Source organism: Aurantimonas sp. E1-2-R+4 (assembly GCF_036549515.1).
Lineage (GTDB): Bacteria > Pseudomonadota > Alphaproteobacteria > Rhizobiales > Rhizobiaceae > Aurantimonas > Aurantimonas coralicida_A.
On the sequence record NZ_JAZHLK010000020.1, the window covers coordinates 1 to 55,858 of the forward strand.

Annotated in this window: 53 protein-coding genes and 1 pseudogene (1 of these 54 cut by a window edge); 32 read left to right on the top strand and 22 right to left on the bottom strand. The window is 64.4% G+C overall.

Going from position 1 to position 55,858, the window contains the following annotated elements; genetic code table 11:
- Positions 1-92 (top strand): annotated as a pseudogene (locus VQ045_RS10780) (IS5/IS1182 family transposase); the annotation flags it as partial.
- Between the two features lie 16 nt (positions 93-108).
- Here VQ045_RS10780 and tkt read toward each other — a convergent pair.
- Positions 109-2,130, bottom strand: a complete 2,022-nt coding sequence (gene tkt / locus VQ045_RS10785) for a transketolase (protein WP_331830108.1) — start codon at positions 2,128-2,130, stop codon at positions 109-111.
- A gap of 228 nt (positions 2,131-2,358) precedes the next feature.
- Between tkt and VQ045_RS10790 the strand changes: the two genes are divergently transcribed.
- The 4 genes from VQ045_RS10790 to VQ045_RS10805 all read left to right on the top strand — a co-directional run bounded on the left by VQ045_RS10790 (position 2,359) and on the right by VQ045_RS10805 (position 4,715).
- Positions 2,359-2,637, top strand: coding sequence for a DUF4164 domain-containing protein (locus VQ045_RS10790; RefSeq protein ID WP_331830109.1), 279 nt, complete (start codon positions 2,359-2,361; stop codon positions 2,635-2,637).
- 20 nt (positions 2,638-2,657) lie between these two features.
- Complete coding sequence (locus VQ045_RS10795; RefSeq protein WP_331830110.1) at positions 2,658-3,017, top strand: cell division protein ZapA; 360 nt, start codon at positions 2,658-2,660, stop codon at positions 3,015-3,017.
- A gap of 91 nt (positions 3,018-3,108) precedes the next feature.
- Positions 3,109-4,029 carry an alpha/beta hydrolase gene (locus tag VQ045_RS10800; protein WP_331830111.1) on the top strand — a complete coding sequence of 307 codons (921 nt, stop codon included), beginning with the start codon at positions 3,109-3,111 and terminating at the stop codon, positions 4,027-4,029.
- Positions 4,026-4,715, top strand: coding sequence for a GNAT family N-acetyltransferase (locus VQ045_RS10805; RefSeq protein WP_331830112.1), 690 nt, complete (start codon positions 4,026-4,028; stop codon positions 4,713-4,715). Before VQ045_RS10800 ends, VQ045_RS10805 begins: the two co-directional genes overlap by 4 nt.
- A 13-nt stretch (positions 4,716-4,728) precedes the next feature.
- On the opposite strand, the gene VQ045_RS10810 is transcribed toward VQ045_RS10805, so the two are convergent.
- The 4 genes from VQ045_RS10810 to VQ045_RS10825 form a co-directional block, all read right to left on the bottom strand.
- The gene (locus VQ045_RS10810) at positions 4,729-5,172 is read right to left on the bottom strand and encodes a hypothetical protein (RefSeq protein WP_327648820.1); all 444 of its coding nucleotides are present in this window, start codon (positions 5,170-5,172) and stop codon (positions 4,729-4,731) included.
- A gap of 90 nt (positions 5,173-5,262) precedes the next feature.
- Positions 5,263-6,246 carry a 2-hydroxyacid dehydrogenase gene (locus VQ045_RS10815; RefSeq protein ID WP_331830113.1) on the bottom strand — a complete coding sequence of 328 codons (984 nt, stop codon included), beginning with the start codon at positions 6,244-6,246 and terminating at the stop codon, positions 5,263-5,265.
- Positions 6,247-6,290: 44 nt separating this feature from the next.
- A complete protein-coding gene (locus VQ045_RS10820; protein ID WP_331830114.1) occupies positions 6,291-7,310 on the bottom strand; it encodes a LacI family DNA-binding transcriptional regulator in 1,020 nt (339 codons plus the stop codon).
- 112 nt (positions 7,311-7,422) lie between these two features.
- Positions 7,423-7,896, bottom strand: a complete 474-nt coding sequence (locus VQ045_RS10825) for a MarR family winged helix-turn-helix transcriptional regulator (protein ID WP_327622588.1) — start codon at positions 7,894-7,896, stop codon at positions 7,423-7,425.
- 131 nt (positions 7,897-8,027) lie between these two features.
- Here VQ045_RS10825 and VQ045_RS10830 point away from each other — a divergent pair, with 131 nt between their 5' ends.
- Entirely contained in the window at positions 8,028-8,819 is a 792-nt protein-coding gene (locus tag VQ045_RS10830) for a creatininase family protein (protein ID WP_327622587.1), read from the top strand.
- A 22-nt stretch (positions 8,820-8,841) separates the two neighbouring features.
- On the opposite strand, the gene VQ045_RS10835 is transcribed toward VQ045_RS10830, so the two are convergent.
- A complete protein-coding gene (locus tag VQ045_RS10835) occupies positions 8,842-9,297 on the bottom strand; it encodes a MerR family transcriptional regulator (protein WP_327622586.1) in 456 nt (151 codons plus the stop codon).
- Between the two features lie 277 nt (positions 9,298-9,574).
- Here VQ045_RS10835 and VQ045_RS10840 point away from each other — a divergent pair, with 277 nt between their 5' ends.
- Positions 9,575-9,928: a hypothetical protein gene (locus VQ045_RS10840; protein ID WP_331830115.1), complete on the top strand. Its 354-nt coding sequence runs from the start codon at positions 9,575-9,577 to the stop codon at positions 9,926-9,928.
- A gap of 53 nt (positions 9,929-9,981) precedes the next feature.
- Here the strand turns inward: VQ045_RS10840 and VQ045_RS10845 are convergent, their stop codons facing one another.
- Positions 9,982-10,644, bottom strand: coding sequence for a Fe2+-dependent dioxygenase (locus VQ045_RS10845; RefSeq protein WP_331830116.1), 663 nt, complete (start codon positions 10,642-10,644; stop codon positions 9,982-9,984).
- A 248-nt stretch (positions 10,645-10,892) separates the two neighbouring features.
- Between VQ045_RS10845 and VQ045_RS10850 the strand changes: the two genes are divergently transcribed.
- Positions 10,893-11,777: a hypothetical protein gene (locus tag VQ045_RS10850; RefSeq protein ID WP_331830117.1), complete on the top strand. Its 885-nt coding sequence runs from the start codon at positions 10,893-10,895 to the stop codon at positions 11,775-11,777.
- Between the two features lie 35 nt (positions 11,778-11,812).
- Here the strand turns inward: VQ045_RS10850 and VQ045_RS10855 are convergent, their stop codons facing one another.
- A complete protein-coding gene (locus tag VQ045_RS10855) occupies positions 11,813-12,091 on the bottom strand; it encodes a BrnA antitoxin family protein (protein WP_327622582.1) in 279 nt (92 codons plus the stop codon).
- Entirely contained in the window at positions 12,027-12,386 is a 360-nt protein-coding gene (locus tag VQ045_RS21990) for a BrnT family toxin (RefSeq protein ID WP_442879850.1), read from the bottom strand. Before VQ045_RS21990 ends, VQ045_RS10855 begins: the two co-directional genes overlap by 65 nt.
- Before the next feature lie 93 nt (positions 12,387-12,479).
- On the opposite strand from VQ045_RS21990, the gene VQ045_RS10860 reads away from it, so the two are divergent.
- The 3 genes from VQ045_RS10860 to VQ045_RS10870 all read left to right on the top strand — a co-directional run bounded on the left by VQ045_RS10860 (position 12,480) and on the right by VQ045_RS10870 (position 14,898).
- A complete protein-coding gene (locus VQ045_RS10860; protein WP_331830118.1) occupies positions 12,480-13,580 on the top strand; it encodes a CobW family GTP-binding protein in 1,101 nt (366 codons plus the stop codon).
- Positions 13,580-14,557, top strand: a complete 978-nt coding sequence (locus tag VQ045_RS10865; RefSeq protein WP_331830119.1) for a WD40 repeat domain-containing protein — start codon at positions 13,580-13,582, stop codon at positions 14,555-14,557. The genes VQ045_RS10860 and VQ045_RS10865 overlap by 1 nt, the downstream gene beginning before the upstream one ends.
- 122 nt (positions 14,558-14,679) lie before the next feature.
- Positions 14,680-14,898 (top strand): hypothetical protein, encoded by a 219-nt coding sequence (locus VQ045_RS10870; RefSeq protein ID WP_331830120.1) that lies wholly within the window; start codon positions 14,680-14,682, stop codon positions 14,896-14,898.
- 35 nt (positions 14,899-14,933) lie between these two features.
- On the opposite strand, the gene VQ045_RS10875 is transcribed toward VQ045_RS10870, so the two are convergent.
- The 3 genes from VQ045_RS10875 to odc2 form a co-directional block, all read right to left on the bottom strand.
- Entirely contained in the window at positions 14,934-17,360 is a 2,427-nt protein-coding gene (locus VQ045_RS10875) for a PAS domain-containing sensor histidine kinase (protein ID WP_331830121.1), read from the bottom strand.
- 147 nt (positions 17,361-17,507) lie between these two features.
- Positions 17,508-18,134 (bottom strand): GNAT family N-acetyltransferase, encoded by a 627-nt coding sequence (locus VQ045_RS10880; RefSeq protein WP_331830122.1) that lies wholly within the window; start codon positions 18,132-18,134, stop codon positions 17,508-17,510.
- 144 nt (positions 18,135-18,278) lie between these two features.
- Complete coding sequence (gene odc2 / locus VQ045_RS10885; RefSeq protein WP_327622577.1) at positions 18,279-19,412, bottom strand: ornithine/lysine decarboxylase; 1,134 nt, start codon at positions 19,410-19,412, stop codon at positions 18,279-18,281.
- A 535-nt stretch (positions 19,413-19,947) separates the two neighbouring features.
- Between odc2 and VQ045_RS10890 the strand changes: the two genes are divergently transcribed.
- From VQ045_RS10890 to VQ045_RS10910, 5 genes are all read left to right on the top strand, one after another.
- Positions 19,948-20,865 carry a LysR family transcriptional regulator gene (locus tag VQ045_RS10890; RefSeq protein ID WP_331830123.1) on the top strand — a complete coding sequence of 306 codons (918 nt, stop codon included), beginning with the start codon at positions 19,948-19,950 and terminating at the stop codon, positions 20,863-20,865.
- A gap of 73 nt (positions 20,866-20,938) precedes the next feature.
- Positions 20,939-21,463: a L,D-transpeptidase gene (locus VQ045_RS10895; RefSeq protein ID WP_331830124.1), complete on the top strand. Its 525-nt coding sequence runs from the start codon at positions 20,939-20,941 to the stop codon at positions 21,461-21,463.
- Between the two features lie 84 nt (positions 21,464-21,547).
- Positions 21,548-22,219, top strand: a complete 672-nt coding sequence (locus VQ045_RS10900; protein ID WP_331830125.1) for a DUF1007 family protein — start codon at positions 21,548-21,550, stop codon at positions 22,217-22,219.
- On the top strand, positions 22,201-23,307 hold the full coding sequence (locus tag VQ045_RS10905) for a nickel/cobalt transporter (protein WP_331830126.1): 1,107 nt from the start codon (positions 22,201-22,203) through the stop codon (positions 23,305-23,307). The genes VQ045_RS10900 and VQ045_RS10905 overlap by 19 nt, the downstream gene beginning before the upstream one ends.
- 220 nt (positions 23,308-23,527) lie before the next feature.
- Entirely contained in the window at positions 23,528-24,613 is a 1,086-nt protein-coding gene (locus VQ045_RS10910) for a diguanylate cyclase domain-containing protein (RefSeq protein ID WP_331830127.1), read from the top strand.
- A gap of 160 nt (positions 24,614-24,773) precedes the next feature.
- On the opposite strand, the gene VQ045_RS10915 is transcribed toward VQ045_RS10910, so the two are convergent.
- Positions 24,774-25,535, bottom strand: coding sequence for a gamma-glutamyl-gamma-aminobutyrate hydrolase family protein (locus VQ045_RS10915; RefSeq protein WP_331830128.1), 762 nt, complete (start codon positions 25,533-25,535; stop codon positions 24,774-24,776).
- Positions 25,536-25,816: 281 nt separating this feature from the next.
- On the opposite strand from VQ045_RS10915, the gene VQ045_RS10920 reads away from it, so the two are divergent.
- A complete protein-coding gene (locus VQ045_RS10920; protein WP_331830129.1) occupies positions 25,817-26,923 on the top strand; it encodes a TRAP transporter substrate-binding protein in 1,107 nt (368 codons plus the stop codon).
- Between the two features lie 85 nt (positions 26,924-27,008).
- Here VQ045_RS10920 and VQ045_RS10925 read toward each other — a convergent pair whose 3' ends face one another.
- Positions 27,009-27,518, bottom strand: coding sequence for a plastocyanin/azurin family copper-binding protein (locus VQ045_RS10925; protein WP_331830130.1), 510 nt, complete (start codon positions 27,516-27,518; stop codon positions 27,009-27,011).
- A gap of 214 nt (positions 27,519-27,732) precedes the next feature.
- Between VQ045_RS10925 and VQ045_RS10930 the strand changes: the two genes are divergently transcribed.
- Complete coding sequence (locus VQ045_RS10930; protein WP_331830131.1) at positions 27,733-28,851, top strand: TRAP transporter substrate-binding protein; 1,119 nt, start codon at positions 27,733-27,735, stop codon at positions 28,849-28,851.
- Between the two features lie 89 nt (positions 28,852-28,940).
- On the opposite strand, the gene VQ045_RS10935 is transcribed toward VQ045_RS10930, so the two are convergent.
- Positions 28,941-30,743, bottom strand: coding sequence for a TRAP transporter large permease (locus VQ045_RS10935; protein ID WP_331830132.1), 1,803 nt, complete (start codon positions 30,741-30,743; stop codon positions 28,941-28,943).
- On the bottom strand, positions 30,736-31,353 hold the full coding sequence (locus VQ045_RS10940; protein WP_331830133.1) for a TRAP transporter small permease subunit: 618 nt from the start codon (positions 31,351-31,353) through the stop codon (positions 30,736-30,738). Before VQ045_RS10940 ends, VQ045_RS10935 begins: the two co-directional genes overlap by 8 nt.
- Positions 31,354-31,756: 403 nt before the next feature.
- Here VQ045_RS10940 and VQ045_RS10945 point away from each other — a divergent pair, with 403 nt between their 5' ends.
- Positions 31,757-35,218, top strand: coding sequence for an indolepyruvate ferredoxin oxidoreductase family protein (locus VQ045_RS10945; RefSeq protein WP_442879851.1), 3,462 nt, complete (start codon positions 31,757-31,759; stop codon positions 35,216-35,218).
- Between the two features lie 43 nt (positions 35,219-35,261).
- Here VQ045_RS10945 and VQ045_RS10950 read toward each other — a convergent pair whose 3' ends face one another.
- Positions 35,262-36,107 carry an isocitrate lyase/PEP mutase family protein gene (locus VQ045_RS10950; RefSeq protein ID WP_327649483.1) on the bottom strand — a complete coding sequence of 282 codons (846 nt, stop codon included), beginning with the start codon at positions 36,105-36,107 and terminating at the stop codon, positions 35,262-35,264.
- Positions 36,108-36,402: 295 nt separating this feature from the next.
- Between VQ045_RS10950 and VQ045_RS10955 the strand changes: the two genes are divergently transcribed.
- From VQ045_RS10955 to VQ045_RS10980, 6 genes are all read left to right on the top strand, one after another.
- The gene (locus VQ045_RS10955; protein ID WP_331830135.1) at positions 36,403-36,582 is read left to right on the top strand and encodes a hypothetical protein; all 180 of its coding nucleotides are present in this window, start codon (positions 36,403-36,405) and stop codon (positions 36,580-36,582) included.
- Positions 36,583-36,774: 192 nt separating this feature from the next.
- A complete protein-coding gene (locus tag VQ045_RS10960) occupies positions 36,775-37,299 on the top strand; it encodes a regulatory protein RecX (protein ID WP_327622561.1) in 525 nt (174 codons plus the stop codon).
- A 220-nt stretch (positions 37,300-37,519) separates the two neighbouring features.
- Entirely contained in the window at positions 37,520-37,744 is a 225-nt protein-coding gene (locus tag VQ045_RS10965) for an aa3-type cytochrome c oxidase subunit IV (RefSeq protein ID WP_327622560.1), read from the top strand.
- Positions 37,745-37,953: 209 nt separating this feature from the next.
- Positions 37,954-39,117, top strand: coding sequence for a Re/Si-specific NAD(P)(+) transhydrogenase subunit alpha (locus VQ045_RS10970; protein WP_327622559.1), 1,164 nt, complete (start codon positions 37,954-37,956; stop codon positions 39,115-39,117).
- A complete protein-coding gene (locus tag VQ045_RS10975) occupies positions 39,117-39,533 on the top strand; it encodes a proton-translocating transhydrogenase family protein (RefSeq protein ID WP_331830136.1) in 417 nt (138 codons plus the stop codon). The genes VQ045_RS10970 and VQ045_RS10975 overlap by 1 nt, the downstream gene beginning before the upstream one ends.
- Positions 39,534-39,547: 14 nt before the next feature.
- Positions 39,548-40,948 (top strand): NAD(P)(+) transhydrogenase (Re/Si-specific) subunit beta, encoded by a 1,401-nt coding sequence (locus tag VQ045_RS10980; protein ID WP_331830137.1) that lies wholly within the window; start codon positions 39,548-39,550, stop codon positions 40,946-40,948.
- Between the two features lie 114 nt (positions 40,949-41,062).
- On the opposite strand, the gene VQ045_RS10985 is transcribed toward VQ045_RS10980, so the two are convergent.
- Positions 41,063-41,593: a DUF992 domain-containing protein gene (locus VQ045_RS10985; RefSeq protein WP_331830138.1), complete on the bottom strand. Its 531-nt coding sequence runs from the start codon at positions 41,591-41,593 to the stop codon at positions 41,063-41,065.
- Positions 41,594-41,820: 227 nt separating this feature from the next.
- Between VQ045_RS10985 and VQ045_RS10990 the strand changes: the two genes are divergently transcribed.
- The gene (locus VQ045_RS10990; RefSeq protein ID WP_331830139.1) at positions 41,821-43,623 is read left to right on the top strand and encodes a hypothetical protein; all 1,803 of its coding nucleotides are present in this window, start codon (positions 41,821-41,823) and stop codon (positions 43,621-43,623) included.
- 50 nt (positions 43,624-43,673) lie between these two features.
- Here the strand turns inward: VQ045_RS10990 and VQ045_RS10995 are convergent, their stop codons facing one another.
- Entirely contained in the window at positions 43,674-44,588 is a 915-nt protein-coding gene (locus VQ045_RS10995; RefSeq protein WP_442879852.1) for a tetratricopeptide repeat protein, read from the bottom strand.
- Positions 44,589-44,787: 199 nt separating this feature from the next.
- The gene (gene rpsU / locus VQ045_RS11000; RefSeq protein ID WP_327622661.1) at positions 44,788-45,012 is read right to left on the bottom strand and encodes a 30S ribosomal protein S21; all 225 of its coding nucleotides are present in this window, start codon (positions 45,010-45,012) and stop codon (positions 44,788-44,790) included.
- Between the two features lie 298 nt (positions 45,013-45,310).
- On the opposite strand from rpsU, the gene VQ045_RS11005 reads away from it, so the two are divergent.
- The 5 genes from VQ045_RS11005 (at position 45,311) to VQ045_RS11025 (ending at position 51,683) form a co-directional block, all read left to right on the top strand.
- Complete coding sequence (locus VQ045_RS11005; protein WP_331830140.1) at positions 45,311-46,219, top strand: hypothetical protein; 909 nt, start codon at positions 45,311-45,313, stop codon at positions 46,217-46,219.
- Positions 46,220-46,461: 242 nt separating this feature from the next.
- On the top strand, positions 46,462-47,715 hold the full coding sequence (locus VQ045_RS11010; protein ID WP_331830141.1) for a sarcosine oxidase subunit beta family protein: 1,254 nt from the start codon (positions 46,462-46,464) through the stop codon (positions 47,713-47,715).
- 17 nt (positions 47,716-47,732) lie between these two features.
- Entirely contained in the window at positions 47,733-48,023 is a 291-nt protein-coding gene (locus VQ045_RS11015) for a sarcosine oxidase subunit delta (RefSeq protein WP_327622550.1), read from the top strand.
- Positions 48,020-51,001, top strand: a complete 2,982-nt coding sequence (locus VQ045_RS11020; RefSeq protein ID WP_331830142.1) for a sarcosine oxidase subunit alpha family protein — start codon at positions 48,020-48,022, stop codon at positions 50,999-51,001. The genes VQ045_RS11015 and VQ045_RS11020 overlap by 4 nt, the downstream gene beginning before the upstream one ends.
- A 145-nt stretch (positions 51,002-51,146) precedes the next feature.
- Positions 51,147-51,683, top strand: coding sequence for a sarcosine oxidase subunit gamma (locus VQ045_RS11025; protein ID WP_442873041.1), 537 nt, complete (start codon positions 51,147-51,149; stop codon positions 51,681-51,683).
- 117 nt (positions 51,684-51,800) lie between these two features.
- On the opposite strand, the gene VQ045_RS11030 is transcribed toward VQ045_RS11025, so the two are convergent.
- Together VQ045_RS11030 and VQ045_RS11035 are read right to left on the bottom strand one after the other, a co-directional pair.
- Positions 51,801-53,297, bottom strand: a complete 1,497-nt coding sequence (locus tag VQ045_RS11030; protein WP_331830143.1) for a methyl-accepting chemotaxis protein — start codon at positions 53,295-53,297, stop codon at positions 51,801-51,803.
- 1,167 nt (positions 53,298-54,464) lie between these two features.
- Positions 54,465-54,839: a hypothetical protein gene (locus VQ045_RS11035; protein ID WP_331830144.1), complete on the bottom strand. Its 375-nt coding sequence runs from the start codon at positions 54,837-54,839 to the stop codon at positions 54,465-54,467.
- A gap of 311 nt (positions 54,840-55,150) precedes the next feature.
- Between VQ045_RS11035 and VQ045_RS11040 the strand changes: the two genes are divergently transcribed.
- Positions 55,151-55,858: the 5' portion of a class I fructose-bisphosphate aldolase gene (locus VQ045_RS11040; RefSeq protein ID WP_327622545.1), read on the top strand. The gene runs 204 nt beyond the window's last position; 708 of the gene's 912 nt are visible here — the first part of the coding sequence; the start codon lies at positions 55,151-55,153; its stop codon lies beyond the right edge, outside the window.

Sequence of the window (55,858 nt, forward strand, 5' to 3'; positions counted from 1 at the left end):
ACTGGCGGCGCATTCACACCCGCTACGATCGTTGCGCCCACACCTTCTTCTCGGCCATCTGCATCGCAGCCGCCGTCATCTTCTGGCTCTGATCAATGAGTCCTGAGCCTAGCGCTCGCCATCATCGTCCTCCTCCGGACGCTCCGACCCGCGACGCGCCTCGACGGCGGCGACCACGGCATCCGCGGTGATGCCGAAGTGCTCATAGAGATCGGCGGCGCGGCCGCTGGCGCCGAAGCCGGTCATGCCGATAAAGATTCCGTCGCGCCCGATGAAGCGGTCCCAAGCTTGGCGGATTCCGGCCTCGATCGCGACATTGACGGTGCCGTGGTCGAGGATCGCTGCTTGGTATTCCGGGCTTTGCTGCTCGAACAGCTCGAAGCACGGCACCGAAACGACGCGGGTGTGTACGCCGTCCCGCTCGAGACGCGTGCGCGCTTCCATGGCGATCTGGACCTCCGATCCGGTGGCGTAGATCGTCACCTCCGCTTCGCCCGAGGCCGGGCTGATCTCGTAGGCGCCCCGCGCACTGCGGTTCTCGTCGTGCTTGTCGAGCCGCAAGGCCGGCAGATCCTGGCGGCTGAGGGCCAGCACCGAGGGCGCGTGGCGCGATTCCAGCGCGAGTTGCCAGCATTCCACCGTCTCGACCGCATCGGCGGGACGGAACACCTGCATCACTGGCATCGCTCGGAGCGAGGCGAGATGCTCGACCGGCTGGTGCGTCGGCCCGTCCTCGCCGAGGCCGATCGAGTCATGCGTCATCACATAGATGACCCGCTGTCCCATCAGAGCCGACAGCCGCATCGCGCCGCGGCAGTAGTCGGAGAACACCAGGAACGTGCCCGAATAGGGAATGACGCCGCCATGCAGCGCCAGGCCGTTCATCGCCGCGGCCATGGCGTGCTCGCGGATACCGTAATGGACGAAGCGGCCGGAATAGTCGCCGGGAACGATGGCGGCGGTCTGGCTGGTGCGGGTGTTGTTAGAGCCGGTCAGATCGGCCGAGCCGCCGATCGTCTCCGTCACCACGCCGTTGATGATCTCGAGCACCATTTCCGAAGCCTTGCGGGTGGCGACGGTGGGGCGCTCCTCGTTCAGCGCGCGCTTGTAGCGCTGCATGGCCTGAACGAAACCGCTCGGTAGATCGCCGCGCATCCGCCGCTCGAAATCGCCACGGATCTCGGCATCGATCTCGGCGAAGCGTTTTTGCCATTCCTTGCGGCGCGTGCTGGAGCGCAGCCCGGCGATCCGCCATTGGTCGCGGATCGCGGCTGGAACCTCGAATGGTTCATGGTCCCAGCCGAGCGCCTCCCGGGTTGCGGCGAGTTCCTTCGACCCGAGAGCCGATCCATGCACCTTGGCGGTGCCGGCCTTGGTCGGCGCCCCATAGCCGATCGTGGTCTTGCAGGCGACCAGCGTCGGCCGCTCGCTCGCTCTGGCCGCCTCGATCGCCTCGGCGATCGCCTCAGGATCGTGCCCGTCGCAGCGAACCGTATTCCAGCCGCTCGCCGCGAACCGGGCCGCCTGATCCGTCGAATCGGCCAGCGCGACCTCGCCGTCGATGGTGATGCCGTTGTCGTCCCACAGGACGATGAGCTTGTTCAGCTTGAGATGGCCGGCGAGCGTGAGCGCTTCCTGGCTGATCCCCTCCATCAGGCAGCCGTCGCCCACCAGCACGTAGGTATAATGGTCGACGATCCCGTCGCCGTAGCGCGCGTTCATGGCGCGCTCGGCGATCGCCATGCCGACGGCGTTGCCGAGACCCTGGCCGAGCGGCCCGGTGGTGGTCTCGATTCCGGCCGCATGGCCAAATTCGGGGTGTCCCGCGGTCTTGGCGCCAAGCTGGCGGAAATTCTTGATCTGGTCGATGTCGATATCGTCGTATCCGAGCAGATACAGGAGGCTGTAGAGCAGCATCGAGCCGTGCCCGGCCGACAGCACGAAACGGTCGCGGTCGGCCCAGTCCGGGTCGCGTGGATCGAAGGTCAGGAAGCGGGTGAACAGCACCGTGGCGATATCGGCCGCGCCCATGGGAAGGCCCGGATGACCCGACCCGGCCGCCTCGACGGCGTCGGCCGACAGGAACCGGATGGCGTTGGCCATCTGGCGATGCTGGTCGGGTGTTGTCATCAAGGCGCTCCGATTGACGGCCTGACGGCCGTGACGCGCGGCAGTCATCACATGGCTATGCTACTGTCAATAAACGAAGACCGCATCTCGATGCGACGGATCGAGGCGATCGCGCCACTTTCCATGGCCAGCCCGAAACGCTAGACCATGAAGGGCCATACGCGCATTCGCGGAAGGCATATGTCAGAACGGGCTTTGCCCGCAGGTTGGTGTCAGGGGGACGACGCGATGCCGTCGGAAGATCCGTTCGAGGCGGCGCGTCTGCGCCTTCGGACCGCGATCGAGCGGCTGGAACACGCCATCGAGGAGCGTGAGGAGCGGGAATCGTTCCTGCGGGGCGGCGAAGCCGAGATTCAGCGTATGACGGCCGATCGCGGCCGGCTGGCGCGCGAACTCGACGCGGCGTTGGCTCGGGGCGAACGGCTCGATCGCGCCAACCGAGAGGTTTCGCAGCGACTCGTTGACGCGATGGAACGGGTCCGCGGCGTGCTCGAACGCCACAAGTAAGGACAGCGGAGAGAGGTCGAATGCCACAGATCGTCGTCACTATCGACGAAAAGACCTATCGCATGGCTTGCGGCGAGGGGGAGGAGGCCCACCTGACGACTCTCGCTGCGGAGGTCGATGGCCAGATCGCCGAGCTGAGGCAAAGTTTCGGACAGATCGACGATCTCCGTCTGATGGTCATGGCGGCCATCATGGGCTCGGACGAATTGTTCGAGGCTCGGCGGCGGATTAGCGAACTTGAGGGCGAAATCGCCGAACATTCCGCTCGTTCCCACGAATTCGACGGTGCGCGGCATGCCGAGCGCACCCGTTTCGTCGATAGCCTTAACGAGACGGCGGAAGCGCTGGAGCGGCTCGGCGCACGGCTTGGCGACCGTTAGGCGAAGCGCTACGGGAGGGCGACGCCGTGCCTAGGCATCGCCGCGAGGCTTGATCGTTGTTGCGGCGGGACGCCACCCTAGATCCGCTTCCATGAGCAACGTCCGATCCCCTGCGTCCATCCCTGCCGTCCGCCAGAAAAGCCGCTTCCGGCCTGCCCTTGTGGCCTCACTGGTGGGGCCGCTCGCCGCGCTTGCCCTTTCTGGCTGCGCGGCGGTACTCAATGCCGCGACCAGCGGCAATGGCTACAGCGTCGTCGAAGATATTCGCTATATGCCCGGCGACCGCGGCACTTACGACCTCTACATTCCGGCGACGGTAACGCCGGACACGCCGCTCGTCGTCTTCGTTTATGGCGGCGGCTGGGATTCGGGATCGAAGGACCTCTATCTGTTCGTCGGCCAGTCGCTGGCAAGCGAGGGTGTCATCGTCGCCATCCCCGATTATCGCCATTATCCCGAGGTGCGATTTCCGGGCTTCATCGAGGATGCCGCCAGTGCAACCGCGCGAATCGCCAGGACCGTGCGCGGTGGCGCCTACGCCATGCCGGGTGGTCCGCACCCGCTGTTCCTGATGGGTCATTCGGCGGGCGCCGAGATCGCCGGCCTGCTGGCGACGGATGAGTCCTGGCTGGCAAGGGAAAAGCTGGCCTCGCAAAGCCTCGCGGGCTTTATCGGTCTTGCCGGTCCGTATGATTTCCTGCCGCTGACGGAAGAGCGCTACAAGCTGATCTTCCCGGAGGAGCAGCGCGCCGCGAGCCAGCCGATCAACTTCGTCGACGGCGGGGAGCCGCCGATGCTATTGATCGCCGGCGCCGACGATACGACGGTCGACCCGAAGAACACCCGCTCGCTGGCCGCGAAAATGCGCGCCTCAGGCGGTTCGGTGACCGAAACGATTTATCCGGGCGTCGATCATTTAGGGGCGATCACCGCCTTCGCGACCGCCATCCCGCTCAATGATACCGCGATCCGCGACGAGACCCTGGACTTCATCCGGAAGAACGCGCGGTGAGCGCGCTGACGGACTTCGCGGCCCGGCAATTTCCGGGGACGCAACCGATCGCGGGACATTTCGTCAAGGCGGAGCCGATCGTCGACCATCGCTATTTCGGCGCGCTGTTCGCGGCCTTCGCCGAAGATGGCCAGGGCAGTATCTTCGATCACATGGCATACGGGCCGTTCGCCGACGAGGCCGTATTCCGCAGTTGGGCGGAAGCCACCTATCTCGCCGACAACATCCGGTTTCACGCCATCTTGCCTTTGACAACCGGTCGGGCGGAGGGGGTTGCCGCGCTGATGCGCACGGATACGGCGAACGGCGTGAGCGAAATCGGGCATATCTGTCTCGCCCCGTCTCTGCAGCGGTCGCGCGCGGCGAGCGAAGCCTTCTATCTGATCATGCGCCGGGTGTTCGACGAACTGGGCTACCGGCGCCTCGAATGGAAATGCGACGACCGCAACCAGCCGTCCAAACGGGCGGCCGAGCGGCTGGGGTTTCGCTACGAGGGGCTGTTTCGCCAGCACATGATCGTCAAGGGTCGCAATCGCGATACCGCTTGGTATGCGATCATCGACCGCGATTGGCCGACGGTCAAAGCCGGCTTCGAGGCCTGGCTGGCGCCGGACAATTTCGACGCCGAGGGTCGCCAACGGCGCGGGCTGACCGAGATGCGCGAGAGCCTCGCGGCCGGGCAATAACGCGAGGCGGTGATTATCCTCGTGCGGGAACGATGGTCACCATGGCGTCGGACGGGTAGATCGACTCGAACAGAACCCCGTCGCCTGGCATGAAACGCATCAGCGTCCGGCCTTCGCTGTCGGCCATCTCGAGCGTCCCATCGCGCGACGAGCGCCATTGCGAGACGCTTTGCAGGGTGGGCGATCCGGCGCAATCCGGGCCGATCGGAGCGTTGGCAAAGCCGGCCTCAAGGTTTGGGCTCGCCGCAATCTTGCAGGTTGCGCCGCTGCGCAGGTCGATCAAACGCACGGCGTTCAGGCGAGTCGTGTCCGCGGCAGCGGTCGAAACCATTGCCGTGGCCGCGAGGGTCGTTACGCCAGCGACCGGCTCCGTCGCCGTGATCGTCGCGCCCTGCAGGCCGGCGACGAAGACGGAAGCGGCAATTCCGGCCCCAAAGGCCGTTGCGGCAAAGTTCATATCGGTTCCCTCACGAGGTTCTCTGAGACCAATATGCTCCCTACAACCTTAAGCGAAGGTTGACGCGGATCGCGACCGTTATCAAAGCGTTCAGTCGTGGCGTGGAAGGATGCCCGCTTTCACCGATTCCGTTACCGGCGAAACCGGCGTCTGTCCCTGGAACCAATGGGTCAGGTTACGGACGACGAGATCGCCCATCGCACCCCGCGTGTGCCGCGACGCGGAACCGACATGCGGCAGCAGCACGGTGTTGGGCAATGCGATCAGTCGGGCGGGGACGTGCGGCTCCTTTTCGAAGACATCGAGGCCGGCGGCACGGATCGTACCGTTTTCCAGGGCCTCGATCAGCGCCGGCTCATCGATGGTCGTGCCTCGGCCGATATTGACGACGACGCCGTCAGGCCCGAGCGCCTTCAGGACTTTGGCATTCACAGCGCGCTCGGTGGCCGCGCCGCCGGGGGCCGCGATAATCAGCGTATCGACCGAACTGGCGAGGCTTTCCAGGCTTGGATGGTAGCGATAGGTGACATCGGTCCGCTCCGAGCGGTTGTGATATTCGATCGGCACGCCGAAGGCTTCGAGGCGCCGGGCGATGGCCAGGCCGATGCGTCCGAGGCCCATGATGCCGGCGGTGCGCCCGCGCAGCGTCATCGGAGTCAGCGGGTAGTTGCCCTCGCTCTCCCACCGCCCCTCGCGCAGGTGCTTTTCCGCCGCGTAGAGTTCGCGCACCGTCATCAGGAGAATGGCGAGCGTCGTGTCGGCGACCTCATCGGTCAGGACGTCGGGGGTATTGGTGACCATGACACCCTTGGAAGTCGCGTGCTTCACATCGACGCCATCGTAGCCGACGCCGAAATTGGCGATGATCTCAAGGTTGGGCAGCGCATCCATCATGGCGGCCGGCACCGCGCCCATCAGCGCGATCCCGCGTACGGCGTTGCGGCGGTCCTGGCTCAGCTTCGACACATCGCGATCAGGAACATGCTCGACATCGAAGGTGGTCTTCAGCGTATCGAGCGTATCGGGGTTCAGTTTGCCGGGGACGAGGATGGTCATGGAGGACAGGTCGGACATGAGGGTTTCCTTGGAAAAAGTGTGGATCGAAGAATTGCGATGGGTCAGTCGGGCCAGGCGAATTCGCTGGACTGTCGGATTTTGAGTTCCGGAGTGATGAGGATGGTCTCTTCGTTCGCCGGCTCGCCCTGGAGGCGGTCGAGCAAGGCGCCCGCCGCCCGCCGCCCGACCTCGCTCTGGCCGTTCGCGACGGTGGTCAGCGAGGGCGTCGCGATCACCGCCTCATCGATGTCGTCATAACCGATCACCGCGACGTCGACACCCGGCCGCAGTCCCGCGCGCGACAAGCCGTACATGACGCCGAGCGCGACGAGATCGGAAAAGCAGACGATCGCGGTCGGGCGGTTCTCGATGGCGAGAAAAGCGGACACGGCGTCGAAGCCGGAATGGCGGTCACGCGGGCCTTTGATGCGCCATTCGTCGCGGAATTCGATGCCGCCGCGCGTCAGCGCCGCCAGATAGCCGGCCTCCCGATCGCGCCCGGTCGAGGTCATCGCCGTGCCGCCGATCATCGCGATCGAGCGGTGGCCGCGCCCGATCAAATGGTCGACCGCGAGCCCCATGCCGTAGGAATCGTCGCCGCGAAAGCCACAGACGCCGGAGCCCTCGATCGTGCGAGCGATCAGCGTCACCGGCAATTCGTTTTCCTCGGCCAGGTGGATGTCGCTGGCCGGTGTCCCGATGGCCGGTGACAGGATCAGCCCGTCGGCACCAAGTTGCAGCATCGTATCGACGAACGAGCGCTGCTTGGCCAGTTCGTCGTGATGGTTGCACAGGATGAAGGTCTGGCGGCGCCGGTCGAGCTCATCCTCGACGGATTTCAGGATCTCGCCGAAGAACGGATTCATGATGTCATGAACGCAGACACCGAGAATGCCAGATCTCGACGTCCGCAGCGAGGCAGCGCGCCGGTTGTAGATGTAGCCGAGATCGCGCGCCGCATGCTTGATGCGTTCGCGCGTGACCTCCGCGACCAGAGGGCTGTCGCGCAAGGCCAGCGATACGGTCGCGGTCGAAAGACCCAGCGAATCCGCAATCGTCGAGAGTTTGACCTTTTGCGCCACCTAAGACCGTTCCTCCCGTTTCCACTGATGCCGCGTCGATCTATGGCAAACACTGGCGGTCGCGCAAAGCCCTGCCGGTGCTTTCGCCGCAAGGAACGGTGCGGGTGCCGGCTCAATCACCCGACGCGATGTCCCTTGTCGGCGTCGCGCCGGTGTCGGCGAGGTTTTGTGCCATACGCTGCAACAGCTTGCGCAGCGTCTTGCGCTCCCGGCCGGAAAAGCCGGCCAGCGCGGCGCGATCGACGGCCTTTCGCGCCGCGCCCACCGCATCGACGATGGCTGCGCCCTTGTCGGTCAGATGCGCGTGGCTCTGGCGCCCGTCGCGCTCGGAACCCCGTTTCTCGACGAGACCTTGAGCGATCAGGCGGGTCACGGTCTTGGTAATCGTCGGCGGCCGCACCGACAGGCGCTCGGCCAATTCGCGCAAGGACATGCCGTCCTCTTCGCTGATTGCAAGCAGAACCGTGTCCTGTCCGGGATAGAGATCGAGCGTCGCTAGACGTCCCGCCAGAGCGGTCCGCGCGATGCGCGCGGCGACGCCGAGATGCGTCGTCGCCGACCGCTTCCTCTGCTTCTTCCCCGCCATCTTGTCCCAATCCCTCTTCGCGGGGCAAAATGACGAAGTGCCGCTATGTTGTCCACCTTGTTTGCCCGTTACCCTCATGCCAGGAACATCGCTACGGGCCAAACATACCAGGCTCATCACGAGGATCGACCATGCGGCCACGCTACGAGGAGATGACGAGCGAGGAACTCGCGGCCGACCGAGTGTCGCTCGAAACGGCTGTCGCGGTGATTCCGATCGCCGCCGTGGAGCAGCATGGGCCGCATCTGCCGCTCGGCACCGATGCGATGCTGGCCGACGCGATGGTCGAGACGGTTCTGGCAATGCTGCCGGCGGAGCGCCCGGTGACGTTTCTGCCGACGATTCGGATCGGCAAGTCCACCGAACATACGCGGCTTTCTGGCACGCTGAGCTATGACTGGCGGACGGCGACGACGGCCCTGATCGAAATCGGCGAGGGGCTCGCTTCCAACGGCTTTCGTCGTCTCGTCATCGTCAACGCCCATGGCGGCAACACGCCGGTGATGGACACCGCCGCGCTGGAACTACGTAAGGCGCATGGCGTGCTGGCCGCGACCTGCTCCTGGCTGCGCTTCGGCATTCCGGACGGCTTGCTGCCGGCCACGGAGGTCGCCACCGGCATTCATGGCGGCGCGGTGGAGACATCGCTGATGCTGCATTTCCGGCCGGAGCTCGTGCGGACCGGCGCGGTGCGGGATTTCGCCTCGCTCCAGAGCGAACTCGGCGAATCCGCCAAACGGCTGCGGGCGCATGGCCGGCTCGGCTTCGGCTGGATGGCAGGGGATCTCAATCCGGCGGGGGTCGTCGGCAACGCATCGCTGGCGACGGCGGCAATCGGCGCGGCAATCGCCGACTATCAGGCAAAAGCGTTCGTGGAGTTCCTCGACGACGTGCTGGCCTTCGATCTGTCGCGGTTGCGCTGAAAGCTGCTGCGCGGCTTGGAAATCACGTGTCGGCCACGCCGGAGCAGCAAACGGCAGTCGGCTGCGCCTCTCCCGAGAGCATTGCTTCGATGACCCGGCAGTTGCTCAGCTCCGCATCGCTGCAGCCTTGGAGAAGGGCTTGCAGAGTCTGTTCCAGATCCTTCAACTCGGAGATGCGCCGCCGCACATCGGCCATCTGCGCACCGAACAGCAACCGCACCTCGCCGCAGTCGTAAGCATCGCCTCCAGTCCGCACGATGAGGCCGCGCACCTGCGCCAAGCTCAGGCCGAGGTCTCGCGTGCGGCGGATGAACCGCAATCTGCGAACGTGCTCGCCCCCGTATTGTCGGTGGCCCCCAGGCCCACGCGGCACGTGCGGCAAGAGCTCCAGCCCTTCATAGTAACGGACCGTGTCGACACTGCAGTCGGCCAGCCGGGCCAGAGCACCGATCGCAAGCGATTTTCCTGTCGTCGCCATGACCACTCCCTTGAAATTCGTCTCAGCCCCTTGAACCTAGAGTTACTCCAGATCCTACATCGAGAAAATACTGCCGGTCAGCGTCCGTCTGTCTCGGATGCGACCATTTACCGTTTCCGCCGGACCGAGCGTTTGGCCAGCGAATTAACAGGGGATCACAATGCGCCTTCACCATCTTACGACAGCAGAATGGACGAAAACCGTCGGGATTGGGCTAGCCGTCGCGGCGCTGACCGGAGCGATCATGTTTGCGGGCCTAGCAACCGGAGTGTCGCCCTTGCCCAAGCCGCTGGGATTGGCCTTCGCCAATACTTTGCTGGGAGCGGACCTGCCGCTACCTGTCGGACTGCTGTTCCACACGGCGTGGGTCACATTGCTCTCCGCCGTTTATGTCCTGCTGTTTCGAGACAAGTTGACGTTTATGCGGGCGTTCTGGTTGGCCTTCGCGCTCTGGATACTGGTCCTGCTGTTTTTCTTTCCTCTCGTGGGCTGGGGCTTCCTCGGCCTTGCCGTCAGTCCAAAGCTCGTCGTGGCTTCCGCCGTGCCGCACTTGCTGTTCGCGGTCTTCTTGTGGGGGCTGAGCCGCCAGTTTCTCCCAGCCCGAAACGAAACGTCGCGTAACGATCAATAGGACTCACTGGTTGATCGCCCCCATTCAGGTGCGCCGCGATCGGCGGAACCGGTTCAGCTCTCGATCCAGCGCCGCAGGAGATTCGACCGCGTCTTCATCACCCGGTCGAGGGTTTGCCGTGGGACGTCCGCGTGCCGCAGCTCCTCGACGGTGGTGTCGAGATCGAACAGGATTTCGCGCTGTTCGGCGTGCCGGACCTGGCTGCGCGCCCAGCCCACGGCCACCCGGCGCGTGCCGCGCGTCACCGGGTCGACACGGTGGAGGGTGGTCGAGGGATAGGCGACCAATTGGCCAGGCGCGAGCTTGACCTCTTCCTCGCCGGCGGTGGTTTCGATGATCAGCGCGCCGCCGTCGTACGTCTCCGGGTCGTCGAGGAACAGCGTGAAGGAGATGTCGGTCCGAATGCCTCCGATCATGGCATCGTCGACGTGACTGCCATACGCCATGCCGGGCTCGTAGCGGGAAAGGATCAGGGGGGTCAGCCGGCTCGGCCGAGCAAACATGCGAAATAGGGCGTTCGCTTCGATGCGCTTGGCAAGCGTCGCGCGCAGGGTGTCGACCCCGTTGTCGCCGCGCCCCGCCTGGAGATTGTTCTTGACCGCCCGCGCATGCCACCCGGCGGTGGCCCGTCCGTCGACGAATTGGGCCGCGTCGAGCACGGCGCACGCATCTTTTACCTCGTTCTGATTGAGAACGTCGCCGATTACCAAATACATTATCAGTCCTTACTTTGACAATCATGAAATCTATGGAGATTTCATTCTTTTGAATGATTCCAATCAGCGATTTAGACTGATTCTAAAGAATGATTTCATTCTGATTTCTTCTATTTGCCTATAGACGTGGGAGATCGTCTTGTGGCACGGGAAAAGCGGCCGGGCAACACTTTGGCGTGCTCGAGACCGAGATTGAAGGAGCAAGTATGAATCATCGTCGCAAAATTTGGATGGGGGTCGGAGCCTTCGTGTTGGCCGGATCCGCGGCCTCGGCCGGAACGGCAACGACCGGACTGGTGGACGCCGGTCCGCGGCTTTATGCTGGAGAGGAGGCCGCCGAGCGCGGCTATCGCATCGCGGAAGCCGGCGAGTCCGGCGAGGCCGGGCACACGCAGGAAGCGGGCGAGGCCGGCGAAAGTGGCGAGGCAAGCGTCGCCAGCGAGGGCGGCGAGAGCGGCGAGAGCGGCAAGCCTAGCGAAGGCGGTGAGGGTGGCGAAGGAGGTGAAGGCGGTGGATCCGTCGATCTCAAGACTGACGACGCGGCCTATTTCGCCGAGCTTTCGAAGATGCGCGGCCATCTGATGGCGGCCGAGGCACTGCTCGATGCGGGCGAGACCGAGATGGCAGCTCCGCATCTCAAGCATCCGCTGAAGGAGAACTACGAAGCCCTGGAAGCGGCCTTCGAGGCCCGAAGTGTGCCGGAGTTCGAGGCGACCCTTGAAACGATGGAAGCCAGCGACCCGGCCAATTCGGCCGACGCGCTGACCAAGATCGCCGAAGCCCGAAAGGCGATCGACGTGGCCGGAGAGGGAATCGACCCCAGCGCGAAGGTGCTTGGAGTGGTGGCGCTGTTGCGCGAGGCGGCGCAGGAATACGAGGAAGGCGTCAAGGACGGCAAGGTCGAAGAATTGGCCGAGTATCAGGACGCCTACGGCTTCGTGCGAGCGGCCGATTCGGTCATGCAGGGATTGTCGGGCGGTATTCCGGCGGAAGCGGCCGAGGGATTGAACGCGGCGCTGTCGTCGCTGAAGGAGGCGCTTCCGTCTCCTGTCCCATCGAAAGACGGTCTGATGGACAGCGGCGCGTTCAGCGCGGCCGTCGCCAAGGCGGAGTTGGCCGCCTCTGCGATTTAGGCATTTGGGGCCGGCCAAGCCGCCGGCCCCATAGACTACGCTTTCCGCCGCGTTGCCTCCATGAAGCTCCGCAGGACTGCGTTCATGCGGGTCTGATAGCCGGTGCCCTCGGCCTTGAACCAGTCGAGTACGTCCTTGTCGACGCGCAGGCTGATCGGCGTCTTGGCTTCGGGATAGACAAGCTCGGCGTCTTTCCAGAAGTCGGCGCCAAGGCTGGGGCCTTCAGGGGCATCGGGATTGTGATGCAGTTCACCCCGGCGATCCATTTCGCGGATTTCTTCCAGCGTGGCTGTCTTCATAGTCTTGTCGCTCATCGCGACCACCCTTCCATGCCGTGATCAGACGGCGTTTGTTCCCGCGGGGAGTCCAAACCAGGACAAAGCATTCGTCTTCGACGAGGCCGATCGCGACGAAGCGCTTCTCTCCGTACTCCTCGCGACGATCTTCTTTTTGAGCGCAGAAGCCTTCGAAAATCCTGGCCGCGCGCACCATGTCGACACCGCGCTCGCGAAGCACTTGCCCGCGTTTTTCCTCATTCCATTCAAACTCCATCGGTGGCCTCATGGATTTTTGGCAATGGAATTCGGGAGCTTGAAGGACATCGTCCATGAATCGTATATACAGTTTGAATACACCAAGCAACCCCGTGCATTCGCGATCGGACGCGCCTATATCGTTGGCCGGTCCACGAGGGAGACTCTAATGTCCGATACTGCCAACCAGGCCGACGCGCAGATCCCGGTCACCGTCCTGACCGGCTATCTGGGCTCCGGCAAGACGACGCTGCTCAACCGCATCCTGTCCGAGGATCACGGTCGCAAATACGCGGTGATCGTCAACGAGTTCGGCGAGATCGGCATCGACAACGACCTCATCGTCGAATCCGACGAAGAGATCTACGAGATGAACAATGGCTGCGTCTGCTGCACGGTGCGCGGCGATCTTGTGCGCGTCGTCGAGGGACTGACCCGCCGCAAGGGGCGCTTCGACGCGATCATCATCGAGACGACGGGGCTCGCCGACCCGGTGCCGGTGGCGCAGACCTTCTTCATGGATGAGGACGTGCGCGCCAAGACCAAGCTCGACGCCGTCGTCGCGCTGGTCGACGCCAAGCATTTGCCGCTGCGCCTCAAGGACAGCCGCGAGGCCGAGGATCAGATCGCCTTCGCCGACGTGGTGCTGCTCAACAAGACCGATCTCGTTACCCCGGAGCAACTCGCGGTGGTCGAGGCGACGGTCCGTGCGATCAATCCCACTGCCGTGATCCATCGCACCGAACGGGCCGGTATCGATCTGAAACGTGTGCTCGGGCAGGGCGCTTTCGACCTGAAACGCGTGCTCGAAGACGATCCAGATTTTCTCACCGGCGCGGAAGACGCCCATGACGACCATGCCTGCGGCCCGGATTGCGATCATGATCACCATCACCACGGCCATGCCCATCACGGCCACGACCACCACCACCATGATGCGGCTTCGCCCTTGCACGATGTGACGGTGAAATCGGTCTCGCTGCGTGGCGGCGAGCTCGACAGCGAAAAATTCTTTTCCTGGATTCAAGCGCTGACCCAGGAGCAGGGGCCGAACATCCTGCGCCTCAAGGGCATCATCGCCTTCGCCGGCGATCTGGACCGCTACGTCGTGCAGGGCGTCCACATGATCGTCGAGGGCGATCACCAAAGGCCATGGCGCGACGACGAAAAGCACGAGAGCCGGCTGGTGTTCATCGGCCGCGAGCTCGACGCCGAAGAATTGTCCGCCGAGTTCGAGGCGTGCGCGGCACGTCAGCGGGAAAATGCCTGATGCCGTCGATCGCGGCCTATGAGTTTCCGGATTTCGTCGAGACGGCGGTTTTTTTGAAGGATCAGCCGGTCTTCGCGGTCGCCGATGGCACCGTACGGTTCCCGGCGGGCGGCGAGCGGGTTGTCGAGGCGCATCCGGGCGGGTTGTTGTCGGCGCGCTACGATCCCTACGGCCTGCGGCTTCTGACCGGCGGCGAGGATGGCCGCGTGGTGTCGGTGGACGGCGGCGGGGCGGCGCGCGAGATCGCCTCGATCGGCCGCAAATGGATCGCTTCTGTTGCTGGCGGTCCCAAGGATACGGTGGGCTTTGCCTCGGGCAAGACCGCCTATGTCCGGCTTGGCGGCGGCGCGCTCAAGGAAATCCGCCATGAGCGCACGGTCGAGGATATCGCCTTCGCGCCGAAGGGGATCCGCGCGGCGACCGCCCGCTACGACGGGGCCTCGCTGTTCTTTCCCGCGACCGACGCCGCCCCGGCCGCGCTCGAATGGAAGGGAGCGCATCTCGGCATCGATTTTTCGCCCGACGGACGCTTCCTCATAACGGTCATGCAAGAAAACGCCCTGCATGGCTGGCGGATCGATGACGGCAAGCACATGAAAATGACCGGCTATCCGGCCAAGGTGAAAGACTGGTCCTGGTCGGCGAAGGGCAAGTTCCTGGCGACCTCGGGCGCGCCGGCGGCGATCCTGTGGCCGTTCTCCGGCAAGGACGGGCCGATGGGCAAGGCGCCGCTGGAACTGGGCACGCGCGGCGACACGATGGTCACCGCCGTCGCCTGCCACCCGGCCGAGGACATGCTGGCGATCGGCTATGGCGATGGGATGATTCTGGCCGTGCGCTTCGCCGATTCCAAGGAAGCGCTGCTGCGGCGGGGCGGGGCGAGCCCGGTCAGGACGATGGCCTGGAGCGGCGACGGCCGCTTTCTCGCCTTCGGGTCAGAATCCGGCGAGGCCGGCGTGATCGACATCGCAGGGTGAACGATGAGGAACATGGCCACGAGGCTTGGTGACAAGCTCGGAACGATCAGATCCGGCGTTTCTGAGATGAATGCCGCCGAGGCTGGGCGTAGCGCGCGCGATTATCCGCCGAGCCCCGCCTGATGGACGCTCTGACCCTCTTCGGCGTGGTCGCCGTCACGCTGATGCTGGCCTTCTATGCGCTCGAAGAAAAAAGCGCCTGGTTCGTTCTCTCGTTTGCCGGTGCGTGTGCGCTCGCGTCCATCTATGGCTTTCTCTCCGGTGCATGGCCGTTCGGCGTGGTCGAGGCGGTGTGGTCCCTCGTCGCTTTGCGCCGCTGGCGAAAGAAAGCGGCGAACTGAGGCTGACCGACGCGGGCTTTGCTTCTGGTCTGAAGCTACCGCCCGTGTTCCTCGTCCTCGGCCGGTTCGTCCGTCACCGCCGCCTCGATCGTGCAGACGATGCCCTCGGGGCGATAGTCGATCTTGACCTCGCCGCCGAATTCGGCCGCCATCGCCTGTTCGATCAGGCGTGAGCCGAAGCCGCGCGTCTCCGGTGCTTCGACCGGCGGGCCGCCGATCTCCCGCCAAGTGAAGGTGAGCTGCCGCGTTCCTCCCACGACTGCCAATCCCCATTTGATCGTGACATGGCCGCTGTCGTTGGATAGCGCGCCGTATTTGGTCGCGTTGGTGGCAAGTTCGTGCAAACCGAGCGCCAGCGCGAGGCTCTGCCGCGCGGTCAGCCGCAGATCGGGACCGGACGCGGAAATCCGCGTCTCGTCCTCCGGCTGGTGGGTCTTGAGCGAATTGGCGACGATCGCCGCGATCGGCGCCGAGGTCCAACTCGTCTGGGTGAGGATGTCGTGCGCCTGGCCCAGCGCGATCAGCCGCGCCGAGAAGGCGGCGAGCCCATCCTGGACATTGGTTGCCCGGCGCAGCGTCTGGTTGGCGAGCGCGTTGACCATGGCGAGCGTGTTCTTGACGCGGTGCTGCAGCTCGCGCGTCAGCATCTGCTGGCGCTCTTCCGACTGCTTTTGCTCCGTCACGTCGCGCATCGCCCCGACGAAGCGCACGGTCCGCCCATCCTCGACCAATGTCTGACCGCTCGAATGGATGTGGCGGGTGACACCGTCCTCAAGCCCGATGGCGCGATAGACGATATCGTATTCGCTGCTGGAGGTGGAATCGAGCACGGCGGTTACGGCGGCCGCGACCCGTTCATGGTCATCGGCATGCAGTCCAGGCAGGAAGGTATCCTCGTAACTGACAGGCACCCCAGCCCGCAGGCCGAACAGCGCACGGGCACGATCGTCCCATAAGAGCACGCCGGTTCGCAGATCGTAATCGAAGGTGCCGATCGCCGCCGATTCCTGGGCCAGACGAAGCCGTCGCTCCGCCTCGATAAGGGCCTGTTCGGTTTGTCGGCGCTGAGTGAAGGCCCAGGATCGGTTCAGGACATCGCGCACGAAGGCGATCTCCTCATCACTCCACTGCCGGGGCTCGGTGGAGTGCAGATAGAGGATGACCCGAACCCGGCCTCCTTCCACGACCGTCAGATTGACGAGCGCGCCGATTCCGATTTCCGACCACGCCTCCTTGATCGCCGGTGAGGCGGCGTGCTCGTCCGTGTTTTCTATGACGAGCAGGCCGGAGCGTAACTCCTCTACAAAATCGGGCCCAAAGCTTGCGAGCGGAAAAGTTCCCGACAGCGGCGTCGCGCTGTCCGCCGTCCATTCGCTGGAGATCGTCGCGGCTGTTTCGCCAGTGTCGACACTGGCGTAGCCGACCCGATCGATGCACAACGTTTCGCCGAGAATCCGAAGCGCCTTGGTGGTGTGGCTGGCCTGCGCCTCGCCGAGAATGAGTTCGTCACCGAGCCGCAAAAGCGCTGCCTGCCGCGCCTCACGCGCCCGCTCGGCGGTGCGATCGACGATCGCACCGGGAAAGCGCAGCGGCTTTCCGGCGCTATCGTGGAAGCAACGACCCTTCGCGAATATCCAGTGAACCGCGCCATCGCCATCGACAGTCCGGTACTCCTGCGCATAGGGAGACGCTGTCTCGGCGGCGGTTTTGATCGTCGCACTGACCCGGTCGAGATCGTCCGGATGAACGCCGCGCAGAAACGTCTCGATGGGCACACCCTTGTCGGCAAGCGCCGGGTCGACACCGAACAGGCGCGCAAAGCGCGCATCGACATAGACACTGTCGCCCGGAATATCCCAATCCCAGGTTCCGATCAGTTCCGACACCTCGAGCGCGAGGTGCAGCCGCTCCTGGCTGGCCTCCAGTTCCTCACGCTCCTTACGCTCGCGCGTTCGGTCCCGCAGAATCTTGAGGACGCCGACCGGCTTCTCGTCGTCGCCGTAGAGCGGCATCATTTCGCCGCTGGCGAAGAAGCGCGAACCATCGGCCTTGAGGTGCCAGCGCTCGTCGCTTGCCTTGCCCATGCTCAGCGAAATGCGCATTTCGCGCTCGGGAATGCCGTCCTCGACGTCCTCGGGGGTAAAGATCGTCGCGATCGGTCGGCCGACGATCTGGCGTTCGGACCAGCCGAGAACTGCCTCCGCGGCGTCGTTCCAGGTCGTCACGACGCCGTCGAGATCGGCCGCGATGATGGCGTAGTCGACGGCGCTCTCGACGATGAGGCGATAGCGAGATTCGGTTTGGTGCAAGGCCTTTTTCAGGCCGGCGATCTCTTCCACCGCGGTGTCGAGCCGGACCTGCGAATCGTTGCTGGTCCCAGCCTCGATTTGCGACAGCCGCAGCTTTAGCGCTGCGTTCTCCGCGAGCACCGCTGCCAGGCGGTCGTCCTGTGCCAATTCCATGCGGCAGCGTCCCCTGCGCATCTTGAGACAAGTCGGATTCGCCTCGGCTTGTCTCATCGATGTCCCCTTGTCATGCCTATGCCATCTCATCGACAGGTCAACAAGAGTACCCCTATCCAAGCCATTAATTTTAAATGACTATTGGCATTATTTCCTGTGCGGGACAACGTCCCCTTGATCTGCCGTCACGGCAGTATCGGCAGTAATTACAAGAGACTGCCTACGGCCGGTCGGCGCCAATGTTCCGGTGGCGCCAGCAAGATGTCCCGGCGCGATTTCCAGAGCCAGCAACCGGTGTGGCTCGAACGGCCCCGGCATGGCGAGATTCGCCGTGGCCGCGCTCGAAAAGCCGAAGCGACCGTAATATTCCGGATCGCCCATGAGCAGGACCGCACCATGGCCGAGCCGCGCGGCCTCGCAGATGGCATGGCGCATCAGCGCACCGCCGATGCCGGCCTTGTGCATGCTTGGATCGACGGCGAGCGGGCCGAGGAGAAGGGCCGGGACTTCCTCCGGGCCGCGTTGGCCGGCGGCGATGCCCCACAGCCGCACGGTTCCGACCAGGCGACCGTCGGCGGCGATCGCCGCGAAGGCGAGATCGACCGCCGGCCGCCGCCCACGCCGGAGCGCCTCGGACGCTTTGCGCTTGCGGCCGGGACCCATCGCGGCGTTAAGGAGGATTTCGCGCGCGGCGACGTGCCGGCCGGTTTCCCGAACGATCGAAAACAGCGGCGCGGCAGCCTCGAACGCCGTGGCATGAAGGAATGCGGACATAAAACTCCCACTGATCGACAGGAGGCGGAAGGGAACGGCCGGGCAATGCCGCGGCGCGCGGGCGAAACGCCCGGTGCGGCGGCGCCGGGCGTCAGCTTCGGAGCGACAGGCTCCGTCGTCGCAATCGAGTTCTCATGCGGCGCCTCAGATCACGTAGGCGCGCAACGGCTCGATGCCGTTGAAGGCGACAGAGGCGTAGGTGGTCGTATAGGCGCCGGTGCCCTCGATCAGCACTTCGTCGCCCACCGTCAGCGAGATCGGCAGCGGGTAGGGCGTCTTCTCGTATAGAACGTCCGCCGAATCGCAGGTCGGGCCGGCGATGACACACGGTTCCGTTCGCTCACCGTCATGCTTCGTGACCATCGGGTAGCGGATCGCTTCGTCCATGGTCTCGGCGAGACCGCCGAACTTGCCGATGTCGAGATAGACCCAGCGATTGGCATCCTCGGCCGACTTCTTCGACACCAGCACGACCTCCGCCTTGATGACGCCGGCGTCGCCGACCATGCCACGGCCCGGCTCGATGATCGTCTCCGGCAACCGGTTGCCGAAATGCTTGCGCAGGCTGGCGAAAATCGCCTGGCCATAGGCGCTCGCGGTCGGCACGTCCTTCAAATAGCGGGTCGGGAAGCCGCCGCCCATGTTGACGAGGGTCAGCACGATGCCCTTTTCGGCCAACGCCCCGAAGACGTATTTGGCGTCGGCAATCGCCGAATCCCAGGCTTCGGTGTCGGTCTGTTGCGAGCCGACATGGAAGGAGACGCCGGTGGCGGTGAGGCCGAGCGCGTCGGCATGCACCAGCACGTCGATCGCCATCGCCGGAACGCAACCGAACTTGCGCGACAGTGGCCATTCGGCGCCCTCGCCATCGGTGAGGACGCGGCAGAACACGCGGGCGCCGGGAGCGGCGCGAGCGATCTTCTCGACCTCCTCGACGCAATCGACCGCGAACAGCGACACACCGAGCGCGTGGGCGCGGGCGATGTCGCGTTCCTTCTTGATGGTGTTGCCGTAGGAGATGCGCTTGGCCGTCGCGCCAGCCTCGAGCGCCATCTCCACCTCGGCGACCGAGGCGCAGTCGAAGTTGGAGCCGAGCGACGCGAGCAGGCGCAGGACTTCCGGCGCCGGGTTGGCCTTGACGGCGTAGAAGATCGCCGAATCGGGCAGTGCCTTGCGGAAGGCGTTGAAATTGTCCTCGACGATGTCGAGGTCGACGACGAGGCAGGGGCCATCCGGTCGTCGGGTGGCGAGGAAATCGAGGATGCGCTGCGTGGCCATTGGGCTCTCCCATTGACCCGATCCTTGCGGATCGGAAAATCGACGAGGAGCGACTGCAAGAATGCCGCGGACAGCCGATAGCGACCCTCCGAACGGCCTCTTGCGAGACGCGACGATGGCCGGATGCGAACGCGGAACGTCCGTCTCCGGTAATCAGTCTGCCATGGCTTGGTGGGCTTGGACCCGCCGCACTTCAGGCAAGGATGGTGTGCCTCTTCAGTATTCCCGGCTTTGGAGACCAGGAGAGACCAGAAAGGCCCGGACCGTCGTTGCTTCAAGGCGTCCTCGATCTCGCGAAGCTCGCAAAACCGACTGGATGTGTTACGTCCAGGTACCGTCCCGGCAACCCTCGCATTTGAGGACCGGGGGACGCCCACAGGCACGTGCGACTTGGGGCGAGATGCGATGTATGCCGGTGATCCGTCATAAACAAGGGGGAAGATCTCCCCGATTGATTTTTCGACCGTTCCCGTAGCAGGAAGGATCGTCGGCGTTGTCCGGCGGCCACAATCACAAGCCTGGAGCAAGGTGCCGAATGGATACGCTGACCCGGATGCGCGCCTTCATCGCCGTCATCGAGAACCAGGGATTCTCGGCGGCGGCCCGCAAGACCGGACGCTCCAAGGCGCTTCTGTCGAAATATGTGCGCGAGTTGGAGGACGAACTCGGCGTGCTTCTGATCAACCGGACCACCCGGCAGATCGCCCTGACGGCGGCTGGGGAGGTCTATCTGTCGCGTGCTTCCGGCATCCTCGCCGATCTCGAAAGCCTCAACGAGGAGGCGCGCGAAGCGACCGGCGAGGCCAAGGGGACGATTCGCGTCTCGGCGGCCCGGACCTTTGGCGACGCCGAGCTGGGGCTCAGCCTCGTCGACTTCGCCAAGGACCACCCTGACATCGGGCTCGACATCCATCTCGATGACAGTTTCGTCAATCTGGTCGAGGAAGGCTTCGACGTCGCGATCCGCATGACCCGGCTGGCCGATTCGGCGATGATCGCCCGGCGACTGGCCTCGCTCGACTTCGCCATCGTCGGCAGTCCGGATCTGTTGAAGCGGCTCGGCCGGCCGACGCACCCCTCGCAGATCGCCGGCTTTCCAGCGGTGATCGATTCCAATTCGCGGATGTTCTCCAACTGGATCTTCCGCGATCCGGAAACCAGGGAGACGATCCCGGTCACCGTGTCGGGAAAATTCACCGCCAACAGCCCGATCACCGTGCGCGCGGCGGCGATTGCTGGCCTCGGTCTGGCGCTGAGCCCGAGCTTCGTCATCCGCAAGGACATTGAGGCGGGAAAATTGGTGACGGTGCTTGACGACTACATGCCGAGCGAAGCGGGGATCTACGCGGTCTTCCCGCATCGCCGCCATCTACCGGCGCGGGTACGGCTGTTCGTCGACTATCTGGCGGACTGGTTCAAGAAGTGCGACTCGAAGCGGAAAAACGGCGGCTGATCGGCCGATGGCACGAGCCAATTGACGGCTGCGCCTTTACCCGGCTTTAGCAGACTCTCGCTATCTTCGCCGCATGTCCCATCGCCCCCTTCTCTTGGCCGTCACGGCCGTCGTCCTCGCCGCGCTGTCCGGTCCGGTTCTCGCCAAATCGGAAGCGGTCGGCCAGGGTCGCGAAACAGCCATCGCTGTCGAGGCCGATCCCGGCACGATCGTCATCAAGACCGGCGAGCGCAAGCTTTACCTGCTCACCGGGCCCGGCAGGGCGCTGGAATACGACATTGCCGTCGGCAAGCCGAGCGAGCAGTGGTTCGGTAAGAGCTGGGTTTCCAAGAAGCGCGATCATCCAACCTGGACGCCGACCCCGTCGATGCGCGAGAAGAACCCCAGCCTGCCGCAATCGGTCGGGCCGGGACCGAAGAATCCGCTAGGCGAAAGGGCGCTGAATCTCGGCTGGGGCGCCTACCGCATCCACGGGACCAACTCCCCGAACTCGATCGGCAGCGCCGCATCCGCCGGGTGTTTCCGATTGCGCAATGCCGACGTCAAGGACTTGTTTGAGCGGGTGAATATCGGCGCACAGGTCTTGGTCCTGCGCTGAGCCGGGGACGAAACAAGCGCATCGTCCAAACTTCGGCCATTCTTATGCTGTTTCAGATTCCTACGAATTCGGAGGGGAACGGCCTTGCATCATCGTGTCACGGCAGGCGTTCTGGGGATCGCCGCTGCCTTACAGGGCACCGGGGCTGCCTCGGCCCATCCGCACGTCTTCGCCGAGGCAAAGATCGAAATCGTCGGCACCCCGGACGGTCAGCTTGCGGCGATCCGCAACATCTGGCGCATGGATGAGCTATTTTCCTCCTCGGTGATCGTCGATTTCGACAAGAACGCCAACGGCACCCTCGACGACGACGAACTCGCCGAGGTCGGAGCGACCGTCAAGGAATCGATCGCCGAGTGGAACTTCTACACCTTCGTGGAAGCCGGCGGCCGCGACGTGACGATGGCGCCGCCGGACGAAATCCTCATGCTTTGGGAGAACAACCAGCTTTTGATGTTCTTCGAGATGAAGGCCGGCGAACCGGTCGATCTCGCCAAGGACAAGCTGACGGTTTCCAACTTCGACGAAACCTTCTTCGTCGCCTTCGACTTCGCGAGTGAAAGCGATTTCCAGTTGGTCGACATGCCGAAGATCTGCGTGAAGAAATTCCTCGTGCCGGACGAGGACGAAGCCGCCAAGCAGTGGCTGGCGTCGGTAGCGACGCTGGCCCCGGACGAGACCATCCCCGACGACGGCGTCAACTATTCCAAGGTCCTGGCGGCACGGCTGGAGGTGACATGCGCGCCCGCGAGCTGATTGGCCTCGGCACCGTGCTTGTTTTCGCGGCCGTCTTGATCGCCGAACCGGTGCTGGCCAAGTCCTCGCTCGGGATCGGCAGCGCCGAGGTGACCGCGCAACCGTCCGGCGGTCTCTTCGCTCCGATCTTTACCCAGATCGCCAGCTATCAACGTGAATTCTTCACCGCGCTGCGTCAGGCCCTGATCCAATTGAAACAGGATGGCTCGGCGCTGCCGTTCCTGGTCGGACTGTCCTTTGCCTACGGGGTGTTCCACGCTGCCGGCCCCGGCCACGGCAAGGCGGTGATTTCGTCCTACATGCTCGCCAACGAGGTGGAGCTGCGCCGGGGAATCCTGTTGTCCTTCGTCTCGTCGTTGCTGCAGGCGGTGTCGGCGCTCGCGCTGGTCGGGGTCGGCTGGTACGTGCTGCGCGGCACCGCGGTGTCGATGACAGACGCAACCGACGCGCTCGAAATCGCCTCCTATGCGCTCATCGTCCTCTTCGGAGCATGGCTATTGACCCGCAAGCTGTTTCGACTGGTCGCCGGCCGGCGAACAGTCGGAGCGTTGGCCTTCGCGCCAGCGCGCCTTGCGAAAAAGCAGGCCGATCCGGCGGGGGCGCTCGCTTTCGCCGCGCCCGGCGCGGGTGCCATCAGGGGAGGGACGCCGTTGATGCGGCCTGCTTCGACGGCGTTCGACCCCGGGGCCTGCACCGACGATGACGATACCTGCGGCTGCGGTCGGCCGCATATCCCCAACCCCAAAGACCTCGGCGGGCGGATGACCTTCGGATCGGCCGCCGCGGCGGTGTTCGCCGTCGGGTTGCGCCCGTGTTCGGGGGCAATCGTGGTCCTGACTTTCGCGCTGATCAACAGCCTTTATCTCGGCGGCATTCTATCAGTGTTCGCTATGGCGATCGGGACAGCGCTCACCGTGTCCGCCATCGCCTGCGTCGCCGTTTTCGCCAAGGGATTCGCGTTGAAAGTCAGCGGTGGCGGAACGCTCGGCTGGGCCGTAGGGACCACACTGGAAATCGCTGGCGCTCTGTTTCTGCTGATCGTCGGCCTGCTGTTGCTTGGCGGCGCGCTGCAGACGGCTTCAGCATAAAAAGAGCTGGCCGGCACCGCGATGGTTTCCGACCAGCCGGCGGGTTGAGCGATACCGGCGATAGAAAGTCTTAACCGACTCTGTCTTACCCTCCGGAAGCGGGATGCCACCGGAGGCTCTAAAGCTCGAATATGCCCTATGCCGTCAGAATCAAGCAAGCTGCCGCGGGATCGAGTCTGCCGCGCGGCTCGGGTGTCCATAGGCTCAACTGGCAGACGAAATGACCTCGATCACGGTCCGCCGGCGCGATGACGTCATTATCGCGCGCCAGCAGGCCAAGCTGGATGCTCAGCAGGCGCTGATCGAACAACAGGCGGCCGCTCTTGCGCATAGCCGGAAAATCTTCGAGCGGGCCTCCGCCGCTGCCCGCATCGGTGTCTGGGAATGCAACCTTGCCGACGACACGTTGGTGTGGACGGACGTCGTGTACGACATCTTCGAGCTTCCACGCGGATCGGCGCTTAATCGGACCGAGATCCTGGAATGTTATCCGCAGGGTTCGCGCAAGACGCTCGAGATGTTGCGAAGTAGGGCGCTCGAAGAGCGCAGCGGGTTCAGTCTCGACGCCGAGATCACCACGATGAAAGGTAGGGTTCGCTGGATACGGATCACCGCCACCGTCGAGTGCGACGACGGCGTCGCCGTCCGCATTTTCGGGATGAAGCAGGATATCACCGAAGAGAAAATCATCTCGGACCAGATGCGGTATCTGGCGCAGTTCGACGTGATGACCGGGCTGCGTAACCGGAGCCAGTTCCAGGCCAGGCTTTCGGATCTTGGCGGATGCGACGCCGACAGTAATGCGATCGGCGCGCTCCTGCTGGTCGACCTCGATGGCTTCAAGCAGATCAATGACACTTATGGTCATGCGCTCGGCGACGAGTGCCTGAAGGAGGTCGCCCTACGGCTTGGGAATGCGTGTCGCGAGGCGGAGCTTGTTGCACGGATTGGCGGCGATGAGTTCGGGGTCCTGCTCGGGGCCCATCTCAATCAGCGCGCGATCGAGGAACTTGCCGGGACGATCGTGGCGGCTCTCAGCAGACCTGTCGATCGTTGCGGCCATTCGCTCGAACTCGGCGCCTCGGTTGGCATCGCCCGCGTCGATATATGGACGCCGTCCGAGCTGTTCATCCATGCCGACGCCGCCCTTTACGCCGCGAAGGCCGCAGGCCGAAACACGTTCCGCATGTTCGAGCCGGCCATGATGCAAACGACCGCGGACCCCGCGCCACCGCCTGGAGCCGCTACCCCGATCAGGTTGATGGGAACCGATCGCCGGGTCTTTCGACGGGCGTGCCCAGGCTGAGACAGGTGGTCTGGGTTGGGCCGGACGAGGCGAAGGTTTCGCCCCCGACACCGACGCGTCCCTTACGCCGGAGAGTAGATCGTGTCGATGCAATCGGACCGGATCGATCCGCTTTCACCGTAACGCGAAGGTCTGCGCCACCGTCCTTGGCGGCGATCGGCTAGCTGCCCCGGCCGGCGGTATAATCCCGGCAGGCGTCGCCGAAGGCCTTGAAAATCGCGGCCGAGCTCTTGTCGGTTTCGGCCCAATATTCGGGATGCCATTGGACCCCGAGCGCGAAGGCGCGGGCAGCTTGGACGGAGACGGCCTCGATCGTCCCGTCGGACGCCGTCGCCTCGACGGTCAGGCCGTCGGCGAGGCGGTCGATCGCCTGACGATGCACCGAATTCACCTGAATTTCGGGCTTTCCGACAATGCCGGCAAGCATCCCGCCGGGCGTAATCGCGACCGGATGACGGATGGCGAAGCGTTCGCGCTGTTCCTTGTTCGGTATGGCCCGGTGATCCATGCGGCCTTTGATCTCCTGGATTTCCGTGGCCAGGGTTCCGCCGAGCGCGACATTCAGTTCCTGATGCCCACGACAGATGCAGAGCAGCGGCACTCCCTTGTCAATCGCGCCGCGGATCAGCGCCTCGGTCAGCCGGTCGCGATCCGGATCGAAGGGTTCGTGCGCCTGGCTCGGCGGCACGCCGTAACGATCCGGATGCACGTTTGACGCCGAGCCTGTCAGCATCAGGCCATCCACGCGGTCGAGCAGTGCCGCGACCTGGAACTCGCTCGACAGCGCCGGCACAATGATCGGCAGAGCCTCGGCAACACGGGTCAGCGCCTTCAGATAGGTGTCCGGCGTCGCGTGCCAGCGATAATTGTCGAAGTCGCGGACGTCGGCGGGGACGGCGACGAGGATCGGAGCGGCGGACATGAACGGCTGCTTTCTTCGATGTGTCTTGGCGGTGCCGATGTAGGAAGCCGCCGCGCGATTGTCGATCCGCTATGCCAAGGCTGGCCCGTGGATCAGCTGAACGCGGATTTCCATCGTACATCTGGCTTATTATAAGTAATTATTCCAATTTACATTGGGCGCCAAGTTTTCTTTACCTGAAAGGTCGGATGTTCTAGCGTTTTTCCCTGCCCGCCGCGAATTTGGGTGAACGCCGGAAAACCGGCGGCCGTCGCGGCGGTCTAGCATGGGAGGATATTTTCTTGGATCGTCGTTCATTCATCAGAAAGGCCGGGGGAGTCGGGCTCGGCGCCGCCGCCGCTTCGACGCTGGCCGCGCCTGCCATCGCGCAGGAAAACCCCAAGATTACGTGGCGCTGCACGTCCTCGTTCCCGAAGTCGCTTGACACGATCTATGGCGGCGCCGAGACGATGGCGAAGTATATCAAGGGATCGACCGACGGCCAGTTCGACGTGCAGGTATTCGCTGGCGGGGAGATCGTTCCGGGCCTGCAGGCTGCCGATGCCGCGGCCGCTGGCACGGTCGAGATGGCCCATACCGCGTCGTATTACTACTGGGGCAAGGATCCGGTCTACGCGCTCGGCACCGCGGTGCCTTTCGGCCTCAACGCCCGCCAGTCGAATGCCTGGTTCTACTATGGCGACGGCGACCGGATGATGAACGAGTTCTATGCCACGCAGGGGCTCTATGGCCTGCCCTGCGGCAATACCGGGGCTCAGATGGGCGGTTGGTATCGCAAGGAAATCAACACGCTCGACGATCTCAAGGGCCTCAAGGTCCGGATCGGCGGCATGGGCGGCAAGATCATCGAGAAGCTCGGTGTCGTGCCGCAGCAGATCGCCGGTGGCGACATCTACCCGTCGCTGGAAAAGGGCGTCATCGACGCGGCTGAATGGATCGGCCCCTATGATGACGAGAAGCTCGGCTTCTACAAGGTCGCGCCTTATTACTATTATCCAGGCTGGTGGGAAGGCGGCCCGACGCTGCACACCCTGGTCAACCTCGACAAGTGGAACGAATTGCCGAAGCACTACCAGGAGGTTGTGCGCTCGGCCTGCCAAGCCGCGAATGCCGACATGATGGCCTCCTACGACTTCAAGAATCCCGCCGCGATCCGGCGACTGGTGCAGAACGGCGCCCAGCTGCGCCCGTTCAGCCAGGAGATCCTGCAGGCCTCCTACGACGCGGCCAAGGAGACCTATGCCGAGATTTCCGCCGAGAATCCGAAGTTCAAGGAAATCTACGAGAACCAGCTGGCGTTCAAGAAGGACGCCTATCTATGGGCGCAGCTGTCGGAATACACCTTCGACACCTTCATGATGATCCAGCAGCGCAACGGCACGATGTAACAGGCGTGCACTGAGCCGGTCCGACCGGCACGATGGCGATCTCGGCGCGATACCGCCGCGATCGCCATGTCCGGCCGCACAAGGGTCAGCCGGTGACGGTGACGAGGGTCCACATGCCCAGGACATAGTGGCCGGGGATGTTGCAGTAGAGAATATAGGTTCCCGGTTTCAGGGTGATGGTCAGCGCGCCGGCTTTACCCGGCTCCAGCTCCGCGACCTCGCCGACATGGCCCGCCTCATCCTCGTCGACCTTCTCTTCCGAGGCGATATAGGGCAACGGGGCATTGTTAGCCGGGACCGGCGAGACCACCATCTCGTGGACCATGACCTTTGAATCATTGGTTGCCCGGAATGTTATTTCGCCGGCCGGCACTGATGTCGTATCGACGGTGATCCCCATCGGCCCCATCGGCATGGCGCCTTTCATCATGCCCATTCCCAAAGGTTTGGCGGGATCCAACTCCATCATCGCGTTCTCGCCGCGATCCCAGAGCGAAACATTGATGGTGGTGCCTGCAGCCTGCGACGGACCCGCCGTCATCAGCGGGATCGCGCCGGCCAGCAGTGCGAGCGCCGAGCGTCGGGTGATTTGCATCGAACCGTCCTTCATTGCGCCCGTTGGGGCCGATATATCAATAAGGCGCTTCCGGCTCGCAAACTGGCTTGACTTAGATCAACGTTCCCCAAAAATGGATTTGCCTTTTAGCCCGTGATGCTTACGATCCCGCGTGATCGTCGGCGGGAGGATTCCGGCCGGCCGGCCGGGACACGCCGTCCGCGAGACGGCACTTGCATTTCGGGAGACATCCATGGACAGACGCGCATTCATTGGCGGCGCCGCCAAGGGCGCATTGGGCGCCGGCGCGCTTGGTGCGGGGGCGGCCACTCTGGCCGCGCCGGCCATCGCTCAGGAAAAGCCCAAGGTCAACTGGCGCTGCATCTCGTCGTTTCCCAAGTCCGTCGACACGATCTTCGGCGCCTCGGAATTGCTGGTGCGCTATGTGAAAGAGGCGAGCGACGGCCAGTTCGACATCCAATTATTCGCGGCCGGCGAGATCGTTCCGGGCGGGCAGGTGCTCGACGCGGTGGAAAACGGCACCGTCCAGATGGGCCACACCGCCTCCTATTATTATGTCGGCAAAAACCCGGCCTTCGCCTTCGGCACCGCCGTGCCGTTCGGCCTCAACGCCCGCCAGCTCAACGCCTGGTTCTACGAGGGCGGCGGCAACGACATGTTGAACGAATTCTATGCCAAGTCTGGCGTTTACGCCTTGCCGGCGGGCAACACCGGCGCCCAGATGGGCGGCTGGTACCGCAAGGAAATCAACACGCTCGACGATCTGAAGGGGCTGAAGCTGCGGATCGCCGGTCTTGCCGGCAAGGTCGTGGAAAAACTCGGCGTGGTTCCGCAGCAGATCCCGGCGGGCGACATCTATACGGCGCTGGAGCGCGGCACCCTCGACGCGGTCGAGTTCGTCGGCCCCTACGACGACGAGCGGCTCGGCTTCTACAAGGTGGCCAAGTATTATTACTACCCGGCCTGGTGGGAGGGCGGCGCGGCACTCCACATGATGTTCAACCTCGAACAGTGGAACGCGCTGCCGAAGTCCTATCAGGCGATGCTGGAATCGGCCTGCCAGGCGATCAACGCCTCGATGCTCGCTTCATACGATTACCGCAATCCCGCCGCGCTCCGGCGGCTCGTCGCCGAGGGCGCGCAATTGCGGCCGTTCAGCCAGGACATCATGAACGCGAGCTTCGAGGCGGCAAAAGAGGTCCATGACGAGATCTCGGCATCGAACGAGGACTACCGGACGTTGCTGGAAAGCCAGAACGCCTTCAAGCAGGACGCCTATCTGTGGGCGCAGCTCTCGGAATACACGTTCGACACTTTCATGATGATCAAGCAGCGCGAGGGCGCGCTCTGATCGGGTGATGCATCTGCGGTGAAACCGTCAAGGCCCGGGACGACGATCCGTTCCGGGCCTTTCCTTTGTCCGCTGTCCGGCCGACGGACCTATTGGAACGCCGGCGGTTGCGATAGATCGACCGTCGGCGGCGCGGGGGCAGTCGCGTCGGGCGCCGGCGCTGCTCCTGGGACGGTGCCAGGCAATCCGAGCGGCGGCAGGCCGAACGCATCGTTGGGCTGGCCCGTCCCCGAGTTGCCGCCGAGCGGCGGCAGACTCATGCCTCCTTCGCCGCCGAAGGTGGGAATTTGCAGGCGGAACTCCGCCGGGTCCATCGGCGGCCTGACGTCACCCTTGTACCGCGTGACCAACCCAGGAAACGCCATGACGATGGCAATCATCAACGCGTTGATGAGGATGAACGGCAACGCCCCCTTGTAGATCGCCGGGGTGCTTACCCCCGGGAGCGTTCGGCCCGTGACCTTGTCGAGCCACTCGCCAGCCGGCGCGATCGAGCGCAGATAGAACAGCGAGAAGCCGAAGGGGGGCGTCAGGAACGAGGTCTGAAGGTTGATGCCGATCAGCACGCCGAACCAGATCAGGTCGATGCCGAGTTTCTCCGCGACGGGAGCGAGCAAGGGGATCAGGATGAAGGCGATCTCGAAGAAATCGAGGAAGCAGCCGAGGATGAAGATGAGGATCGAGACGGCGATCAGAAATCCGTATTCGTCGCCGGGGATCGCCAGCAGCAGTTCCTCGATCCAGATATTGCCGTTGATGCCGTAAAAGGTCAGGCCGAAGACACGCGCCCCGATCAGGATGAAGAGGACAAAGGCGGATAGCTTGGCGGTGGACTCCAGTGCCTGCGTCAGAACCTTGAGCGTGAGCCGGCCCTTGCTGAAAGCCATGGCCAGTGCGCCGGTCGCGCCCATCGCGCCGCCTTCGGTCGGGGTGGCGATGCCGAGAAAGATGGTGCCGAGAACGAGGAAGATCAGCGCCAGCGGAGGGATCAGCACGATGACGACCTGCTGGGCCAGCCGCGACAACAGGCCGAGGCCGAAAGCGCGGTTCAACAGCGCGACGGCGTAGGCGACGCCGACACCCGTCGTCACCGCCCAGACATCGCGGACTTCGTCGCGAAAACCGGCGAAGACCGTGTACCAGGTCACGACGGTAATGATGACCGCCGCGAGCAGAATGGCGATCAGCGACCAGACGCCGCCACCGAGTGTGCGCGCCTCGGGCGGTAGTGCCGGTGCTGCGTCAGGCCGCACGATCGTCACCGCGAAAGTGTAGAGAAGATACAGCCCGATCATCAGCAGCGCCGGATAGAGCGCGCCGACATACATGTCTCCGACCGAGCGACCGAGCTGGTCGGCCATGACGATGAGCACCAGCGACGGCGGCACGATCTGCGCGAGCGTGCCGGAGGCGGCGATCGTCCCGGTGGCGAAGGACCGGTCGTAGCCGTAACGCAGCATGATCGGCAGCGAGATCAGCCCCATGGCGATGACCGAGGCGGCGACGACGCCGGTGGTGGCGGCCAGCAGCGCGCCGACGAGGACCGCGGCGTAACCGAGGCCGCCGCGCACCGGGCCGAAGAGTTGCCCGATCGTCTCCAGCAGATCCTCGGCCATGCGCGAGCGTTCGAGAACCAATCCCATGAAGGTGAAGAACGGCACGGCCAAAAGGGTGTCGTTCGACATGATCCCGAAGACCCGATCCGGCTGCGCGCCGAGCAGGGTCCAGAACAGCGTGATCTGCGGCGACAGTTCGGAGAACTCGACACCGATGACGAAGTAGAACAGGCCGCCCGCGGCGAGGGTGAAGGCGACCGGGTAACCGAGCAGCAGCATCGCCATAACGCTGACGAACATGATCGGCGCGAGGTTGTGCGCGAGAAACTCAATCATCGCGCCGCACCCGCGGGTCGTCGCGAGTGGCCTGGATTCCTTCGTCTTCCATCTCGAGCGCGTCCTCGACAGCGGGCGGTAGATCGTGGTGTGGCGATGGTTCCTCGATTACGCCGCGGAGGACGGCGATCCGTTTGATGATCTCGGAGAGCGCCTGGGCGAGAAGGAGAATGAAGCCCGCGAGAATCAGCGCCTTGGCCGGCCAGATGATCAGCCCGCCGGCATTCGCCGACACCTCCTGCTGGCGGTAGGAGAGTTGGACGTAAGGAATGGCGAGATAGACCATCAGCCCAGCGAAAGGCAGCAGGAACAGGACGTGGCAGACCAGATCGATCCAGTCGCGCGTTCGTTTCGACAGATGCGCCGCGACGACGTCGATGCGCACATGCTCGTTGACCTTGAGCGTCCAGGCCGCGGCCAGGAGGAAAACCGCACCGAACAGGTACCATTGCAGTTCGAGCCAGGCGTTGGAGCTCATGTCGAACGCCTTGCGCATGACGGCGTTGCCGGCGCTGACGAGAACCGCAACGAGGATGAGCCAAGAGACGGCGCGCCCAAGGAAGGTCGTCAGCCAGTCGATGCCGCGCGAAAAAGCCATGAGAGCCGACATCCGGCACGATCCTCCCCTGGTGTCCCCGGATGCTTCGATCGCGCTCGCGGGTCGAACGCGGCGAAGAACGCCATTTCATCCCGTTCCGGACAGCGCCGATGGCGCCGCGATCCGCAAGTTCGTGCCAGCAATTCCCGCGCCGGGAAGTCGGTCGTGGTTAAGTAATTTCGGGATCTTGTGCAAGGGCGCGAGCCGCGTCGCGGCGCGCTTCACATCCACCGGACAGCCACGGTCACCGCGTCGAGGAGTAGGATCATTGCGCGCCACAGCCGTTCGTCACGGGAACGTGAGGAAAAACCTTTGACGTCGGCCCCCTCGCGCCTCAAAACGGTAAGGAAGACAAAGCGCTTGGGATGACGGCCGCAGGCGTGGCTCGCATCCGCCTTGGGAGGACATTCGCTCCATGATCGACCGCTCGGTTTCGCTCGACGACAAGTACGATCTCACCGTTCCGAACGTTTTCCTGTCCGGGACACAGGCGATCGTGCGTCTGGCGCTGATGCAGGCGGAGCGCGACCGGCTCGCCGGGTTCGATACGGCGGCCTACGTCACCGGCTATCGCGGTTCGCCGCTCGGCGGCCTCGACCAGCAGTTCGCCCGCGCGAAAGCATTGATCGAGCGGCACAAGATCGTCTTCGAGCCGGGTTTGAACGAGGATCTGGCAGCGACGGCACTATGGGGCACGCAGCAGGCCGAAATCCGCGGTGAGGGTCGCCACGACGGCGTTTTCGGCATCTGGTACGGTAAGGGGCCGGGCGTCGACCGGTCCGGCGATGCGTTCCGCCACGCCAATCTGGCAGGTACGTCGAGGAACGGCGGCGTCCTCGCGCTGATGGGCGACGATCACACCTGCGAATCCTCGACCACGGCGCATCAGTCGGAGTTCGCCTTCGTCGACGCGATGATCCCGATCTTCAACCCGGCCGGCGTCCAGGAAATCCTCGACTACGGCCTCATTGCCTTCGCCCTGTCGCGCTTCTCGGGCCTGTGGACGGCGATGAAATGCGTCAAGGACAACATCGAATCGACCGCAACGGTGCGCTCCGATTTCGATCGCGTCGCCGTCAGCCTGCCCGACTTCGCCATGCCGCCGGGCGGTCTCAATATCCGCCGCGCAGCCCACCCGCTGGAGCAGGAGGCGCTGCTCCACGACTTCAAGCTGCCGGCCGCGCGCGCTTTCCTTACCGCCAACCGGCTCGACCGGATCGCCCATTCGGGGGGGCGGAGCCCGAAGATCGGCATTCTGTCGCTGGGCAAATCCTGGCTCGACGTCGAGCAGGCGCTGTCGAGCCTGGGAATCGACGAGGTCGCGGCGGGAAATTTCGGCATCCGGCTCGGCAAGATCGGCGTTCCTTGGCCGCTCGACGCCGATTTCGTCCGCCACTTCGCCGACGGGCTCGACCAGGTGATCGTGGTCGAGGAAAAGCGCGGTCTGGTCGAGCCGCAGATCAAGGAAATTCTCTACGGCACGGCCAATGCACCCGCGATTGTCGGTAAAGTCGACGAACAGGGTGCGACGCTGTTGTCGCCGAAGGCGTCGCTCGACTCCAACGACATCGCCGTCGCGATCGGCCGCCGCATCCTCGCCCGCACGCCGCAGGAGCAACTCGTCGCGCGGGTTGCAAGCCTCCAAACCCTGACCAGCACGTCCGCGAAGATGTCCGAGATCGCCGTCCGCACGCCGTATTTTTGCGCCGGCTGTCCGCATAACACCTCGACGCGGGTGCCCGAGGGTTCGCGCGCCTATGCCGGCATCGGCTGCAGCTACATGGCACTGTGGATGGACCGCGCGACGGAAGGCTTCACCCAGATGGGCGGCGAGGGCGCCAATTGGGTCGGCGAGCACCATTTCTCTACCCGCGGCCACGTTTTCCAGAATCTCGGCGACGGCACCTACAATCATTCCGGCGCCTTGGCGCTGCGGGCGGCGGCGGCCTCTGGCGCCACCATCACCTACAAGATCCTTTATAACGATGCCGTCGCGATGACCGGCGGGCAGCCGCATGAGGGCGGGCTCACCGTTGCGGCGATCGCCAATCAGGTAACCGGCGAGGGCGCCAGGAAGCTCGCCATCGTCTCTGACGATCCCGACAAGCATCGCGGCGATCCGCGACTGCCGGCGGGCGCGACGATCCATCACCGCTCCGACCTCGATGCGGTGCAGCGCGACCTGGCCGCGACCGAGGGGCTGACGGTGCTGATCTACGATCAGACCTGCGCCGCCGAAAAGCGCCGTCGCCGCAAGCGCGGCAAGTTTCCCGATCCGGACCGGCGCGTCGTCATCAACGAGCGGGTCTGCGAAGGCTGCGGCGATTGTGGCGTCCAGTCCAATTGCGTCGCGGTGACGGCGGTCGAAACCGAGTTCGGCCGCAAGCGGCAGATCGACCAGTCGGCCTGCAATAAGGATTTCTCCTGCCTCGAGGGGTTCTGCCCGTCCTTCGTGACGGTCCATGGCGGCCAGTTGAAGAAGGGCGGTGAACGACGAGCTGCCGCGCCGGAGGTCCCGGAACCGATGCTGACGGAACTCGATCGATCGATGGGGGTGATCATCACCGGTGTCGGCGGCACCGGCGTCGTCACCATCGGCGCGATCATCGGCATGGCGGCGCATCTCGGCGGCAAGGGCGCGGGCGTCATCGACATGGCCGGGCTGGCGCAAAAGGGCGGGGCGGTGATGAGTCATGTGCGGATCGCGCCGACCCCGGACGACGTCAAGTCGATCCGGATCGCGGCGGGCGACGCGCGGCTGATCATCGGCTGCGACATGGTGACGGCCGCTTCCGCCAAGGTCCGTTCGGCGATCAGCCGGGGCGAGACCGACGTGGTCGTCAACAGCCACGAAACCCTGTCCGGCGAATTCACCCACAATGTCGATTTCTCGTTTCCGACGCAGCGGCTGCTGACGGCCTTGAGCGAGGCGGCCGGCGCTGAGCGCACCCATGTGGCGGATGCCGAGAAGATCGCGGTCGCGCTGTTCGGCGATGCCATCTTTGCCAACATGCTCATGCTGGGCTTGGCCTGGCAGACCGGCGCGCTGCCGGTTTCGCGCGCCGCGATCCGGCGGGCGCTGGAGATGAACGGCGTCGCGGTGGAGGCCAATCTCGCCGCCTTCGAATGGGGGCGGGCGATCGCCCACGATCCGGCGAACAGTCCGGCGGCGGAGGTCGATCACGCGTCGGCCGGACTCGACCACAGGCATCTTTCCGAAACTCTGGACGAAGCGATCGCGCGGCGGGAAAAGGAGCTCGCCGCCTATCAGGACGACGCCTATGCCGAGATGTATCAGAACCGCGTCGCGGCGATCCGCGCCGCCGAGGTCAGGGTCGCACCGAACCGCAGTGAACTGACGGACGCCGCGGCGCGGCAACTCTATCGGATGATGGCCGTCAAGGACGAATACGAGGTGGCGCGGCTTTACACCGATGGCGGCTTCGCCGCGCAGCTCGGCGAGCGGTTTTCTGGATACGACCGGCTGGAATTTCATCTGGCGCCGCCGATCATGGGCGAGGACGGGCCGAACGGCCGGCCGAAGAAGCGCGCTTTCGGCCCATGGATGATGACCGGCTTCAAGCTCCTGGCGGCGATGAAACGACTGCGCGGCACGCCCTTCGATCCGTTCGGTTTCTCGGCCGAGCGCAGGGCCGAGCGCACCGACCGGGCGCTCTACGAGGCAAGCCTCGATCGTATTCTTGCGGGGCTTTCCTCAGGCAATTACGAGGCGGCGGTGGCGCTGGCCCGCTGGCCGGAGACGCTGAAGGGGTTCGGCATCGTTCGCCGGAGCTTCGCGGTAGAGGCCCAGACGCGGCGTAAGGAGGCCGAGGCCGCGTTTATGGGGATGGAGCGTGTGGCGGAGGCGGCGGAGTAGGGGCGGACGAGCATATCCGCGACGTGCTGGTTCTCCCGCCCTATCAGATCGCGTCGATCTCGCCGGCGCCCGCCTTGAGCATCGCGTCGATTTCGGCTGCCGAAGCTGCGGATTCGAGGCCGGCGAAACGGCCCTCGTCGACGATTTCGCGCATGCAATCGCGGATCGCCGCATGGGTGACGCGGGCAAGCGTTGAGCCGAGCGAAATGCGGCGGACGCCGAGCGCGGCGAAATCGGTGACGGAGAGACGCCGCAGCGGTCCGGCGGCGAGTGCGTTGACCGGCTTCGACACGGCGCCGAGTACCCGGCCCAATTCATCGACCCCGGGCGGCGCCGGGACGTAGAGAAGATCGGCGCCCGCCGTCTCGAAAGCCTTTATGCGGCGGATCGCCTCGTCAAGGTCGTAACTGCCGTTCATCACGCCGTCCGCACGGGCGCACAGGACGAAGGGGCGGCCCAGCGCGGAGACGGCCGAGGCCGCGGCGCGGATGCGGTCGACGGCGAGGTCGAACGGGTAGGCGGGGTTTCCCGGCGCCATCCGCGTATCCTCGATGGAGCCGCCCGACAGACCGGCCTCGGCAGCCAGACGAACCGTTTGGGCGACGTCGCCGGGATCGTCGGCAAAGCCGTTTTCGAGATCGCCCGAGACCGGCAGGTCGGACGCCGCGACGATCGTTTCGGCATGGGCGAGCGCCTCGTCGCGCGTCACATGGCCCATGTCTGGCCGGCCGAGCGTGAAGGCGAAGCCGGCCGACGTGGTGGCGAGTGCCTTGGCGCCCGCAGCGGCCATCATGCGGGCCGAACCGGCATCCCAAGGATTGGGTATGACGAAACAGCCCGCCTGATGGAGGTCCTGAAAGGTCTGATGTCGGCGGGACAAGGACGTCATGCAGGTGCCCATTGCCGTTTCGGATGATGTCGCGACTCAAGCAAAGTCGGCGGGAAGCCCGCATGATCATCCGCGATCACGCAAGCTGAACTTTAAGCAGAGAAGGCCGTTTCTGTCGATCTGGAGCCGCAGGGTCGCATCCGCGTGAGCGGTAGCACCTCGTTCGGACGTCTGTCGGATATGACGCTGCGTCGCCCCAACGTTTTGGGCCGAGATTTCGGAACTTTTGCGGCGGTTGGGAGTTGTTTATTCAGCAACGGAACCCAGTCATATCCGGCAGGGGAAAGGTATATCAATGTCTGAACTGGCAAGAACGATCGTCAATCGACGTCGCCAGGCAGAGGTTTCGCGCCATTTGCGGAATCTCCCCACATTCGTCGTGTGCGAGCGCATACCGGCGCCGCTGCGTGAGCAGTTGCGGCGCCTCGACGCGGCGGAAAAATCTGGTCTGCATGCGGCCGGTAATGCGCGCTGAGTGAAGCAGAAATTCAGCCATCGCCTGAAGTCACGGTGCGCCGCGCCTAGCCCCCTGTCCGGGAAGCTCGGAGCGGCGCTGTCGTCTTTGACGGGCGGCACCTTTCATCCGAAAATCGCTTCTCCCTTTTAGAACGATGCGGGTGCGCCAGACCCATTGCGCCAGAACAGCCGGGCTTCGTATAGAAACGGCATGGACAAGCGGCCTTTCAAGCCGAAGCCGGTCACGCCCGAATGGCTATTCCGGGCGGCGGCGCATTATCTCGAACGCTATGCCTCGACCACGGCAAATTTGCGCCGGGTGTTGGAGCGCAAGGTGATGCGGCGTTCCCATGCACTTGGCGAGGACCCCGCCGTCTATGGCGATCTCATCGACGCGACGGTAGCCCGCTTCGTCGAGTTGAAACTCGTCGACGACCAGGCGTTCGCGGAGGCGCGCCTGGCGAGCCTGCGCCGGCGCGGGACGTCCAAGCGCATGGCGGCTGCGAAGCTCTCGGAAAAGGGCGTCGGCCGCGACCTCGTCGAGATGCTGCTGGCCAAGGACGACACCAGCGAACGCGACGCGGCTGCCGCCTACGCGAAGCGGCGGCGGCTTGGTCCGTACCGTCTGCGGGAGCGCACCGAGAGGCGCGACCGTGACGTAGCGGCGATGGTGCGGGCCGGATTCGGTTTTTCCGACGCCGCGGCGGTGATCGATGGTGAAGGCGCCGTTCACTGAGCGGATTGGTAGATTCACGCGCGCCCGCATCTCCTGAACGCGGGCGCGGCCAAGCAGCGCGCCCGACGCCGTACACAAGTGACGTTCCACGGGGCTGCCACCGTGGCCGCAGCCGCTTTCACATGGTCGCATCGCTGGAATGAGGCGTCCGTGCGGCATTGCCAGTTCCGCGCGATATCGTGTATGTGCCGAAGAAACAGGACGACAAGGGAGCCGTCACGTGGCCGAACTGCCGAATTACGACACCACCAATCCGGCCGATATGGACTATCCGGAGCACGAGCGGACCTATGCTCTGTTTCTCGCGATGTTCAAATGGGGCACGATCGTCTCGGTCGCCATTCTCGTCGGCATGACCGTGGGCCTGATGCTGGGCGGCGGGTTTCTCGGCGGTATCCTGAGCTTTGTCGTGCTCCTGGCGATCGCCTATTTCGTCGCTCGATAGGCGGCCTGCCGGCGGGAGAGACGGCAGGAATTTATGGCCATGCCAAGCGTGGCCATAAGATGCACCCGGTGATTGCAACCGATTTTCGGATAAGATCGTCGGATAGAATCATCCAGCGATTCGACATGAAGCGGCCTTTGCGCATCCGGATGGACGCAGGGCGCTAAAGGTTTGAGGGGAGGCGTTCCAAGTTGAAATTGTTCGTGCCAATGGAACGCGACGACGGGGAATCCCGGGTCGCGGCGTCGCCCGATACCGTGAAGAAGCTGACGGGTCTGGGCGCCAACGTCACCGTGGAAGCGGGGGCCGGGGAGCGCTCGCGCGTCACCGACGATGCGTTCAAGGCGGCTGGCGCCGCGATCGGCACGGCGAAGGACGCCTCCAATGCCGATATCGTTCTCAAGGTGCGCCGGCCTTCGCCCGTTGAACTGAAGACCTATAAATCGGGCGCGGTGGTGATCGCGACGATGGACCCCTATGGTCGCGACGAGGAGGTCAAGGCGATGGCCGAGGCCGGCATCCTCGCCTTCGCCATGGAATTCATGCCGCGCATCACCCGCGCGCAATCCATGGACATCCTGTCGTCCCAGGCCAATCTCGCCGGATACCAGGCCGTGGTCGACGCGGCTTATGAATTCGACCGGGCCTTTCCGATGATGATGACCGCGGCCGGGACCGTTCCCGCCGCGCGCGTCTTCGTCATGGGCGCCGGCGTTGCCGGTCTCCAGGCGATCGCCACGGCCAAGCGTCTCGGCGCCGCGGTGACCGCGACGGATGTGCGGCCCGCGGCGAAGGAACAGGTCGAATCGCTCGGCGGCAAGTTCATCGCGGTCGAGGACGAGGAGTTCAAGGCGGCGGAGACGGCCGGCGGTTATGCCAAGGAGATGTCGAAAGAGTATCAGGCCAAGCAGGCCGAACTCGTCGCATCCCACATCGCCAAACAGGACATCGTCATCACCACCGCCTTGATTCCTGGCCGGCCGGCGCCTCGGCTGGTCTCCAAGGCGATGGTCGAATCGATGAAGCCGGGCTCGATTGTGGTCGACCTTGCCGTCGAGCGCGGTGGCAATGTCGAGGGCGCCGAAGCCGGCAAGGTCGTGCAGATGGGGCCGGCGAAGATCGTCGGCCATCTCAACGTTCCGGGCCGGATCGCCGCCAGTGCGTCGCTGCTCTACGCCAAGAACCTTTCGAGTTTCCTGGAGACGATGATCGACAAGGAAACCAAGGCACTGAAGATCGATTTCGAGGATCCGCTGGTGCAGGCGACGCTGCTGACGCGCGACGGCAAGGTGGTTCATCCGAATTTCGCCAAGGAGCCGGCCGCGGGCTCCGGCGATAACGGCGCAGCCGAGACGGCCAAGGGAGAGGCGTGATGGAAAACGAGACCATTCGCAACACGCTGCAGCAGCTGAACGAGGCTGGTGCCGCCATTCGCGAGGCCCGCTCCGGTGTGGAAGGGATGATGAGCTCCGGCATCACTGAAGCGGTCGGCGCAGCGACCGGAATCGACCCCTTCGTCTTCCATCTGGCGATCTTCGTGCTGGCGATCTTCGTCGGCTACTACGTCGTCTGGTCGGTGACCCCGGCGCTGCACACGCCGTTGATGTCGGTGACCAACGCCATCTCCTCGGTGATCATCGTCGGCGCGCTTCTGGCCGTCGGCATCTCGGCGTCGGGAATGGCCATGACCTTCGGATTCATCGGGCTGGTTCTGGCTTCGGTGAACATCTTCGGCGGCTTCCTCGTCACCCAGCGCATGCTGGCAATGTACAAGAAAAAAGAGAAGTGAGGCGGTAGCAGATCATGTCCGAGAATTTTGCCGCCTTCCTTTATCTCGTCTCCGGCGTCCTGTTCATCCTGGCGCTGAGGGGCCTGTCGCACCCGACCACCAGCCGCCAGGGCAATCTGTACGGCATGGTGGGCATGGGGATCGCCATCCTCACCACGCTGCTTCTGGCCGGCCCGTCCTTCGGCGGGCTGGTGCTGATCGTCCTCGGCATCGCCATTGGCGGCGGCGTCGGCGCGGTGACCGCCAAGCGCATCCCAATGACGGCGATGCCGCAGCTCGTCGCAGCCTTCCACAGCCTCGTCGGCTTGGCGGCCGTGATGGTCGCCGCCGCGGCGCTCTACGCGCCGGAAGCCATCGGCATCGGCACGGTTGGCGACATCCATGCCCAGGCACTGGTGGAAATGTCGATCGGCGTCGCCATCGGCGCTATCACCTTCACCGGCTCGATCATCGCCTTCCTGAAGCTCGACGGACGCATGAGCGGCAAACCGATCATGTTGCCGCAACGCCATCTCATCAACATCGCCCTCGGCGTGGCGATGGTCGCCTTGGTCGTGGCCTTCGCGATCACCCAGAGCTACGTCCTGTTCTGGCTCATCGTCATCGTCGCGCTGGCGCTTGGCGTGTTGCTGATCGTTCCGATCGGCGGCGCCGACATGCCCGTCGTCGTCTCGATGCTGAACTCCTATTCGGGTTGGGCGGCAGCCGGCATCGGCTTTACGCTGCAGAATCTGGCGTTGATCATCACCGGCGCGCTGGTCGGGTCTTCCGGCGCGATCCTCTCCTACATCATGTGCAAGGGGATGAACCGGTCCTTCATCTCGGTCATTCTTGGTGGCTTCGGCGGCGAGAGCGGGCCGGCGGGCGCCGACGATCTCGGCGATCGCACGGTCAAGCAGGGTTCGGCCGAGGACGCGGCGTATCTGATGAAGAACGCCGGCCGGGTCATCATCGTGCCGGGCTATGGCATGGCGGTGGCGCAGGCTCAGCACGCGCTGCGGGAGATGGTGGACAAGCTCAAGGACGAGGGCGTCGAGGTCAAATACGCCATCCATCCGGTGGCGGGCCGCATGCCGGGGCACATGAACGTTCTCTTGGCTGAAGCCAACGTGCCCTATGACGACGTGTTCGAGCTCGAGGACATCAATTCGGAATTCGCCCAGACCGACGTCGCTTTCGTCATCGGCGCCAACGATGTGACCAACCCGTCGGCGCGTGACGACAAGGCCTCGCCGATCTACGGCATGCCGATCCTCAACGTCGATCAGGCAAAGACCTGCCTGTTCATCAAGCGTTCGCTGGCTTCGGGCTATGCCGGCATCGACAATACGTTGTTCTACAAGGACAACACCATGATGCTGTTCTCCGACGCCAAGAAGATGGTCGAGGACATCGTCAAGGCGCTTGCCGACTGACCACCAACGCCGATCGGCCGGGGGCATCGTCCCCGCTGTTTCCCTGTCATGAAAAAGGCCTGCCGGGTGTGGCAGGCCTTTTTCGTTTCTGCGGCGGCGTTAGCGACGACCGCGTTATTTCGGCTGCGGAACGACGACCACGGCGGCCGGCGGCGTGGCCACGACAACGGCGGGCGCGAGCGTGAACTTCGCCACGCCGATGGCTGCGTTGATGCCTTCCTGGGCCTGCACGCTCACCGGCTGCAGCGAAAAGCTGTCGTTGTTGCCGCCGACGAGAACGCTGGCCCCGCCGCCGACAACGACGGATGCGTCAGCTGTCGCACCGACATAGGTGCCGGCCAGGCTGTTGGGGGTGTACGGGGTGCCGTCCGCCGAGACGACCGCCCAGGTCATCACGGTGCGGCCGGTGACGCCGACGTCGAGGCCGAACTTGTCGAGCGTCGCCGCATAGAGCTCAGGCGCGCCGCCTTCCGCGGGCGTGAATTCGCAGACCAGGTTGTCGGTCGAGCCGACGATGAAACCGGTCGAGCCGTCGCTGTTGCAGCCAAGGACGCCGACCTTGGTCTCGGCCGATGCGCCCGAGGCAAGCAGCGGGGTCGTGGCGAAGGCGGCGGCAAGCGCCAGCGAGGATAAAATGGTTTTCATGGGATGGTCCTTTCGTGGGTTATCCACTTCGGGGGAGAAAGTCATGGTGCGCCGCGAAGTTCCCCCTCAGCCGCGTTTCTTTTCAGCCAGGATGCAGGCGCGACGTCTCCGATGCTGCGAATCGGCGGCGGCGTGCCCTGCGCTTGCCTGACGGGTGAAAATCATGATTACCTAAGGGAATTATAAGCGAGGGCGCCCAGATGAATGGAGACCCGGAGAAGCCGGCGATGGCTAAGCGCCAAGCCGTCATTGTCATCCATGGCATGGGCGAGCAGCGTCCGATGGCGACGCTGCGCTCCTTCGTCGAGGCGGTGCTAGGCTCCAACGAGAAGGAAGCGGGCAGAACATCCGAATTCTGGATCGTGCCGGATTCGCGCACCGGCTCCGCTGAACTTGCCCGCATCACGACCCCCGCCGATGCAAACGGCGTTCGCACGGACTTCTACGAGTTCTACTGGGCCGACATCATGCAAGGCACGACGTTGCAGCACCTGCGGGCTTGGATCTTCGGTCTGCTATTGCGCTGGCCGCATCATGTGCCGCGCGATGTGTGGTGGGCATGGCTTTGGTTGTGGACCGGCACGCTGGTCGCTGTCGCTCTGGCGGCCGGGGGGCTTTTCGGATTGATCGATTCGGGCCCGGCCGAGGCGGCTCCGGAGGTGGTCTCGCCGTTGTGGCCAGCGGTCGTTGGTATCGCCGTCGCGCTGTTCGCGGCCGGCGTGTTGCTGTATTTTCTGTGGCGACGTCTGTCCGGCGAACCGAGGGCGACGGAGTTGTCCTATCACTTTGCCGGCGGCGCAGCCGTACTCGTCTTTGCCGGCATCGCCTTTCTGCTTCCATGGCAATCCATCCTGACCTTGAGCGTCGGTATGCTCGTGCTGTCGACGGCGATCGGTGTTCTCGTCCACCAACTCGTCGTGCCTTATCTTGGCGACGTCGCCCGGTATGTGCGAACCGAACCCGACACGGTGGAAAAACGCAGAGATATACGCGAGCGGGGGCTGGCGCTGCTCAGAGCGCTGCACCGCGAGGCCCCGCCGGCGACGCCGAAGGAAGGCGAGGGCGCGGATGCGACAGGCGACGATGGCGCCGAGACCGAACGCTATGAACGCATCGTCGTCGTCGGCCACAGCCTCGGGGCCATCATCGCCTACGATCTGCTGCGGCTGTTCTGGCTGGAAGCCGGTCCGAACCGGGACCACCCGATGGGATTGCAGGTCCACGAGGCATTCGACGCCCTCGTTGCTTTCCTCGAAACAGAACCGGATTTGCGCGATGAGCGCGAGCTCTCGGTCTACCGGAATTTTCAGCGCGCGGTTTCGCGCGCCATGGCGGCCGAGCGGACGAAAGTTTTGCCGGGCGCTCCGGTGGATCCCGGAAAGGGGCCGCTGTTCTGGCGTATCAGCGATCTGGTAACCCTCGGTAACCCGCTGACCCACGCCGAGTTCCTGCTCGCCCGCGATGTCGATCGCCTTGCGCGACTCGTCGAGGAGCGGCAGATCGCGACGTCGCCGCCACTGCCCGTCGAGGGACGCGATTTCCGCTACCGACCGGACGATCACCGCCTGCATGTGTTGCGTGAGATCGAGGAGCAGTACCCCGGCCTTCCCCATCATGCGGCCATGTTCGCGGCGACGCGCTGGACGAATATCTACGACCGCCACTCCAAGGTGCTGCTGGGTGACATCGTGTCAGGTCCGGTCCAGAACGAACCGGCGACCGCCATTTCGCCTGAGTTGGGCGCCGCGGGCGAGCCGGGCATGGGGCTCGGGATCCGTGATCGCCATGTCCGGATTCGCCGGCGCAAGCCTTTGATCCCCGGGCTGGGACGGCTCTTTACGCACACGCTCTACTGGGATTGCGAGGCTGAAGGAATACTGGTTTCCGGCGACATCGCCCCGGCCTATCGCGCCGCCGGCCCGCATCCAAGGCAGCATGTCTCAGTCTTGCGAGAGGCGATGGTTCTGGACGAACCGCTGGCCGGCCCTCCGGACGACGCCTCGGACGCCCAGCCCGAGGTCGTCGCGTAAAACGTGCGGCCAGTCACCCCGAGCGGACGGGGCGGCGTCAGCGATCCTGCTCAGGCGCCGCCTCTGGTGCGCGCCATGCCGTCCTTGGCCGGTTGGTATTTCGGATCGAGCTGCGCGGCACGGGAATAGGACTTTAAGGCCCGCCCACGATCGCCTTTGCGTTCGAAGACCAGCGCCTGGTTGGTCCAATACTCGGCCTTCTTGTCGTCGAGCTTCAGAGCCGCGTTGAAATCGGCGAAGGCATTTTCCTCGTCGCCGAGCGCCAGATAGGAGACGCCGCGCCCGGAATAAGGCTCGGACGCTGTCGCCTGCAATGAAATCGCCGTCGAAAAATCCTCGATCGCCTGTTTGTGCTGGCCGTCGATCTGATAGAGAAGGCCGCGGTTATGATAGGCGCGCGGGTCGGTGGTGTTCAGGTCGATCGCCCGCTGGAAATCGATGAGCGCCTCACGATTGCGGCCGGCGACCCGGTAGACGTTGCCGCGTCCGATATAAGCCGAATCGTAATTCGGATTGATCTGAAGTGCCACGCTGTAGTCCTGGACGGCCTTCGCCGGCTGGTTGGTCTGGCGGTAGACGAGCGCGCGGTTGGCGTAGGCCTGATAGAAATTCGGGTCGAGCTGGAGGGCGGTCGTGAAATCCTGGATCGCGGCGTCGTATTTGCCGGCGCGCCCATAGGCCGTACCCCGAACGTTGAGGGCTTCCGGATCGCGGGGATTGGCACTGACGGTCTGGGTCAGCGAGGCGATGTTCTGGTCGAGCCCCTGATTTTGATCGAGGGCGATCGCCGTGACGGCCGGTCCGTCCGATGTCGACTGGCACGCAGCGAGAACCGTCATCAGGCCGAGCACCGCAGCGGTGCGCAAAGTCGTATGCGCGACTCGCCCCTCCGGTTCGATCGCCGTGGGGCGTGTAACCGGACCGCGGGCGAACGCACGGGTGACAAGGCTCAGAGGCTGCAGCATCGATGAATTGTTCCCTCGAGAGACGAATCAGGCCGGTCGTCGGCCATCTGACCGGCCCGGACCGCATGGCCCGGATCGATCTTATGGACTCTTGCTGACCCATACGCAAAGAGGCGGCAGACTCGCGCCTCGACCGCCTCCGTTACAACCTCAAATCGCCGAAAGAATGGCGCAGCGCGCCGCTATTGTCGCCGATGCCCTAGTGACTGCGGCCGCCGCTCGCCAGACCTTCGCGCTGAGCCTGCTTGCGCGCCAGCTTGCGGGCGCGGCGAACCGCCTCGGCCTTCTCCCGAGCGCGCTTCTCCGAAGGCTTCTCGAAGAAATTGCGCATCTTCATTTCGCGAAAGATTCCCTCGCGCTGCATTTTCTTCTTGAGGGCGCGGAGAGCCTGGTCGACGTTGTTGTCGCGGACAGATACCAGCACTGGATGTTCCATTTGTGACGTGTGGTGGGCGGTAGTTTGAACAATAGATCGATAACTTGGAAGCAATTCCGCGAAATCCGGCAGGCCCATAGCAGGCTGGAAGGTCTTTGTCGAGGGGCAGGGGAGGGGCGCAAGGTCCGCTGCTCGCCGCGACCGTGAGGCATATCGATGCGGGTGGGGAAGGGAACCTTGCCGCGACCGCGCGGTTTCACGCGCATTCGATGATAGGGTGTCGCGCGACGGCAGCCCGGCAGCGGGGTGCGGTCGCGCGAGACGCTGGCAGGAGGCTATTCAACACATGAACGAGATCAGACGGGAGCGCGCGGCGGTCGTCGCGACGGACGGCCTCAGGCGGATATCGTGGGGCGCGATCATTGCCGGTGCGCTGTTGGCCCTCGCCATCCAATTCATGCTGGGATTGCTCGGGCTCGGCATTGGCCTCGCGACCATCGAACCGAACGGAGCGGAGAGCTTCGACGGCAACACGTTTGCATCCGTCGGCGGCCTGTGGACCGTCGCCGTCGTGCTGACCGGCCTCTTCGTCGGTGCCTATGCCGCCGGCCGACTTGCCGGCAGCTCGTCCAAAACCGATGCGATCCTCCATGGCGTTGTCACCTGGGCGACGTCGACGCTTCTGGTCGTCTTTTTGTTGACCAGCGGCGCCTCGGCCGTCCTCGGTGCCGCCTTCGGTGCGATCGGTGGCTCGATCCAGGGTTTGGCGCAGGCGTCGTCCGCGCTGTCTCCTGATACGATGTCCGATAGATCGTTGAACCGCGTGGCAGAGGAGGCGTTGCGCCCGCGTGCCGCCGCTGTGTCGCCGGCCACGATCGAGCCAGCCGGAGAGGGTGAGGGGCTGCCGGCCGCAGTCGAGCCGACGCCGGTTGCGCCGGATAGCGCGACAATGGTCGCAACCGTTCTCACCGGCCTTGGCGAGCAAGCGACTCAAGACCAGCGTCAGGCCGCGAGCCGGGCCATCGCGCAACAGGCGGGAGTCCCGCTGGCAGAGGCGGAACAGCGGCTTCAGCAACTCCAGCAGACTTACGACAGCGCCAAGCGGGAGGCCCGGGTCGCCGCTGATGCGGCGGCCCGCGCAGTGGCCGCCGCCTCGTTCGCGGCATTCGTCGCCTTGGCTCTCGGTCTGATCGTGGGCGCACTCGGAGGTCTCCTCGGGCGCCCAAGAGGATTGCATATCGCCAGCCGGGTCTAATCCGGAAACGCAGTTTGAATGGTCGAAGCAGGCGGGCGCAGTGTGCCGTACCTGCTTCGACTGTGCGTCACCGGTTGTCGCGATTCGAGCATGGTGACGCCCCATCCTCGGTAAACATCGATGAAGACGCGATGACCGCTGAAGGTCCAGGGTCGGGGCGGGTTGCCGGAGGCGGCGGCGGAGCGCTACATCAGAGCGAGCCGTCGTCGAATGACGCCAGGTTTTAGGACGCGAGGCGAAAGATGCGGAAATTTTCGGCCTTTGCCATTGCGCGCGAGGCGATGCGCGGCCATTCCGGTTGGGGTGAGCAGTGGGCATCGCCCGAGCCGCGCCGCCAATACGAGGTCGTCATCGTCGGGGCCGGCGGCCACGGCCTCGCCACTGCCTACTATCTCGCCAAGGAACACGGCATCACCGATATCGCGGTGATCGAGAAGGGCTGGCTCGGCGGCGGCAATACCGGCCGCAACACCACGATCATCCGCTCCAATTATCTCTACGACGAGTCGGCCGCCATGTACGACCATGCGGTCAAGCTGTGGGAAGGGCTGAGCCAGGACCTCAACTACAACGTCATGTTTTCCCCGCGCGGCGTCCTGATGCTGTCGCACAATGTCCACGACGTGCAGGTCGCCAAGCGCCATGTCCACTCCAACCGGTTGAACGGCGTCGACAACGAGTGGCTGACGCCGGAAGAGTGCAAGGCGTACTGCCCGCCGCTGAATATCTCGAGGGACACGCGCTACCCGGTGGTGGGCGGCGCGCTGCAGCGGCGCGGCGGCACCGCTCGCCATGATGCTGTCGCCTGGGGCTATGCACGGGCGGCGTCGGCGCGCGGTGTCCACGTCATCCAGAATACCGCCGTCACCGGCATAAGGCGTAGCGCCGACGGATCCGTGGCCGGCGTCGAGACCACACGCGGCTTCATCGGCGCAAGGAAGATCGGCGTCGTCGCGGCCGGCAACACCTCGGTGGTCATGGACATGGCCGGCGTCCGGATGCCGATCGAGAGCTTTCCGCTGCAGGCGCTGGTGTCGGAACCGGTCAAGCCCTGCTTTCCCTGCGTGGTCATGTCGAACACCGTCCACGCCTATGTCTCCCAATCGGACAAGGGCGAACTCGTCATCGGCGCCGGCACTGACCAGTATCCGTCCTATTCGCAGACCGGCAGCCTGCACATCCTCAACCATACGGTGGACGCGATTTCGGAGATGTTTCCGATGTTCCGCCGCATGCGCATGCTGCGTTCCTGGGGCGGCATCGTCGACGTGACGCCCGACCGCTCGCCGATCCTGTCGAAGACGCCGGTAAAAGGGCTCTACGTCAATTGCGGCTGGGGTACCGGCGGCTTCAAGGCGACGCCCGGTTCCGGCCACGTCTTCGCCCACACCATCGCTCGCGACGAGCCGCACAGGATCAACGCCGCCTTCAGCCTCGACCGCTTCGAGACAGGCCGCTTCATCGACGAGGCGGCAGCCGCCGCCGTCGCGCACTGACCGCAGGGATCGTTTCCATGCTGCTGATCCATTGCCCCTATTGCCAGGAAAACCGACCAGAGCTCGAGTTCCGCCACGCCGGCGAAGCGCATATCGCGCGACCGGCCGCAGACGGGAAACCGGGACGCGCCGTCGCCGAGGCGCTCTACCTGCGTACGAATAATCGCGGCGTCGTCTTCGAACGCTGGCGCCACATCCATGGCTGCGGGCGCTTCTTCAACGCCGCGCGCCATTCGGTGTCGGACAAATTCCTCGCTTTCTACGAAGCCGGCGCGCCGAAGCCCGATGTCGGGGAGGGTGGACGATGAGCCGCTTCCGGCTTCCCGAGCACGGCCGCCTCAACAGCGCTCGCCGCATCCAATTCCGCTTCGACGGCCAACGCTATGTGGGGCTGGAGGGCGACACGCTTGCCTCGGCACTCCTCGCCAACGGCGTGCATCTCACCGGTCGCTCGTTCAAATATCATCGGCCGCGCGGCATCCTGGGTTCCGGTCCGGAAGAGCCGAACGCGCTGGTCGAGATTTGCCGCGACGACGCCCGCCGCCAGCCCAATATCCGCGCGACCATGCAGCCGCTCTATGACGGGCTCGAAGCTATCAGCCAAAACCGCTGGCCTTCGCTCGGCTTCGACATCGGCTGCGCCAACGGGATATTCTCGCGCTTCCTGACCGCCGGCTTCTACTACAAGACCTTCATGTGGCCGAAGGCCTTTTGGCATCGGTTCTATGAACCGTATATCCGGGCCGCTGCCGGCCTCGGGCGCGCGCCGACGAAACCCGACCCCGAGCACTACGCCAACCGCTTCGCCCATGTCGACGTGCTCGTCGCGGGCGGCGGCCCGGCGGGGCTCGCCGCTGCGCTGGCGGCGGGCGAGGCGGGCGCCAGCGTGCTCCTCTGCGACGAAGGGGCGAGCTTTGGCGGCTGGCTGAAGGCGGAAAGCAGTACGACCATCGATGGCGTCGCCGCGATGGACTGGGTCGACGGCGTCGTCGCCCGGCTCGCGGGCATGACCAATGTCCGCTTGATGCCGCGCACGACGGCCTTCGGCTATTACAACCACAACATGCTGGTGTTGGCCGAGCAGGTCACGGAGCATCTTGCCGAGCCCGACCCGGCGCTGCCGCGCGAGCGGCTGTGGCAGGTGCGGGCGAAAAAGGTGGTGCTCGCGACCGGCTCGATCGAGCGGCCGCTGGTGTTTCCCGATAACGACCGGCCGGGCATCATGCTGGCCGGCGCGGCGCGGCTCTATCTCAACCATTTCGGCGTTGCGCCGGGCCGCCGCGTTGCGGTCTTCACTGCCCATGACGCGGCCTATGCGGCGGCGATCGACCTGAAACGGGCGGGCGTCGCCGTTCCGGTCATCGTCGATTTGCGGGCCGAACCGCCCGCCGACATCACCGCCGAGGCACGGGCGCTCGGGATCGAGGTTCTCGAAGGCTACGAGGTCAAGACCGTGCGCGGCACCAGGCGCATTACGGGCTTCACTGTCGAGGAGCTGCGCTCGGGCCAGGACAATCGTCGCTTCGATTGCGACGCGCTGCTGATGTCCGGCGGCTATACGCCCTCGGTGCATCTGTTCTCCCAATCGCGCGGCAAGCTCGCCTTCGATCCGGCGCTCCAGGCCTATGTCCCGGCGGAGCCGGCCGAGGAGTGCGTCAGCGTCGGCGCGGCGGCGGGCGACTTCGATCTGGCGAAGACGATCGGTTCGGCCCGCAACGCAGGCCGCGTCGCGGCGACCGGCAAGGCCGGCAAAGCCGCAGCGGTCGCGGTCGCGGGGGCCGCGCCCTTCGGCGGCGGTATGGCGGGGGCGACGCCCGCCGCCGGCGCGGGAAAATTCGTCAAGGCCTTCATCGACTTCCAGAACGACGTGACGGCCAAGGACATCCGTTTCGCCGTGGCCGAGGGCTTCCACTCGGTCGAGCATATCAAGCGCTTCACCACCACCGGCATGGCGACCGACCAGGGCAAGACGTCGAACATTCATGGCATCGGCGTTGCCGCCGAAGCACTGAGCCGTCCGATGCCAGAGGTCGGGTTGACCACCTTTCGCGCGCCGTTCACGCCGGTCACGTTCGGCACCATCGCCGGCTTCGCCAAGGGGCCGCTGTTCGATCCGACCCGGAAGACGCCGATCCACGACAGCGCCGAGGCCGAAGGAGCGGTGTTCGAGGACGTCAGCCTCTGGAAGCGGGCGTGGTATTTTCCGAAAGGCGCCGACATGCACGCCGCCGTCGGCCGCGAATGCCGGACGGTGCGCGAGGCGGCGGGCCTCTTCGACGCTTCCACCCTGGGCAAGATCGAGGTGGTCGGGCCGGACGCGGCGAAGTTCCTCGACGTGATCTATGCGACGCCGCTGGCAAGCCTGGCCATCGGCAAGTGCCGCTATGCGATCATGCTGAACGAGGCCGGCTTCATCATCGACGACGGCATCGTCGCCAGGATCGGCGAGGACCGTTATCACGTGACCACCACGACCGGCGGCGCGCCGCGCGTGCTTGAGCTGATGGAGGACTACCGGCAGACCGAGTTCCCGGATCTGAAAGTCTGGACGACCTCGGTCACCGAGCAATGGGCGGTGATCGCCGTGCAGGGGCCGAAAGCGCGGGAGACCGTCGCGCCCTTCGTCGAGGGGTTGGATATTTCGCCGGACGCCTTCAAGCACATGTCGGTGGCCGAATGCACCGTCATGGGCGTTGCCTGCCGGCTGTTCCGCGTCTCATTCACCGGAGAGGCTGGCTACGAGATCAACGTGCCGGCCGATTATGGCCGCGCGGTCTGGGACAGGCTGCGCGAGCATGGCCGCAGCCTTGGCGCTGAGCCCTACGGCACCGAGGCCATGCACGTTCTCAGAGCTGAAAAGGGCTATATCATCGTCGGCCAGGAGACCGACGGCACGGTGACGCCGGCCGACGCGGGGCTCGCCTGGGCGGTGTCGAAGAAGAAGACGGGCTTCGTCGGCAAGCGCGGGCTGGAGCGGTCCGATCTCCTGGCCCCCGGCCGCAAACAACTCGTCGGCCTCAAGACCGCGAACCCGCTGACCGTTCTGGAGGAAGGCGCGCAGATCGTCGCCGATCCGAACGAGGCCGTGCCGATGACCATGCTCGGCCATGTCACCTCGGCCTATCACTCCGACGCGATGGGACGTTCGATCGCGCTGGCGCTGGTCAAGGACGGCCGCAACCTGATCGGCCGCACGCTGTATGTTCCGATGCCGAAAGAGACGATCGCCGTCGAGGTGACGGACACGGTGTTCTTCGATCCGGAAGGGGAGCGGCTGCATGGCTGAGCGCAAGACGGCATCGAAGAAAACACCGATTGGCGTGGCATCGAAGGCGAAAAAGCCGACCAAGGCTGCGGCCAGGAAAACCGCGCCGCCCACTGCCGCGACGGCAGCGTCCGCCGCTGTGACCACCTCGCCGAGCCTGCAGCGCATGTCGCCGCTGGACGGGCGCTATGCGAGCGGGCCGGGCGTGACGCTGACGCCGATCGCCCCGCGCCAACGCCTCAGCCTGCGCGCCGACGCGCAATCGCTAAAGGCGGTGGAAGCCAGGCTCGGCGTGGCGCTTCCCAGCCGTCCGAAGACGACCGCGACCGCGAACGGCCTTTCGGCGCTCTGGCTCGGTCCCGACGAGTGGCTGGTGCTCGCCGACGTTGACGCGGCAGAGGTCGAACCGTTGCCGGCAAGGCTTGCAGACGTCGCCGGCATCTCGGTTGTCGACGTGTCGCACCGCAATGTCGCAATCGCGGTCGAAGGACCGGCGGCGGAGGCGGTGATCGCGGCGGGCTGCCCGCAGGACATTCGGCTTGGCAGTTTTCCGGTCGGGGCGGCGAGCCGGACGATCCTCTCGAAGACGGAGATCGTCCTGTGGCGGACCGGTGAGCAGCGCTTCGAGATCGAATGCTGGCGAAGCTTCTCCGATTACGCCTGGACATTTCTGGCCGAGGCGGCGGGTTCGCCGGCGGTTTGATCGCGATGGCAGCACGGGGCGGGTCCAGGATATGGAAACGCCGCGCGTTCTGACGAACACGCGGCGTTGTCGCTGACGGTCAAGCGTTTGGCTTGAGGTGACCCGTCTTGGCTGGGGTCAGAACTCCTCCCAGCTGTCGGATTCGGCCTTGGGGGCACGGGCGGCACCGCCCGTTCCGGTGGTCTTCATCTGCGGCACGCCGCGCGATGGCGTGGCGGAACGGCCAGATTGGGCAGGATTGGAACGCGACCGCGAGGTCTGGCCGGCCGAGCCGGTCTTGAACTGCGCCATCGCGCTCGCCAGTTCCTCGGTCTCGTTGGTCAGGGTCTGGCTCGCAGCCGTCGCCTCTTCCACCATCGCCGCGTTCTGCTGCGTCACCTTGTCCATCTGATCGGCCGCGCCGGAGACTTCCCTGAGGCTCGTCGCCTGTTCCTTGGCGCTCACCGCGATCGTCGCGATCAGCTCGGCCATTGAACTCACCTCGGCGACGATCTCGTCCAGCGACTTGCCAGACGCGGTGACCAGCTCGACGCCGCTCTCCACCTGGCTGCGCGAGGTCGCGATCAGCGTCTTGATCTCTTTCGCCGCTTCGGCCGAGCGCTGAGCCAGCCCGCGCACTTCCTGGGCGACCACCGCAAAGCCCTTGCCGGCCTCGCCGGCCCGCGCCGCCTCGACACCGGCGTTCAGCGCCAGAAGGTTGGTCTGGAAGGCGATCTCGTCGATCACGCCGATGATCTGGTTGATCTGCTCGGAGGACTTTTCGATCTGGCTCATTGCCGCGACCGCCTGGCCGACGATCTCGCCGCCCTTCTGGGCTTTGCCGCGGGCGGTACTGGCCGCCGTCTGCGCCTTGCCGGCGCCGTCGGCCGTCTCGTTCACCGCCGTCGTCACTTCGCCCAGCGCCGCAACCGTCTCTTCCAGGTTCGCCGCCTGCTGCTCGGTGCGCTGCGCCAGATCGTTCGAGGCCGTGTTGATCTCCGAAAGGCCCGACCGGATCGATCCGATCGATGTCACCACATTGCCGATCGCGCCTTCCAGCTTGCCGACGCTGTCGTTGAACTTGATGCGAATGGGCTCGAATTCCGGTGCGAACGAGCGATCCAGTCGGACCGTGAGATCTCCTTGAGAAAGATTCTCCAACCCATGCGACAGGTTCTCGACCACGAAACTTTGCGCCTTGGACTGTTCGAGCCGGGTCGCCGTCTCCCGCTCTGCGCTGTCCATCTCCTGCCGACGGCGCTCCTCGGCCTCGTCTGCGTCACGGCGCGCCCGTGCTGTCACGACTTCCTGGAAGGCAAGCACGCCGCGCCCAATCTCGCCGAGCTCGTCTTTGCGATTGGCGCCCTTGAGCGAAACGTCCGTCCGGCCCTCGACCAGCTGCTGCATGTCGCTGGCCAATTCCTGGATCGGCGTGACGACCGAGCGCCGGGCAAAGAATGTCAGACCCAAGGCGAACAACGTTCCAATACCGACCGCCGTACCCATTAAATTACGTCCGATCGCCGCACTGGCTGTCGCCCGTTGCGATGCCGCAACGGCCTCCGATTCAATTACTTCCGCGACGTGCGCCATCGCACTCTCAAGGATCGAGAACTGCTCCTGGAATACGCCCATTCTCGACATCGCTGCCGTGGGATTCCTCGCGGCCAGTGTGGTTAAGTCGACGGCGAGAGCCGTATATTCCTCCATAGGCACTTTGACGTCGTCCAAACTCTTGCGAATTTCCGGATCCTGCGCGAGCTCGCCGTTTTCAGCGATAGCCTGGTAAAAGATTCCGGTATGCTCGGCAACGTCTGCCTTTACCGTTTCCAAGTCGATATTCGCCGATGGATCCGCGGCGAGAACAGATGCAAGGACGTCCGATCGCAGCGCGTCATGCATCATGTCCGCCTGCATATGGTTCCGCAGGACTTGGGACGACCTTAGTGTCTCTTCCAGCCCATCGCGGAGCTGCCCCGTCATCCAGAAACCGGTCGCGGCCGTTCCGGACACAAGAAGGAAAACCAAGACTCCCAGCAGAGTCATCTTGTTCTTGATACTTTTCAACATAGCCTGCGCCCCTCGAAATGCGGGATTTCTTATTTCTTGGCGCCATCGGAACGATTGCGCCGAGTTCCTAAATTTAACTCACCTGGGCGCATCGTGCGCCAGATGAGACTCATGTCGCGAGGAGGGCGTAGGGAGAAAGCGCCGCATAAGGGGCGACATAGTCCGGATGCTTTTCCTCATTTCAATCGATCGGCGCGAAGCTAGGGCACCCTTAGGGAAGGGGTCGGTAGCGACACCGTTCGATGGAGCCGGAACATCAGAGATATTGGTTACCAATCCGTTATTTTTGGAGAAATACCGACTGTCGCCTCAATAATTTATTTTCATTATATTTCAATGTGACGCTTATACTAAATGACAATTAGGTAAATCCTGAAGCGGAGAGTCGCCCCTTTCGCAGGGAAAGGCTCCCCGAATGAACGGTAAGCACGGGCCGATGGCGGTTTCCATGCCGTCATCGGACTCCTTACGCGGCGGCAAGATGTCGCAGGGAAATCCCCTTGCGCCAGGCCACGCAAATCGCGGCCGAAAGCATGCAACAGAGACCGCGCATCGCGAGCGGCATACGCTTTGAGGGGGAAAGTTGATTCGGTCCGTCACCGCCGACCTGAAACAACAGATCAACCGCACTGGCCTTCGTGATGGCCACTTTTCACGGCTATCACCGTGCGCCGGGCACCAGGAGTATGCCTGCACCCCTCGGGCCTGCGGATGGCACGCGCCGACCTGCGATCAGCCGATAAAATTGAAGAAATAGCTCGCCGATGCGAGAATGACGCCGACGATCACGGTCGGAATGAGGATGCTCTCGCTCTGACGCACGCCGTCATCTTCCAAACCGGCCTCATCGGCTGGACGAGATCGCAGGTGGAAACCACGACGACCGAGCTTGACGGTTTGCGGGACCCATTCGGCCGGCCCTAGGCGGAACGGGGTGTGGTGAATGAACGGGGTGGCCGTCCGTTGTTGAGCCGCTGCCTTTTGCCCTGACCTGCGCATTCGAGGGTGTACAGGGAAAGCCAGCTTGGCCCGCGCTCGGGGAGCGGCGGAGGCGTCCGGATGGCCGGGCGTAAGAGAACGCTGCGCAACGCCGATTCCGGCGAACATCAAGTCTGAATCGACCCCGAATGGCGATGGGAATGCCGAAACACCGCGTGTCATAGTGATTACCTCCACCTTGAGGAAACGCGGAAACCGACGATTGGTTCAATTGAGTAAAGGCTCGGCAAAACTGAGTGACGGCCACGCAGAACGGATGCGGATAAAGGCATGATCGCGCACCGCGGGGTCCTTCAACCGATTTTAATATGCGCGGGCGCCGTCATGCATCTGGACGGCGCCGCGCCGGGGCCCCAGAAGAAAGCCATGGGAAGCGGCGAGGCTCTTGATGCCCGCCGGCGAGGCAAAGGAGCAAGTGAATGCTGAGAACAGATACCGTCCGGAACATCCTGTCCTGGTACGAGGGCGAAACCCCGGGCCTGAAGAGCAATCTTTCACGGCTCCTGATGCATGGCCGGCTGGCGGGGACCGGACGGGTGGTGATCCTGCCGGTCGATCAGGGCTTCGAGCACGGACCGGCGCGCAGCTTCGCCCCCAACCCGGTCGCGTACGACCCGCATTATCTTTACGAACTGGCGATCGATTCCGGCGTCTCGGGCTATGCCGCGCCGCTCGGGCTTCTGGAGCAGGGCGCCGACACGTTCGCCGGCGAAGTGCCGTTGATTCTCAAGCTCAACAGCGGCAATTCCCTCGTTGGTGGCAGCGACCAGGCGCTGACCGGCAAGGTCGAAGACGCGATGCGGCTGGGCTGCGTCGGCGTCGGGTTCACCATCTATCCGGGATCCGACCACTCCTACGACATGATGGAGGAACTGCGTGAGATCAGTCTCGAGGCGAAGTCGCGCGGGCTGATGACCGTCGTCTGGTCCTATCCGCGTGGGGGCAAGGTTTCCAAGGAGGGTGAAACCGGCTTCGATATCATCGCCTATGCGGCGCATATGGCAGCATTGATGGGCGCGACCATCATCAAGGTGAAACTGCCGACCGCCCATATCGACCTCGACGCGGCGAAGCCGATCTACGAGAAGCACGCCATCCCGCGGGAAGCCGCCGCCGACCGCGTCCGC

Excerpts from the sequence above, each read along its gene's own strand:
- VQ045_RS10915 (WP_331830128.1), bottom strand. The coding sequence starts at position 25,535 with ATGTCCGCCGCTCCGATCCTCGTCGCCGTCCCCGCCGACGTCCGCGAC.
- VQ045_RS11005 (WP_331830140.1), top strand. The coding sequence starts at position 45,311 with ATGAACGAGATCAGACGGGAGCGCGCGGCGGTCGTCGCGACGGACGGC.
- VQ045_RS10950 (WP_327649483.1), bottom strand. The coding sequence starts at position 36,107 with ATGACGTCCTTGTCCCGCCGACATCAGACCTTTCAGGACCTCCATCAG.
- VQ045_RS10895 (WP_331830124.1), top strand. The coding sequence starts at position 20,939 with ATGTCCCATCGCCCCCTTCTCTTGGCCGTCACGGCCGTCGTCCTCGCC.
- VQ045_RS10980 (WP_331830137.1), top strand. The coding sequence starts at position 39,548 with ATGTCCGAGAATTTTGCCGCCTTCCTTTATCTCGTCTCCGGCGTCCTG.
- VQ045_RS10955 (WP_331830135.1), top strand. The coding sequence starts at position 36,403 with ATGTCTGAACTGGCAAGAACGATCGTCAATCGACGTCGCCAGGCAGAG.
- VQ045_RS10810 (WP_327648820.1), bottom strand. The coding sequence starts at position 5,172 with ATGAACTTTGCCGCAACGGCCTTTGGGGCCGGAATTGCCGCTTCCGTC.
- VQ045_RS10990 (WP_331830139.1), top strand. The coding sequence starts at position 41,821 with ATGGCTAAGCGCCAAGCCGTCATTGTCATCCATGGCATGGGCGAGCAG.
- VQ045_RS10985 (WP_331830138.1), bottom strand. The coding sequence starts at position 41,593 with ATGAAAACCATTTTATCCTCGCTGGCGCTTGCCGCCGCCTTCGCCACG.
- VQ045_RS10890 (WP_331830123.1), top strand. The coding sequence starts at position 19,948 with ATGGATACGCTGACCCGGATGCGCGCCTTCATCGCCGTCATCGAGAAC.
- VQ045_RS10835 (WP_327622586.1), bottom strand. The coding sequence starts at position 9,297 with ATGGCGACGACAGGAAAATCGCTTGCGATCGGTGCTCTGGCCCGGCTG.
- VQ045_RS10945 (WP_442879851.1), top strand. The coding sequence starts at position 31,757 with ATGATCGACCGCTCGGTTTCGCTCGACGACAAGTACGATCTCACCGTT.
- odc2 (WP_327622577.1), bottom strand. The coding sequence starts at position 19,412 with ATGGCCACGCAGCGCATCCTCGATTTCCTCGCCACCCGACGACCGGAT.
- VQ045_RS10995 (WP_442879852.1), bottom strand. The coding sequence starts at position 44,588 with ATGCTGCAGCCTCTGAGCCTTGTCACCCGTGCGTTCGCCCGCGGTCCG.
- VQ045_RS10935 (WP_331830132.1), bottom strand. The coding sequence starts at position 30,743 with ATGATTGAGTTTCTCGCGCACAACCTCGCGCCGATCATGTTCGTCAGC.
- VQ045_RS10875 (WP_331830121.1), bottom strand. The coding sequence starts at position 17,360 with ATGGAATTGGCACAGGACGACCGCCTGGCAGCGGTGCTCGCGGAGAAC.
- tkt (WP_331830108.1), bottom strand. The coding sequence starts at position 2,130 with ATGACAACACCCGACCAGCATCGCCAGATGGCCAACGCCATCCGGTTC.
- VQ045_RS10880 (WP_331830122.1), bottom strand. The coding sequence starts at position 18,134 with ATGTCCGCATTCCTTCATGCCACGGCGTTCGAGGCTGCCGCGCCGCTG.
- VQ045_RS10815 (WP_331830113.1), bottom strand. The coding sequence starts at position 6,246 with ATGTCCGACCTGTCCTCCATGACCATCCTCGTCCCCGGCAAACTGAAC.
- VQ045_RS11025 (WP_442873041.1), top strand. The coding sequence starts at position 51,147 with ATGTCGCCGCTGGACGGGCGCTATGCGAGCGGGCCGGGCGTGACGCTG.
- VQ045_RS10800 (WP_331830111.1), top strand. The coding sequence starts at position 3,109 with ATGAGCAACGTCCGATCCCCTGCGTCCATCCCTGCCGTCCGCCAGAAA.
- VQ045_RS10845 (WP_331830116.1), bottom strand. The coding sequence starts at position 10,644 with ATGTATTTGGTAATCGGCGACGTTCTCAATCAGAACGAGGTAAAAGAT.
- VQ045_RS11030 (WP_331830143.1), bottom strand. The coding sequence starts at position 53,297 with ATGGGCGTATTCCAGGAGCAGTTCTCGATCCTTGAGAGTGCGATGGCG.
- VQ045_RS10860 (WP_331830118.1), top strand. The coding sequence starts at position 12,480 with ATGTCCGATACTGCCAACCAGGCCGACGCGCAGATCCCGGTCACCGTC.
- VQ045_RS11010 (WP_331830141.1), top strand. The coding sequence starts at position 46,462 with ATGCGGAAATTTTCGGCCTTTGCCATTGCGCGCGAGGCGATGCGCGGC.
- VQ045_RS10910 (WP_331830127.1), top strand. The coding sequence starts at position 23,528 with ATGACCTCGATCACGGTCCGCCGGCGCGATGACGTCATTATCGCGCGC.
- VQ045_RS10940 (WP_331830133.1), bottom strand. The coding sequence starts at position 31,353 with ATGTCGGCTCTCATGGCTTTTTCGCGCGGCATCGACTGGCTGACGACC.
- VQ045_RS10790 (WP_331830109.1), top strand. The coding sequence starts at position 2,359 with ATGCCGTCGGAAGATCCGTTCGAGGCGGCGCGTCTGCGCCTTCGGACC.
- VQ045_RS10975 (WP_331830136.1), top strand. The coding sequence starts at position 39,117 with ATGGAAAACGAGACCATTCGCAACACGCTGCAGCAGCTGAACGAGGCT.
- VQ045_RS10870 (WP_331830120.1), top strand. The coding sequence starts at position 14,680 with ATGGACGCTCTGACCCTCTTCGGCGTGGTCGCCGTCACGCTGATGCTG.
- VQ045_RS10825 (WP_327622588.1), bottom strand. The coding sequence starts at position 7,896 with ATGGCGGGGAAGAAGCAGAGGAAGCGGTCGGCGACGACGCATCTCGGC.
- VQ045_RS11035 (WP_331830144.1), bottom strand. The coding sequence starts at position 54,839 with ATGTTCGCCGGAATCGGCGTTGCGCAGCGTTCTCTTACGCCCGGCCAT.
- VQ045_RS10795 (WP_331830110.1), top strand. The coding sequence starts at position 2,658 with ATGCCACAGATCGTCGTCACTATCGACGAAAAGACCTATCGCATGGCT.
- VQ045_RS10960 (WP_327622561.1), top strand. The coding sequence starts at position 36,775 with ATGGACAAGCGGCCTTTCAAGCCGAAGCCGGTCACGCCCGAATGGCTA.
- VQ045_RS10865 (WP_331830119.1), top strand. The coding sequence starts at position 13,580 with ATGCCGTCGATCGCGGCCTATGAGTTTCCGGATTTCGTCGAGACGGCG.
- VQ045_RS10830 (WP_327622587.1), top strand. The coding sequence starts at position 8,028 with ATGCGGCCACGCTACGAGGAGATGACGAGCGAGGAACTCGCGGCCGAC.
- VQ045_RS11015 (WP_327622550.1), top strand. The coding sequence starts at position 47,733 with ATGCTGCTGATCCATTGCCCCTATTGCCAGGAAAACCGACCAGAGCTC.
- VQ045_RS10905 (WP_331830126.1), top strand. The coding sequence starts at position 22,201 with ATGCGCGCCCGCGAGCTGATTGGCCTCGGCACCGTGCTTGTTTTCGCG.
- VQ045_RS10930 (WP_331830131.1), top strand. The coding sequence starts at position 27,733 with ATGGACAGACGCGCATTCATTGGCGGCGCCGCCAAGGGCGCATTGGGC.
- VQ045_RS10970 (WP_327622559.1), top strand. The coding sequence starts at position 37,954 with ATGGAACGCGACGACGGGGAATCCCGGGTCGCGGCGTCGCCCGATACC.
- VQ045_RS10925 (WP_331830130.1), bottom strand. The coding sequence starts at position 27,518 with ATGCAAATCACCCGACGCTCGGCGCTCGCACTGCTGGCCGGCGCGATC.
- VQ045_RS21990 (WP_442879850.1), bottom strand. The coding sequence starts at position 12,386 with ATGGACGATGTCCTTCAAGCTCCCGAATTCCATTGCCAAAAATCCATG.
- VQ045_RS11020 (WP_331830142.1), top strand. The coding sequence starts at position 48,020 with ATGAGCCGCTTCCGGCTTCCCGAGCACGGCCGCCTCAACAGCGCTCGC.
- VQ045_RS10855 (WP_327622582.1), bottom strand. The coding sequence starts at position 12,091 with ATGAGCGACAAGACTATGAAGACAGCCACGCTGGAAGAAATCCGCGAA.